General features: G+C 43.1%; 46 protein-coding genes (1 of these 46 running past the window's edge). 19 read left to right on the plus strand and 27 right to left on the minus strand.

The window, feature by feature from the left end; genetic code table 11:
• Window positions 1-68: 68 nt before the first annotated feature.
• Window positions 69-1604, minus strand: a complete 1536-nt coding sequence (locus tag L1070_RS17080; RefSeq protein WP_237126467.1) for a winged helix-turn-helix domain-containing protein — start codon at window positions 1602-1604, stop codon at window positions 69-71.
• Between the two features lie 174 nt (window positions 1605-1778).
• Here L1070_RS17080 and L1070_RS17085 point away from each other — a divergent pair, with 174 nt between their 5' ends.
• The 4 genes from L1070_RS17085 (at window position 1779) to L1070_RS17100 (ending at window position 4704) form a co-directional block, all read left to right on the plus strand.
• Window positions 1779-2579 carry a CPBP family intramembrane glutamic endopeptidase gene (locus L1070_RS17085; RefSeq protein WP_237126468.1) on the plus strand — a complete coding sequence of 267 codons (801 nt, stop codon included), beginning with the start codon at window positions 1779-1781 and terminating at the stop codon, window positions 2577-2579.
• Between the two features lie 13 nt (window positions 2580-2592).
• On the plus strand, window positions 2593-3303 hold the full coding sequence (locus L1070_RS17090; protein WP_237126469.1) for a hypothetical protein: 711 nt from the start codon (window positions 2593-2595) through the stop codon (window positions 3301-3303).
• A gap of 111 nt (window positions 3304-3414) precedes the next feature.
• On the plus strand, window positions 3415-3888 hold the full coding sequence (locus tag L1070_RS17095) for a helix-turn-helix domain-containing protein (protein ID WP_237126470.1): 474 nt from the start codon (window positions 3415-3417) through the stop codon (window positions 3886-3888).
• A 222-nt stretch (window positions 3889-4110) separates the two neighbouring features.
• Complete coding sequence (locus L1070_RS17100) at window positions 4111-4704, plus strand: hypothetical protein (protein ID WP_237126471.1); 594 nt, start codon at window positions 4111-4113, stop codon at window positions 4702-4704.
• Between the two features lie 55 nt (window positions 4705-4759).
• Here L1070_RS17100 and L1070_RS17105 read toward each other — a convergent pair whose 3' ends face one another.
• The 7 genes from L1070_RS17105 to L1070_RS17135 form a co-directional block, all read right to left on the minus strand.
• A complete protein-coding gene (locus L1070_RS17105) occupies window positions 4760-4966 on the minus strand; it encodes an EF-hand domain-containing protein (RefSeq protein WP_237126472.1) in 207 nt (68 codons plus the stop codon).
• 41 nt (window positions 4967-5007) lie between these two features.
• Complete coding sequence (locus tag L1070_RS17110) at window positions 5008-5217, minus strand: EF-hand domain-containing protein (protein WP_237126473.1); 210 nt, start codon at window positions 5215-5217, stop codon at window positions 5008-5010.
• Window positions 5218-5226: 9 nt separating this feature from the next.
• Entirely contained in the window at window positions 5227-5451 is a 225-nt protein-coding gene (locus L1070_RS17115; RefSeq protein WP_070987623.1) for a hypothetical protein, read from the minus strand.
• 60 nt (window positions 5452-5511) lie between these two features.
• Window positions 5512-5733, minus strand: a complete 222-nt coding sequence (locus tag L1070_RS17120) for a calmodulin (protein WP_070987621.1) — start codon at window positions 5731-5733, stop codon at window positions 5512-5514.
• Window positions 5734-6313: 580 nt separating this feature from the next.
• Window positions 6314-6772 carry a hypothetical protein gene (locus L1070_RS17125; protein WP_070987619.1) on the minus strand — a complete coding sequence of 153 codons (459 nt, stop codon included), beginning with the start codon at window positions 6770-6772 and terminating at the stop codon, window positions 6314-6316.
• A 120-nt stretch (window positions 6773-6892) separates the two neighbouring features.
• Complete coding sequence (locus L1070_RS17130; RefSeq protein ID WP_237126474.1) at window positions 6893-7693, minus strand: class III extradiol ring-cleavage dioxygenase; 801 nt, start codon at window positions 7691-7693, stop codon at window positions 6893-6895.
• 68 nt (window positions 7694-7761) lie between these two features.
• The gene (locus L1070_RS17135; RefSeq protein ID WP_237126475.1) at window positions 7762-8211 is read right to left on the minus strand and encodes a DoxX family protein; all 450 of its coding nucleotides are present in this window, start codon (window positions 8209-8211) and stop codon (window positions 7762-7764) included.
• 147 nt (window positions 8212-8358) lie between these two features.
• On the opposite strand from L1070_RS17135, the gene L1070_RS17140 reads away from it, so the two are divergent.
• Window positions 8359-9270 carry a LysR family transcriptional regulator gene (locus L1070_RS17140; RefSeq protein ID WP_237126476.1) on the plus strand — a complete coding sequence of 304 codons (912 nt, stop codon included), beginning with the start codon at window positions 8359-8361 and terminating at the stop codon, window positions 9268-9270.
• A gap of 248 nt (window positions 9271-9518) precedes the next feature.
• Window positions 9519-9809 (plus strand): RebB family R body protein, encoded by a 291-nt coding sequence (locus L1070_RS17145; protein ID WP_237126514.1) that lies wholly within the window; start codon window positions 9519-9521, stop codon window positions 9807-9809.
• A gap of 111 nt (window positions 9810-9920) precedes the next feature.
• Here L1070_RS17145 and L1070_RS17150 read toward each other — a convergent pair whose 3' ends face one another.
• The 4 genes from L1070_RS17150 to L1070_RS17165 all read right to left on the minus strand — a co-directional run bounded on the left by L1070_RS17150 (window position 9921) and on the right by L1070_RS17165 (window position 15796).
• Complete coding sequence (locus L1070_RS17150) at window positions 9921-14885, minus strand: pentapeptide repeat-containing protein (protein WP_237126477.1); 4965 nt, start codon at window positions 14883-14885, stop codon at window positions 9921-9923.
• A 183-nt stretch (window positions 14886-15068) separates the two neighbouring features.
• Window positions 15069-15275, minus strand: coding sequence for a calmodulin (locus L1070_RS17155; protein ID WP_070987610.1), 207 nt, complete (start codon window positions 15273-15275; stop codon window positions 15069-15071).
• Window positions 15276-15286: 11 nt separating this feature from the next.
• Window positions 15287-15508: a hypothetical protein gene (locus L1070_RS17160; protein WP_070987608.1), complete on the minus strand. Its 222-nt coding sequence runs from the start codon at window positions 15506-15508 to the stop codon at window positions 15287-15289.
• Between the two features lie 63 nt (window positions 15509-15571).
• Complete coding sequence (locus L1070_RS17165) at window positions 15572-15796, minus strand: EF-hand domain-containing protein (protein ID WP_237126478.1); 225 nt, start codon at window positions 15794-15796, stop codon at window positions 15572-15574.
• A gap of 312 nt (window positions 15797-16108) precedes the next feature.
• On the opposite strand from L1070_RS17165, the gene L1070_RS17170 reads away from it, so the two are divergent.
• The 9 genes from L1070_RS17170 to L1070_RS17210 all read left to right on the plus strand — a co-directional run bounded on the left by L1070_RS17170 (window position 16109) and on the right by L1070_RS17210 (window position 29589).
• Window positions 16109-17548: a HAMP domain-containing sensor histidine kinase gene (locus L1070_RS17170; RefSeq protein ID WP_237126479.1), complete on the plus strand. Its 1440-nt coding sequence runs from the start codon at window positions 16109-16111 to the stop codon at window positions 17546-17548.
• Complete coding sequence (locus tag L1070_RS17175; protein ID WP_237126480.1) at window positions 17541-18080, plus strand: hypothetical protein; 540 nt, start codon at window positions 17541-17543, stop codon at window positions 18078-18080. Before L1070_RS17170 ends, L1070_RS17175 begins: the two co-directional genes overlap by 8 nt.
• A complete protein-coding gene (locus tag L1070_RS17180) occupies window positions 18077-19390 on the plus strand; it encodes a sigma-54 dependent transcriptional regulator (protein ID WP_237126481.1) in 1314 nt (437 codons plus the stop codon). The genes L1070_RS17175 and L1070_RS17180 overlap by 4 nt, the downstream gene beginning before the upstream one ends.
• Window positions 19391-19642: 252 nt before the next feature.
• Complete coding sequence (locus L1070_RS17185; protein WP_237126482.1) at window positions 19643-21595, plus strand: methyl-accepting chemotaxis protein; 1953 nt, start codon at window positions 19643-19645, stop codon at window positions 21593-21595.
• 114 nt (window positions 21596-21709) lie between these two features.
• The gene (locus tag L1070_RS17190; protein WP_237126483.1) at window positions 21710-23473 is read left to right on the plus strand and encodes a DUF4153 domain-containing protein; all 1764 of its coding nucleotides are present in this window, start codon (window positions 21710-21712) and stop codon (window positions 23471-23473) included.
• Between the two features lie 170 nt (window positions 23474-23643).
• Window positions 23644-24978: an MFS transporter gene (locus tag L1070_RS17195; RefSeq protein ID WP_237126484.1), complete on the plus strand. Its 1335-nt coding sequence runs from the start codon at window positions 23644-23646 to the stop codon at window positions 24976-24978.
• 288 nt (window positions 24979-25266) lie between these two features.
• Window positions 25267-27966 carry a hypothetical protein gene (locus L1070_RS17200; protein WP_237126485.1) on the plus strand — a complete coding sequence of 900 codons (2700 nt, stop codon included), beginning with the start codon at window positions 25267-25269 and terminating at the stop codon, window positions 27964-27966.
• Between the two features lie 313 nt (window positions 27967-28279).
• Window positions 28280-28570, plus strand: coding sequence for a helix-turn-helix domain-containing protein (locus L1070_RS17205; RefSeq protein WP_237126486.1), 291 nt, complete (start codon window positions 28280-28282; stop codon window positions 28568-28570).
• A 59-nt stretch (window positions 28571-28629) separates the two neighbouring features.
• Window positions 28630-29589: a permease gene (locus L1070_RS17210; protein ID WP_237126487.1), complete on the plus strand. Its 960-nt coding sequence runs from the start codon at window positions 28630-28632 to the stop codon at window positions 29587-29589.
• Between the two features lie 182 nt (window positions 29590-29771).
• Here L1070_RS17210 and L1070_RS17215 read toward each other — a convergent pair whose 3' ends face one another.
• The 3 genes from L1070_RS17215 to L1070_RS17225 all read right to left on the minus strand — a co-directional run bounded on the left by L1070_RS17215 (window position 29772) and on the right by L1070_RS17225 (window position 35969).
• A complete protein-coding gene (locus tag L1070_RS17215; protein ID WP_237126488.1) occupies window positions 29772-31238 on the minus strand; it encodes an FAD-dependent oxidoreductase in 1467 nt (488 codons plus the stop codon).
• 144 nt (window positions 31239-31382) lie between these two features.
• A complete protein-coding gene (locus L1070_RS17220) occupies window positions 31383-32492 on the minus strand; it encodes a hypothetical protein (protein ID WP_237126489.1) in 1110 nt (369 codons plus the stop codon).
• Window positions 32493-32627: 135 nt separating this feature from the next.
• Window positions 32628-35969 (minus strand): LamG domain-containing protein, encoded by a 3342-nt coding sequence (locus tag L1070_RS17225; protein ID WP_237126490.1) that lies wholly within the window; start codon window positions 35967-35969, stop codon window positions 32628-32630.
• Window positions 35970-36387: 418 nt separating this feature from the next.
• Here L1070_RS17225 and L1070_RS17230 point away from each other — a divergent pair, with 418 nt between their 5' ends.
• Window positions 36388-37197, plus strand: a complete 810-nt coding sequence (locus L1070_RS17230; protein ID WP_237126491.1) for an alpha/beta hydrolase-fold protein — start codon at window positions 36388-36390, stop codon at window positions 37195-37197.
• Window positions 37198-37402: 205 nt separating this feature from the next.
• Entirely contained in the window at window positions 37403-37891 is a 489-nt protein-coding gene (locus L1070_RS17235; RefSeq protein ID WP_070987581.1) for a hypothetical protein, read from the plus strand.
• A 13-nt stretch (window positions 37892-37904) separates the two neighbouring features.
• On the opposite strand, the gene L1070_RS17240 is transcribed toward L1070_RS17235, so the two are convergent.
• From L1070_RS17240 to L1070_RS17250, 3 genes are all read right to left on the minus strand, one after another.
• Window positions 37905-39095 (minus strand): anhydro-N-acetylmuramic acid kinase, encoded by a 1191-nt coding sequence (locus tag L1070_RS17240; RefSeq protein WP_070987579.1) that lies wholly within the window; start codon window positions 39093-39095, stop codon window positions 37905-37907.
• 14 nt (window positions 39096-39109) lie between these two features.
• Window positions 39110-39520: a hypothetical protein gene (locus L1070_RS17245; RefSeq protein ID WP_237126492.1), complete on the minus strand. Its 411-nt coding sequence runs from the start codon at window positions 39518-39520 to the stop codon at window positions 39110-39112.
• A gap of 61 nt (window positions 39521-39581) precedes the next feature.
• A complete protein-coding gene (locus L1070_RS17250) occupies window positions 39582-41537 on the minus strand; it encodes a RecQ family ATP-dependent DNA helicase (protein ID WP_237126493.1) in 1956 nt (651 codons plus the stop codon).
• A gap of 125 nt (window positions 41538-41662) precedes the next feature.
• Between L1070_RS17250 and L1070_RS17255 the strand changes: the two genes are divergently transcribed.
• Complete coding sequence (locus L1070_RS17255; RefSeq protein WP_237126494.1) at window positions 41663-43180, plus strand: DUF2235 domain-containing protein; 1518 nt, start codon at window positions 41663-41665, stop codon at window positions 43178-43180.
• Here the strand turns inward: L1070_RS17255 and L1070_RS17260 are convergent.
• From L1070_RS17260 to L1070_RS17295, 8 genes are all read right to left on the minus strand, one after another.
• A complete protein-coding gene (locus tag L1070_RS17260; RefSeq protein WP_343221772.1) occupies window positions 43157-43861 on the minus strand; it encodes a transporter substrate-binding domain-containing protein in 705 nt (234 codons plus the stop codon). The two genes, L1070_RS17255 and L1070_RS17260, sit on opposite strands and share 24 nt — an antisense overlap.
• A gap of 212 nt (window positions 43862-44073) precedes the next feature.
• On the minus strand, window positions 44074-44292 hold the full coding sequence (locus tag L1070_RS17265; protein ID WP_070987568.1) for a DUF2798 domain-containing protein: 219 nt from the start codon (window positions 44290-44292) through the stop codon (window positions 44074-44076).
• Window positions 44293-44492: 200 nt separating this feature from the next.
• Window positions 44493-46952 (minus strand): glycosyl hydrolase family 18 protein, encoded by a 2460-nt coding sequence (locus L1070_RS17270; protein WP_237126515.1) that lies wholly within the window; start codon window positions 46950-46952, stop codon window positions 44493-44495.
• A gap of 121 nt (window positions 46953-47073) precedes the next feature.
• Window positions 47074-48510: a lytic polysaccharide monooxygenase gene (locus L1070_RS17275; protein WP_237126496.1), complete on the minus strand. Its 1437-nt coding sequence runs from the start codon at window positions 48508-48510 to the stop codon at window positions 47074-47076.
• Window positions 48511-48557: 47 nt separating this feature from the next.
• Window positions 48558-51680, minus strand: coding sequence for a glycosyl hydrolase family 18 protein (locus L1070_RS17280; RefSeq protein WP_237126497.1), 3123 nt, complete (start codon window positions 51678-51680; stop codon window positions 48558-48560).
• Between the two features lie 567 nt (window positions 51681-52247).
• Window positions 52248-53213 (minus strand): ATP-binding protein, encoded by a 966-nt coding sequence (locus tag L1070_RS17285; protein ID WP_237126498.1) that lies wholly within the window; start codon window positions 53211-53213, stop codon window positions 52248-52250.
• Complete coding sequence (locus tag L1070_RS17290; RefSeq protein ID WP_237126499.1) at window positions 53206-53760, minus strand: heme NO-binding domain-containing protein; 555 nt, start codon at window positions 53758-53760, stop codon at window positions 53206-53208. Before L1070_RS17290 ends, L1070_RS17285 begins: the two co-directional genes overlap by 8 nt.
• 3 nt (window positions 53761-53763) lie before the next feature.
• Window positions 53764-54888, minus strand: a complete 1125-nt coding sequence (locus tag L1070_RS17295) for an HDOD domain-containing protein (RefSeq protein WP_237126500.1) — start codon at window positions 54886-54888, stop codon at window positions 53764-53766.
• Between the two features lie 89 nt (window positions 54889-54977).
• Between L1070_RS17295 and L1070_RS17300 the strand changes: the two genes are divergently transcribed.
• A complete protein-coding gene (locus L1070_RS17300; RefSeq protein WP_237126501.1) occupies window positions 54978-56321 on the plus strand; it encodes an HD domain-containing phosphohydrolase in 1344 nt (447 codons plus the stop codon).
• Here the strand turns inward: L1070_RS17300 and L1070_RS17305 are convergent.
• Window positions 56284-57671 carry the 3' portion of an efflux RND transporter permease subunit gene (locus tag L1070_RS17305; protein ID WP_237126502.1) on the minus strand. Its footprint extends 1729 nt past the window's final position, so the window shows 1388 of its 3117 coding nt (coding positions 1730-3117); its start codon lies beyond the right edge, outside the window; its stop codon occupies window positions 56284-56286. The genes L1070_RS17300 and L1070_RS17305 overlap by 38 nt on opposite strands.

Genomic DNA, 57671 nt, shown 5'->3' on the forward strand with positions numbered 1-57671 from the left:
CTGCATAATTGTACCAACGAGCAATAATAAACTGGAGCAGTTACAAAGGCTTTAATAAAAATACTTGTTTAAAGGTTAGTGCTGGCTTCTGACGTTTTCTGCAACCACTCATTAGATATATCTATGAGCTGTGTTAATCGACTTTGGGTTGCTAATTCTAACGCTTTAGTAAATGCAACTATGGCTTGTTCAATATTATTCAAAGCGAGTTCAAGTTCGCCTAAGTCAATGTATATGCTTGACTGGCCGTACGGCTCTCTAATTGCTTCATAGAATGACAAAGCCTTAGCAATTTCCTTTCTCGATTGCTCGTAGTTAGTTAATTTAAGGTGTGCTTTTGCAGCAATTCGAGCATTATTTGCAAGGTACAAGTGATCATTTGTTTCTTGGCTCAAAGGTTTCGCTTTGTCTAGTAGCAACAGTGCTTGTTCATATTTGTTTTGTTGAATGACGCTAATGGCTTGCCAAACATAAAGCCTTCCCAAATTTTTAAGTTCTCCATTTTTTTCAGTAAACTTAACTGCATTTTTTGCGATTTTTTCGGCTTGAACGTATTCACCGAGATAAATATAAGATTTTACCAACATCTTAATCGCCAACAAATTCTCAGGTTCAGTGACCAATACCGCTTGAAACATGGTGGCGGCTTTCTCATAACCACCAATTTGGAATTCATCTATCGCTGATGCCATTAGCGTATTTGTAAAGTTACGCTGATAATTACTGGGAACTTTTCTTTGCTTAGCACCTAATGACGTTAGCATTAGCGTTTGAAAATCTGACAAAAGCGTATTGAGGTCATCGGCAAATACGACGCCACGAGAAACATCATTTGCCTTGTAAACCCTGTATACCAATTGGAACTCACCATTAAAACCAGCAATAGACTGAGTGATGATCACATTTGCGCCCGATACTTCAAACAATGGTTTTATGTCATCTTCTTCAAAATTATCGATGGCTAAATTGGCGCGCTTTATCGTATCTAAAACCATTTCAGTCGGTAAAACTAAAGGTTTTACCTGATACTGCAAATTATCAATAAGATGGTCCATTGCTCCGTAGCGCACCCATTTATATTCTGACCCCATGATACGATTGTTCACAGGCAATACAATAATTGCTCCTGCATCAGCGTGTGGTTCCTTGTCATCAAAATGGTTTTGTATGGTTAAAAAAGTGACTAACACAAGAGCCAAAGCAATGATTGCATATACGAACCTACGCACAGGGCGTGTTTTAAGCTGGGTGTTGGAGGGGGAGTTAACTTGGCTAGCTTCACCACAATTATGTGTATAGGTTTGCTTAGTAATTGGCACTGACACTGAGTAGCCTTTTCTCGGGTGCGTTTTAATAACGCGAGTGTCACCGAATATCTTGCGCAGTTCAGTGATGGATTGAAAAATGACGTGCTCTTCTACAATAACGTCGTTCCATACTTCTTGTAATAATTCACTTTTACTTACGATTTGACCATTTGCTTCAAGTAAGACGGTTAAAAGCTCTGAAGTTTTTGGCCTGACTTTAATGATCTCATTGCCATTATGAACTTCATTTTTTTGCGGGTAAAAATACCAACTGGCTATTTTAAAATAACGTGACATATGCCGTCTTAATTAATCTGGTACCAAATCGTTGAAATGACCTTGAGTTGGCAACTGAAACCTAACTATTTGTTAATTATAAAATTATAGAAATTTATAGAAATCTATAAGACTTAAAATAACCTTTGATATGGCATTGTAGCGTAAATTTTAACTGAATAGGTAATTCTAAAAATGGACATGTTAAAGCATTTTATAAAAAGCAGCCCTGCAATGGCCTCGATTATCATTACATTTTTCTCTGTCGGATTATTGTTTGTTGCTAAGGCGTTTGAAGCAGATCCTAATCCTTTGTTTAACTGGCCTCGTTTAGCAGTGTTGACGCTCATTTCTTTGGCCGTCATTCATTTACTAAAGGCGCTAAAGTGGCAAACTAAGGCTGGTTTAATGTTGCCTATACCTTTGTGGCAAGGACGTTGGTTGTTAGCAAGCATACCTCTTTTGCTCATCGCTTTATTAAGCTTAACGAGCGTCAGCTGGCAAGCAGTGGAATACTCACCAATTAGGCTATTTGCTTGGTTAACATCAAACTTCGCAACGGGTTTCTTCGAAGAAGTACTAATGAGAGGTTTGTGTTTCTATATGCTTCTTCGTAAATGGGGAAGCACTCAAAAAGGTGTATTCTTAGCTGTCCTTTTTCAAGCATTTATTTTCGGTGCAGCGCATCTTGCAAACCTTTATCACATGCCAATGATTGACGTCATTGCACAAGTTATCTTTGCTACATTAATCGGTATTGGTTTCGCAGGACTTGTATACCTTTCAAAGTCGCTGTGGCCTGCCATTATCGTTCATACCGCAATTAACAGCTTTGGTACGATTAACGACTTTTTCGTAACCAACAGCCAAGGTTTTGAAAGCCCTGGTGTAACCGCATATGTGATTATTGTTGCGCTCTTCCTCGTGCTATCAACCATACCCGGCCTTTTCTATCTGCGCGCAGGCACATCTAGATTGCCTGCCGCCCAAGTTTAAGTACGGTGGCATTATGTTTAGATTAGTCGTTATTGCATTAGGTTTGCTGTTCTTTCCATTCGCTAACGCTCAAAACCCAGAGCATTTAGCACAAGAAGCCTATCTGCAAGCCTTAAAGCATATTGTACAAGCAAGAAGTGCTATTTCCGATGGGCGCTCTATTGCTTTTGTTGAAATCTCAGAAAACCGCACTGGCTCTCAAAAAACGAAACAAAGGCAGCTTAGATTGAATGAACACGGTAATGAAGTGCTCTACCCAAAGGTAAAGCCTAGTGACGAAGATGAACTGATAAATTGGCAATCCAGTATAATGGTTGAGCCAAACCGTTTCCCCAAACAAGCAAAACTGATTAGAGAAACAAAGTCGACATGGATATTGAGTATCCCAACAACAGTGTCGGCAAAAATAGACGAGTCAAACCAAGAAGTAGACAGCAGTAAAATTAACAAGCGCATTCAATCTTCATTGGTCACTGAACTTACTGTTTCAAAACAATCGCCTCGCTTTTTAGCATTGAAGGTTTTTGCCAAGAAGCCATTTAATCCTGAGGCAATGGTCAAAGTGCATGAATTTATTGTGAGGTTTGAATTCGCTGAGGCTTGGTCAGGTGGCCCACTCATTACTCGCACCGTCTCAAAGGTCCTAACAGGGAGTTACGCGTTTTTTATCGACATAGAAGCGTTCTCTATCACCCGCTACGAACAGTTTCAAATCGTTAACTAAGGGTTCCATGCGTCTAATTTAGTCACTGTCGGGGAACTGTCGTGTCAATTACGTACCTGACAGTGATAGTTTTGATCAAATATTTTAGTTGGAGAGTGCAGGAGATATTTTATGATTCTTAAACAACTAAGGATAAGTCGTCGTTTGTCACAAGAACAACTCGCTGAGATGTCTGGCCTTAGTGTCAGAACTATTCAAAGGATAGAAAGCGGCGCAAATGCAAGTATAGAATCTCAAAAATGTATTGCCGCAGCGCTTGATGTATCAATCGATACATTGCATCAGGAGACTATTATGTTTGATAAAAACTCAGAAAATTGGAACAGTTTGCCGCTATTTATGAAAATTTGGTTTACGTTTAATTTTTTACAACTTCGACCTAAGCGCAATACTGCAAAACGTATAGAAATTATATCGCATGTCTTTGGTTTTGCGTTCTGCCTACTAGGTTTGGTCAATGAAGCAGCGTTGGTTGGTGGACTTATTATGCTAATGACAGCGTATTTATTTACGCTGCTCAAGTGGCAAGGGGATAAGTTTGGTATTTGGTATGAAGAAATAACAAATAAGGATAATAAATCATAAAGAGCCTAACTCTTAATTATAAATGGATAAACTCCTTACATCAGGAATGCTGTTTGCAATGCTATATACCAGCGAAAATGCCAAGCAGGTTAAATGAACCACTAACGGAGCAGACAATCAATCAACAAGGTTTATATATCTGACATTTAATGTAAAATTGCGCCAAGCTATATAACGTTTTTTTGGGTGGCCTTTTTTCGGCCACACTGACAAGGAAATCCCATGAAAAAATTACTCTGTGCGGCGCTTGTAGGTGCTGCGTTTATTTCAGCACCCAGTTTTGCAGATATTGGCGTGACGGCGTACGCAGGCCAAACTTTTAGCCAAACACTTACCACCAGCAAAGGGCAAGAGCATGAAATTGCTGACGACGCTCATTTTGCAATCAGCGTAGACAGACACATAAATGATACCAAATACGGCATCTACTACAGCTTTTTTGGCGGTGAGCTAGAAAGTAACGCGCAACAGAAGATAGATTCAGAACTGTTACTGTTTCAAAGTGCGGTATATAGACCGGTAACAGAAAATCTATCAGCCTATGCTGGTGCACAGCTTGGCGCTAACTATATCACCACCAACTTTGTCGAGAAGGATACCTTCTTCGCATCAGGTTTATTTGCGGGTGTTGACTACAAGCTTGCGGGAGGATTGAGCGTGGGCTCAGAGCTAAGATGGGTTGCAACCATCGTAAAAAACAGTTCAAAAATTAGTTGTGATAATGACCCAACAACAGATGACGGTTGCGGCTGGCACTTTGATGGCGATGTATTGACTCAATTTCAAGCGAGTCTCAATCTAACCTATCGCTTTTAATGAAAAAGCCCAGCTAAAACTGGGCTTGATGGGTCAAGAAGCGAGCTGTGTATGATTACTTGTTGAATTCCTCTTTTGATAGTTGGCCATCTTTGTTGATGTCCAAGTCATCAAATACTTTGATAAGCTGGTCTGACATAGCTGCTTCACTTTTGCTGATCATGCCGTCTTTATCAAGATCATAATCGCTGAAGCCACCTGCCATCGCAGCACCACTGGCCATAATTGCCACAGTTGTTACTAGTACGTTTAGCTTTTTCATCATTTTCTCCTTAAATTGAGATTTAATTTATCTGTTATTGATTAATATTCGCTAAATTCTTTCTCGTTTAGCATGCCGTCCTTGTCAGTATCTAGCTTGTCAAAAGCCTCACTGAGTTCGACTGAGACGGCCGCCTCTTCTTTACTAATTAAGCCATCTTGATTTGCGTCATAATCGCTAAAACTAGCGGCTAAGGCTGCGCTGCTGCTTAAAACCAGCAAGCTACCAATAAGTGTTTTTAAACTGTTCATAATTGACTCCTATTGTTTAAACCGAGCAAACTCTCTAGGGCTTAGATCATCGCTTTGGTCGCTATCAAGCCTTGCAAATTGTTCAATCAGTGCGCTTGATATTTCGGCTTCGGAGGGCGTGATTAGCCCATTGCCATCAACGTCAAGCTCATGAAATGATAATCCTGCAGCCATTACTAATGGGGCAAAAAGTGCAATGACTGTAGCAAATGACAATGTGGTTGGGATTTGCATTGCTATGCTCCTTATATTGGCTTGGTGAGCTCTATAAAAGCTCACCACGACATCCAAAAATTAGCCCGAGAACTTCTCGTACTCTGATTGAGAAAGCTCTCCATTGCCGTCGGTATCTAAATCTTTAAATTGCGCCATTAGTTTTGGCAGTGCTTTAGACTCGCTTAAACTGATAGCGCCATTACCGTCTGTATCTAACATGTCAAAACTCGACCCTGCATTTGCCAGTAGTGACATTGAACCAAGAACGGTGAGTGATGTAGCAATAATTAAGTTTTTCATAGTTAGCTTCCTTCCGTTTGTTTAGCTCGGGTGCTTTTAGCAAGTGCCTGAGCGTTTCACGATAAATTCAACCTAACTATTCCAACTTTGATGCCAAACATTAAAAGTCATTTATTTACAATGAGTTATGATTTTTCACATACTTTAGTTCAGGTAAGGTTTAATGAGGATGTTGCTATTTGGCAACAGCTTTTTGATGGCAATCGTTTAGGTACTGTATTTTCAATCAGTTAGCTTGTTGCCATTTAGCAACACCTCACTCTTACTGCGTAATACATTGCCAAGAATACGCTAAATGTGTTGCACAACACGCCTACAATTTAGAACTGCGCAAATAATAAAAAAGTAATTAATAATCAATTATTTAAAAATAATTTTCAATATTCTATTGTGCTAAATGTATTTGTTGCCAGATAGCAACATACGGGGATATTCAATTGAGTACAAACGGTATGGCCGTATTAAGCGCTGTAAAGTTAAACGCCATCAACAAAGATATGATTATGAAAGTCTGATAACCTCCTTGGCACTTGAGTTGGCTTGTTTAGAAGTCTCAATAACCGCGCAATACGCGCTTAGTTCAAGCGCTGGTATTGAGACCAAATTGATACACTTCTAGTTTTCTAATCAAAGTGTTGTAGTTGTTGATAACCTCTGGTGTAGCCTGCCCCTGACCTTTCACTGTGGCAAGACTCTCTTTCATATTGGCAATAACGTTAAAACGCTCACTGTTAGCTTGCTCAAGTGTTGTACCGCCCAGGCTACCATCATGTTCAATTAACCCGTAACGACCCGTCATAAATGCCATCTCCCCCATCGATAACACTCCTTGATCATACAAAACTTTGGCTGCATTTGACTGCTCGGCTAAGGTCATATTGGTAAAATCAAACGCTCTATCAACGGAGCGGTTAGGCGACTGGGCAATCTTTTGCCCCTGCTGAGCGTCACTTACCGTTTGAGTATTTCGCTGGTTTTCTCTAACACTTTGATTAGTATTGGGAACCTGGTAATAGTTATTAATTCCTTGAGTGATCATGATTAATCCTTAAACTGATTACGTGCATTGGTACACTCTACAAAGCAAGTTATGCTCCAGTTTTAGTCACTGTTTTCTCACCAAGCTCAGATTCAGTCTGGGGACCCCCTACAATGTTTGTTAAACATGCCATAAAAACATCGACGATTGTTTGCTGAGCACCGTACAGGCAAATAATTCATCACTCACCTTTCTTGCTGCGCCATAACATACATGCAGTGGTAACAGATGCTCCTCACGCGGGTGGCAAAATCGCGCCTCAGGCGCTGTATGCCAATTAGCTAATAGCTGTGTACGCTGTGCTTCTGTAATATTGGTGTTGGTCAAAGTGTTGCGTAGCCAAGTCTCAAATGTTTGGTTTTTTTGATTTGCGCTGTCATCTGATGAAAAAAATGCAGCCATATTATGAAACGAAAAGCCCGATCCAATGATCAGTAAGTTCTCCCAATCTAAGCTTGCTAGCGCCTGCCCCATCGCTAAATGCTTTGTTGCATCCAGTGAGCTATCTAACGATAGTTGTACACACGGAACATCCGCATCAGGAAACATCAGCTTGAGTGGTACAAACATGCCGTGATCAAAGCCGCGCTGTGGGTCTTTTTGTACGTTGATACCGCTGCTTTGCAGACACTGTTGTACAGCTTGAGCCAATTGCGGCGCACCTTTACATGGGTACTGTATGTCATAGGCCGCTTTTGGGAATCCATGGTAATCATAGATTAAGTTTGGCTTAGCACCTGAGGTGAGCGTGGGAATATTTGCTTCAAAGTGGGCACTTATTAGCAAAATAGCGCTCGGCTTTGCGATTTTACCCGCCATAACTTTTAACGTATCAATCATATTTTGATGCGCGGAGTCACCTAGCAGTGGCATTGGGCCGCCACCGTGGGCAATGTACATGATTGTGCGAGCATTGTTCATACGCTTCTCCAAAACCAAGCCTATAGGCCCAGCTGTTTGGGCCTATTTCTCTGGCTTAACTGCTATCGTTACTTGGCGAGCTTCTTGCTCAACCAGTTATCCATCGAGAGCTGACCACCCCCTTGAATGGTCAATGCCAGTGTGGCGGCAAACAATGCCAGTCCAAACTCATAACCATTGTTTGACATAAATAAGCCGTTGTTAAAGTGCACGGTAAATATGGCAACTAACATAGTAAAAGCACTCACCAATGCCGCTGGGCGTGTAAGCAAGCCAGCAATTAAGGCTAAACCGCCAAAAAACTCAGCGCTGCCCGCCAAAAATGCCATCAAATACCCAGGTTCTAAACCAATGCTTGCCATCCACTGCCCTGTTCCCGCAAGGCCATATCCGCCAAACCAGCCAAACAGTTTTTGTGCACCATGGGCTGCCAGAATAACCCCCACTGGTATACGTAAAACCAACGCCGCACTGCCCGCACCAGATGATAAAATTTTTAAAAGAGTTTGCTTGTTCATAATCAATTTGCTCCAAATAAGTGTCTTTAGGCTGTCTGCGTACAGCCCTGTGCTGTTAGGTATAGATTACTGCCAACTTTAAAAACCATAAAGGTGTGTTATATTGAATAATTACCAACATAATGTTTATAAACAATTGGAGCTTAGATGGACCGCGTTGATTTACTCAAAGCCTTCGTAACGGTGGCAACAGAAGGCAGCTTTACCAAAGCGGCCGACAAGCTAGATACCTCAAACCAGTTGGTCAGTAAGTATGTCTCGCAACTTGAGAGCTATTTGGGCGCACGACTTTTTAACCGCACCACAAGGCGCATTCACCTCACTGAGGCAGGCGAGCAGTGTTTGCAATACGCCAAGCATATTCTTGAAGGTATCAGCGATATGGAAGGCCATGTGGGCCAGTTTCAATTAGAAGCAAAGGGCTTGCTCAGAGTCAGCGCACCAGTGAGTTTTTCCACATTACATTTGGCCTCGTTGCTCAGAGACTTTAAACAGGCCCACCCTGGCGTGAGTATTGACCTACAACTGAGCGACAGAAAAGTCGATGTGGTTGAAGAAGGCTTTGATGTGGCGCTGCGCATTGGCAACTTAAGTAGCTCCTCATTAGTGGCCAAAAAAATCGCCCCCATTCGCCTAGTCATGTGCGCCTCTCCCGCTTATTTAGCAGAGCATGGTGAACCCAAGCATCCAAGCGAGCTAAAAGAAGGTCACTACCTACGATACAGCTATATGGATTACAGTCAAAGTGACTCCCCCCTTATTAACACCCTAAAACAGCGCAGCCAAAAAGGGGATGTGAGTTTGGTTGTCAACAATGGTGAAATACTGGCCGAGGCCGCCATTGGGGGGCAAGGTTATGTGCTACAACCGACTTTTATTGTCAGCCAAGCACTACAACAAGGAACTCTCAAAATCATTTTGAACGAGTATGAGCCAGCACCAACAGCACTGTATGCGCTCTACCCGCATCGCAAGTTAATGTCGCACAAGCTCAGAGTCTTTATAGACTTTTTGAGCAATTATTTTGGTCAACCGCCGTATTGGGATAGCTTTGAATAAAGTTGATTGAGTCCACAATCAACAGGTGTAATGCCGTGAAATACAAAACGCCTTTTCACCAAACCGTTTTGTATTATACTTTGCCATTACCCGCGACGCGCTAGGTTTTGAGTCGCAGCGAGACGATTAAAAGGACGATTATTATGGCAACTCCAACTGCAGTAAACGGCCAAATTACTGATGCTGTGACACAAGTCAATAGCAAAGTACTTGGCAATACCCACACCTGCAAAGCAAAACCTCTGACACTGGCTGTACACTCAGCCCTTGTTGACGCTGCGCCAACCTCAGTTAACGGCCAAATCACCGATACCGTGACACAAGTCAATAACAAAGTACTTGGCGACAGCCCAGCTCAAGTGATGGGTAATCTAATGATTTACACCAGTCAAGCGCTTGCTAACGCTGCCTATAACGCCGTACAGCAACAAGCGCAGGAAGGTATTGACGAGCAAGCCGCAACTGCAATGGCAATTAGTACTTTGTTTGATGTGGATACAGCAGCATCCGGAGTAGTAATTGAGAAGATATATCACTGAGGCCATACTTATCGGGCCTCACAGTCACAATTGCATGATAAACGCTAATTGACATGTAAGATCTGCTAAGTACCTAGCAGCTCTTGTATTTTTCACAGCATAGCCCACGATTTAAGACGCAAGCTGCTTTGTTGCTTCATCCGGCATAAAAAATGGCACCGATGTGCTTTTACCATCCAGCTCTACTTGATAGGTCATATAGCGCCAAGCGTTATCACTGGCAGCTGTTGCTCGCGCGTTTTTAACATCCCAATCAACAAAGCCAAAATCAGGCAAAGCATAAAGAGTACGAAGATGTTCATCAGTGCTAGTATCCCAATAATATAAATGACCATGCTCAGAAGCTAACACCACAGTTTTACCGTCACTTTGTACAAAACAACGGCTTAACCTCTCGCCAAACTCATCGACTACCTTTAAACATTCCCCTGTTTTGCTATCCCAAATACGCATCGTACTATCACGACTGACTGAAACTATGGTCACTCCATCACCCAATACCACACAATCGTTTACTCCAGCTTCATGACCGCTGAGTGTGAGCATACATTCCCCTGTTCGGCTATTCCACAGTTGCAGTTTTTTATTTCTGTTGGCCGAAACCAGCGTTACGCCGTCCCCCAGCACTGCTAGTGAATTTATTCCTAGTATATCACCTTTAAATGCCCTTAAGCATTCAGCGGAACTGCTATCACAAACAGCCAATAGATATCCTTCATGTATTGAAACTAGAGTCTTCCGGTCACCTAAAACGATAAGACCTTTACTCAATGTATCTCCTGCATTCAACAAATTGATACATTCACCTGAACACCTATCCCACAACCTCAATGTACCATCATTGCTAGTTGATACTATAGTGGCACCATCGTCTATAATCACAAAGTCATTAACAGCTCTTTCATGCCCAGCCAGTACTCGTAAACACTCGCCAGTTTGACTGTTCCAAACTCGTAATGTCCCATCTTCACTGGCCGATACCAAGGTCACCTCATCATCTAGCAGTTTACAATCCCACACATCTCCCTTATGTCCTGCCATGCATCGCCCAAATATTCCTGTGCGGGTATCTAATATTCGAATCGAATGTTCTCTATAACAAGCAGCTATCAGGTGATCTGAAAGCCTTATGTAATGAGTATTATCTCGAAAGTCCTCTCCTAGTGTGGTTAAGCAAGCTCCTTGTTCACTATCCCACACCCGTGCTGTTCCATCTGCATTCAATGTTACCAATGTTTTTCCATCTTTTGATACTGTACAGTTGATTATTGAACAACTATCTCCATTGAGCTTGCGCACACATTCACCAGTATTGGTATTCCACAATTCAACTCCATATCGACCACAGCAAGCAACTGTAACACCGTCCCCTAATACAGAAATTGAATAGATGGTAGTCTCTACATCAATAGTCTGTAGACAAACCCCAGTTTGGCTATCCCACAACCTTAGCGTATGGTCACTACTTGCCGAGATTATGGTTTGACCGTCACCCAACACAGCACAGGTTTGCACCATATCAGAATGTGCGACTAGCTTCTGTAAACATTCGCCTGTTTCACAGTCCCAGATACGCAATCCATAATCCGCACTGTATAAGACAATCCGCTTGTCATCACCCAATACGGAGCATCCAAACACTCCTAATAAACCCAATTCAAGCATATTAGAACACTCTCCAGTATTGGTATTCCATCTCCGCAGAGTTCCGTTGTAATCTGCAGAAACAAGCGTGATACCGTCACTAAGTAATGCACAGTCTACAACTGGTTTCTCACTTCCTTGAATAACCTTCAAACACTTCCCCGATTGCCCGTCCAATAATCTCAGCTCACCACCATTGTGTGATACAGAAACAATGGTTATACCATCACCAAGCACAGTGCACGCAAGCACACCGCTTGGATGCCCTTGAAGTACCTTTAGACACTCTCCAGTTTGGCTGTTCCAAACTCTTAAAGTACCATCGTATGATGCCGTTACTATAGTCACACCATCACCCAAAGCCGCACTGTCTTTTACATGCTCTACATGCCCAGAAACAGCAATCTGCTTATTCGCTAATCCCAGTAAAACCCTTGGGTGTTTTTGCCCATTAAAAATGGTTGGCATTAGATGCGGTGCACAGTAATACTGCTGCGTATGGCGTGTATTTGCCCCCTCTAAGTCCACGCTTTGCATATTACTGCGATAAAACATACAGCTAGTAAGATTGGCGTCGTTAAAATTACTACCCACCAATTGGCAGTGCTCAAAGCTGGCTTGGGTGAGGTTCGCGTGGGTAAATTTAGCGCGATGCATTACGAGGTTGGCAAATTTAACGCGGCGCAAGCTGGCCCCGCTAAAATCCGCATTGACTAAAGACAGTTCAGTATCTGGAGTAATTTCCAAGTCATCAAGGTTAGCACCAGTTAAGTTGATGCCCGCCAAGTTGGGTGGGGTAAACCCTAAGCGCTGTGACAACAGCGCAAAGTGTAAAATATTTTCGCTAACTTGTGGGCGGTATTCCCGCTTCCAACCACTGAGAGTTTGTAACAAGTGCTTGTTATTTGGCTCAGCCAACAACTGAGCCAAAAACGCCAAGGTTTCTTGGCTGGGTTGGCTCATGGCCCAAAGCGCTGGCCGCTCAGTTTCTATAGCATGTAACAAGTAATTGGCTAAGAAGAACTCTTGTAATGAAGTGTGCGCAAAACGAAAACGACTATCTGATTTTCTATCGTCACGACTTAAAAAAGTGGCGGTACGCAAGTCTTCTTCTAGCAGCTCAGGCGAAATCTTGCCATATCTGGCTACCAGCGAGGGTTGCTCTACTAACCATTGATGGAACCAATCCTGAATATCTGTGGCAGGCAGTGCGCGCTGGCCTTTATGCCACAAAAACGCCGCTAAATGGGATGCCAACAGCTTTTTATGCGCAGGATTAATATGATGCTTACCATCGTCACGGTCTAACCAGCGGTCTACCATCATTTGGTATAACCCCACGCCACTGACGCTTTCCCCAAGCTTACGCTTTTGCTCAATTTGCGGGATCAACTCACTCACTAGCTTTAAGGTATAGGGGCGTTTACTGAGATCGGTTAAATCATGCACCGAGGCAATCATGGCCAGAATATCATCGGGGTCTAGGCCGGGTAGGCTGTGGCGCAAGTAGGTGATAATTTGCTGCTCGTTAAAGGGCAGCAAAATCATGGCTTCAATTCTGTCAGTTTTATAGCCGCCCCGCTCACTATTGGTAAAGTGATCAATCTGCTGGTGCAGTGACGGGAAGTACTGAGTGCGGCACGACAACAACATTTTGATATTTTGTTCTGGCAAACGTTGTTTTAAGTCGGTTAAAAACTTAAACAATTGATTAGTAAAGCGCTGACCGCCGTTATCCGTGAGTTTGACCAACACTTCATCCAAGCCATCAAAAATCAACAGTACACCAAATTGTTTTGCCCAGCGCTCAATATCCAGCAGCGTAAACTTGCTGTGGTCCTCGGTGCCAAACCAACCGTACTGTACACAATCTTCGATGATTTTTTCAATATTGGGCACCTTAGCATCGCTTAGGTTTTCAACATGGCGTAAATCAAAATACAATGAAACGGGGTAGTTTTTATCATCTTGATGCGCCTTGCGCATTGCTTGGTCAAACATCTGGCAATTTATGGTTTTACCCATGCCGTATTCGCCCAGCAAAGCAAACGCATCTTTGTCATCACGAAAAACCCATTCCATCAGCGCTTGTTGCAAAGGCATACCACCCACCTTTGAGGTTTCACCAATCCTTGGGGTCTCATCAACACGATGCAACTCAGCTTTATTGAGCGATGTTTGCACCGCTAATGCATCATCCACCGTGAAATCAGTATTGTTTAAATCATGGCAAAGTGCTTCAAACCTATCGGGCCCGATATCTGCTTCTGGCTTTTCATGAGGAAACTCACCGTCTGGTTTATTAGGGTAAGGTGAGCAGAGCGCCAACGCTTCTTTAACAACTTTTGCCGCGTGTCTGGCTGCTAAGGCCTGATCTTGCTCCTTGCTGCCGCTGTTTTTATGACCATCAGCAAAATCACAAATGGCTTTGACCACAATCCAGTCTAAATTGGCGCGAGCAGCAGCAGTGTATAGCCCTGTGCCCTCCATTTCACCGCCAATGGCCTCTGGGGCGTGACCTTTGAGGTCGTTTAGAAAGCCCGCTGAGTCAATGAGTTTATCGCCGGTAAACATCCCGCCAAAACGCAGCTCTGGAAAATCGTGAGCTTTGCTTGCTAGCAAATGATGGTGAAGCTGTTTGAACGCCGTTAATAATTTATGGCTTGCCGCGGGGCGAGCCCCCCTAAGTAGGCTACTACCATCAGGGTTGACGCGCGCCAACTCGTATGGAATTAAATACTCTGAAACCAGTACATCACCCACATTTTGCTTGGCCTTGTTGATACCAAACGCAATGCCCACTGCAATCACCGCTTTGGGCTGCCACGCAGCGATTGCCGCTTCAGCGGATTGCAATGCACCTATGGTCGCCTGTGCTGAATGCAGTAATACCACTTTATGACCACTGACCAAGCCCAGTCGATAGTACAGACGGTCTTTTTTCACCAAGCCTTGCTCGGCACCATTACAGCCAAACTCTAGTAAGCACTGTTGTAACTCATGCTCGTTAAAAGTCAGCAATACAATATCTGCTTTATCAACAAAGGTGGCCTGTTGATCTGTCGTCAATACCGCTTCTGCGATAGAGTCCAGCTCTTTGGTGTAGGGTTTAGGAAGTTCTGTTTGCTGCGCCTCAAACCAAACCTCACGCTTGCCTGCCAATTTTTTATCTGCCGTGATCTCCAAGCTTACTGAGCTGCCTTGTTCCTCAAACTTTTCATTAAGCTGTGAAATCAAACGATTTAACGACGCATTTGCTGAGGCGCTCGTGTTAAACACAAATAAATGCTCGTGAATATCTGCCACTTGCACGGTGCCCTCCGGGCTTAAAATATCGAGCAATTCATCAATTTTTTTAGCAAACGCGGGCTTAAGTGCCCCTCGTATTTTATCGACAGCGTTACGTGCTAAGGTGGGTTTAAGAATAGGCATGGCAGACTCCTTTTTAAGTAATGCTTAAAAAGTACACCGCACTTGCTCAATCGTCAAGAGAATTTTGTTTGAATTGTTTGATATGACCTATTTCAAACAATCTGTTTAATTTTTGAGAATGACACAAAAACAAAAAAGCCTGGCAAGGCCAGGCTTTGGGACGAGATAAAACTCTCCTAGGGGTTACTTGTTAAATTCGTCCTCTGACAGTTCCCCGTCTTTGTTCGAGTCTAACTCGTTGAACACTTTCATTAAGCTTTCAGAAGCTGATGCTTCGCTTTTGCTGATCACGCCATCTTTGTCAGTGTCAAAATCTGCAAAGTTTGCAGCCATAGCGCCTGCGCTGCTCATCATTAGCATTGATGCCATAAGTGCGTTAATTGCTTTCATCTCCACGTCTCCTATTTTTTAAATTGCGCGAATTCTACTGGGGTAAGTTCGTTGTCTTTATTGCTGTCCAGATCACGGTACTGTTTAGCAAGTTGCTCAGAAGCCTGTGCTTCTGTTGGGCTGATCACACCGTCATTGTCACTGTCTAGTGTTTGGAATGTTAGGTCTGCTGCAAAAGCAACAGCGCTAATTAAAGAAGCTGACGTTAGGGTAAAAACGTGTGTTAGTTTCATGTTGTACTCCAATTTATATTTTTATACTGCTATCTGGGCTTGATATAGGGGAGCTGTAAACTGTTACTCGCTCTTGAAGTTAGCAAACTCTTCAGCGCTTAGTGAGCCATTTGCATCTACGTCTAGATCTTTAAACTTAGCCGCTAAACTGGTTAGCGCTTGCGCTTCACTTTGACTGATTGCACCGTCTTTATCTGCATCTAATGCTGTAAATACTTCAGAAGCCTGAGCCGTTGCTGATGCAGCCATAGTGAAAAATGCGATTGTGATAAACTTGTTTTTCATCATCTGATTCCTTATTTATTTGCTCAAAGTCAACTCAGCGCCTACTCGCTGGTGACCGTTTGCGGCTGATATCTAATGTCGCCAATCTGTGAGCGGTTAATGTGTTCGCTGTGACTATTCCAACTTTGATGCCAAAATTGAAATTCCATTTACAAACAACAAGTTATAAAAAACACCTGCAAATAGTTCAGTTTCAATTAAGGCTGACTGTTGCTTAATAGCAACACACCACTCAACCTAACTTTAAAATTTCAACTTTATCAACTAGTTAGATTGTTGCATTTTGGCAACACACGGTTTTGAAGGAAGCAACACATGGGTACAGTACGATTGAAATGGCCTAAAACCCTGCACTTCGCGCAGATTAAAAACTCGCCATCTAAGTTTTTTTCTCAATCACTCAGTCAACAGGCTAGACTGGCGATGTTGCTAGCGCTCGTTCCAATTGTTATTTTAGCCCTGTGGTACGCTCAACAAACAGCGCATCAGCAACAAAAAATAAACGAGATATATAATAAAAATCAGCTACTTATACTTTCTTTTAATGCCTTAAAAAGTGATATTTCGGCACTTGAGAAAGCACATCTCAATAATCAATTGCTCAATAACGCCGAGCTGCAAAAAAGTATTGAGAGCAAGTGGCAAACCACCAAAAAGCGCATCGATTTTTTAAAAAGTTCATACCCAATTGAGAAACTGGTTGCCAAATGGCAACAGTTACAATTACTCACTCCGGGTGAGCAAGCTTTAGAAGTAGACTACGGGCAATTACAGCGACAACTGTTGGCTATAGAGCAACCATTTCAGAATGTGCTAGAGGCAAAACTTGAACGACAAGCACAACAGCTCGCTCAACTTAACCAGTATTTTTTATTTGGTCTGTTCATCCTTATCCCGCTGTTGGTTGTGATCAGTTTATTGGTGATCCGCCGAGTGACACGTCAGCTTAGTGCGCTTGAAGAAGTTATCTGGCAGCTTGGTGAAGGCCGTTTTGACACGCCAATTAATTTACATGGCAGTGAAGAATTTGTGGCCCTAGGTAAAGAACTGGATTGGCTGCGAGAAGAATTACAACGCAGTCACAAACAAAAAGAGACCTTTTTGCGCCATGTGAGCCACGAACTGAAAACCCCACTGGCATCATTAAGCGAAGGGAATAGCTTGCTGCAAAGTGGCAGCTTTGGTGCGATTTCATCGCCTCAGCAGCGTATTATTAAAATCATGGATGGCGCTTTGACCCGTTTAGCAACTTTGATTGATGATTTGCTCAACTACAGTGCAGCAAGCCACCCTCTGGCGCAACAACAACACCCTTTCGCACACATAAAAGATGAATTAATGAAACATTTTGCACTGCAAATTGATGAATCGAACATTGAACTAAAATGGCATGATAAAAGTGAGCAAACATGCCTGCCCTATTTACCCGTGAAGTTAATACTCACACAACTGATTGGTAATGCATTGCAATACGCCAACTCAACCATTGAAGTTAAATATCGCGTCGTTCATAACGATGTCTTTATCGACGTAAAAGATGATGGGCCGGGTATTGAGCTGTCTGAACAACACAAACTTACCCAACCGTTTTACCGTGGTAAACACAGCGAAAATCATGTTGGTAGCGGTCTGGGGTTAGCCATTGTGTCCGAATGTGTAAAGCAGTTAAAAGGCACGATAAGGTGGCAGCATGCCAACCAAGGCTGCCATATCTGTATCCAATTTCCAAGCTATGGAGCACCGACAAATGCGTAATCTAATAACAATACTAATGATATGTACTTTGTCCGCATGTCAGGCCATTTCTTCATCGGTTGGTCATGTCAATTTTGTTGGACCGAGTAACAGCAAACAATCTGAATTTGCGCCGTTGACGACTTTAGTCACAGCACATCAAAGTGCTTGTGACAACGGCACAGCCAAACAGCTTGTTGGCTATCGAGCTTACCTACAACTCCATGAGTTTTTACAAGCTTTTTGTTCGACACGCTCAACCACGACTCAGCTGCGCCTCATCGCACAGCTACACCAACAAAACGACTGGCCACAGGATTACCTGAGTTATTTTGCCATGCTGCATCAACATATCACTACGTTGCGACAGTACAAGCTTGAGAATATTGCGCTTAAAAAGCAATTGACTGAACAGCAAAATGCTTTACATAACGTAGAGTTGGCTCTTAGCAACCTAAAGCAAAAACTGGCGCAAATAGAACAACAGCATCTGTTATCCCCCTCTCATACCGATGCAGAAACTGACAGTAACCCATTAGGAGAACAACAATGAGCATAAATACTATTTTATTGGTTGATGACGATGCATCACTCATTGAATTGTTAGCGATGCGTTTAGAAGCGAACAATTATCACGTTCTCACCGCACACCGAGGTACTCAAGCGCTGCAAATCTTGCAGCAAAGTGTGGTCGACTTGGTGATCACTGACTTACGTATGGCCCACATGGATGGCTTTGAGCTTTTTGAAAATATCAAAAAGAACCATGTTGGCCTGCCTGTGATCATGATGACCGCCCATGGCTCAATCCCCGATGCGGTTGACGCCATGCAGCAGGGCTTTGTAAGTTTTCTAAGTAAACCTATAGAAAGCAAGGCATTACTTGAAGCCATCGAAAACACCTTAAAAAATAACAAAAAGCGCGATGGTGCGACCAATCGCAATCACTTTCATGGCTTAGTCTATCAAAGCACAGCCATGCATCAGGTTGTACAACATATACAAGCATTGGCACCTAGCCAAGCCAATATTCTCATTCAAGGCGCCAGCGGCACAGGTAAAGAAGTCACCGCTAATGCCATTCACAAAGCCAGTAACTACTGTGATGGCCCATTTATTGCCATTAACTGTGGGGCTGTGCCCGCTCATTTGCTTGAGTCGGAGCTATTCGGCCATAAAAAAGGCGCATTCACGGGCGCGATGCAAGATAAAGTAGGCTTAGTACAAAGCGCCAATGGCGGTACATTATTTCTAGATGAAATAGGCGATATGCCGATGGACCTACAAGTCAAACTGCTGAGGGTGTTACAAGAAAGAACGGTGCGTCCGGTCGGTGGTCAAGTCGAGCAAAGTGTAGACATTCGGTTCGTCTCTGCCAGCCATAAAAACCTCCAGCAAGCCGTCGCGGATAAAGAGTTCAGAGAAGATCTGTACTATCGGCTCAATGTGGTGTCTATTCATCTGCCAGCATTAAAAGATCGCCCCGAAGACATTCCGCTGCTGGCCAATCGCTTTGTTAACCGTATCAGTGGCGGCCAGAAAGTGATCAGCCCGCAAGCAATGACATGCCTGCTCAACTACCATTGGCCCGGCAACGTCAGACAGCTCAATAACATTATTGAACATGCGGTGGCATTGAGTTCAGGTAAACTGATCACCGCTGATATCATTGAAAACGCGATCCCCGAACTTGGTCAAGCCAGCTTTAAGGGCCTAAATGACGCCAAAAAGCAGTTTGAGTATGACTATATTCAAAAAGTTTTGTCTTTATGTCAGGGCAATGTAGCGGAAGCTGCCAAGTTGGCGCAGCGCAATCGCTCTGACTTTTATAAGCTGCTCAAAAAACATCAAATAAGTTGCTAGAAAATATAGCGAAACTGGGCGTTAGTCGTTATTGTATCTATACTGTAACAAACGCTATGTGCAAATTACATGTACTTAGCCTAAAACGCATTGAGCCATCGTGCAAAAGTGGTTCAATGCGCTTGAATACATTTAATGTAATCAAGGTTATTCAGTAAACACACTCAATGACAACACTTTGTTAGATGGTAAAGCAAACAAAAATCAAAACTCAATCCATCAGCAAAAATACCCGTAATACAGGAGCACCCTATGAGAATGCGCCAAAAACTAATCGTCAGTTTTTTGCTCACTGTTATCGTGCCTATTCTAGCCATCTCCGCGGTCAGCATCTCAAAAACCAAGCATGAGTCACTTAACAGCTTTTTAGATTTTTCTAGCAGTGAGATACGCCAGATAGAAAACACTTTCGTACTGTTCTTCGATCAAATGAAAAACAATGCAAAGTTTTTGGCTCAACATAAATCGGTCAGTAACATGCCGAATAATATCACCCAATATTTTGGTGCTGAAAAGCCCATGACACCGCTTAAGAACTCTGCCGAAGAAGGAGAAATTTTTGAGTTTTATACCGCTTTTGGGCAAACACATCCAGAGCTGTTGTTTGTCTATTTAGGCTCCGAATCAGGCGGTTTCATCCAGTATCCAGCAGAGCCTTTGGGAAACTACGACCCCCGCAAACGCCCTTGGTATCAAAATGCCAAGGCATCCCCTAAAAGCGTCATTATCACCGAACCCTATCAAGGGGTAACAGGTCAGGCTATGGTGTCAGTTGCCACGGGTATTTTTAAAGGTGGTGAGTTTGCAGGCGTACAGTCATTAGATGTCACACTCTCTACTTTGACTGATATTGTTAGCAACATAAAACTGGGTGAGACGGGCTATTTGATTTTGCTAGACAGTAAGGGAACGATTTTGGCAGATCCCAGGCGTCCCGAAAACAACTTCAAAAACATTAATGATCTGAATAACCCTCTTTACGAACAAATATCTACGGTTGGTGATAAACCCTATATCAGCGTTGAGATGGCAAATAAAACCGTTGACGCCAAGGTGTACCACTCTAAAACACTCAACTGGCGCTTTGTTGCTGTAATAGATGAGGATGAGATTCTATCATCGGCTTACAGCATGTCGTGGAGCATTACCCTGATAGCCCTTGTTATGCTGGTAATTTTTGGCGTGATTGCCGTTACACTCGCGAACAAAATAGTGTTCCCCATCGAACGCGTTTCTGAAGGGCTAAGAGATATCGCCCAAGGTGAAGGTAACTTGTCTAAACGCTTGCAAGTAATCGGTAATGATGAAATCAGCGAGCTTGCAACGTGGTTTAACCAGTTTTTAAACTCTATAAACTCTTTGGTCAAAGACATCCAGCAAAATGCCCATACGCTCAACAGTTCGGCACAGCATTTTGAGACGCAAATCAACGACATTCGCAGTCAATGTCGCAATCAACAAGGCACCGCAAATCAAGCGGCACACAATACTGAGTCGGTCCACCATATGGCACAAAATGTCAGTGACAACTGCCAAGGCTCTCTTGATGAAATTGCTCAAACGGACCAATTTACCCTCTCAGGGAATACCTTGATAAGTAATACTGTTAAGCAGGTTGCTCAGCTTAATAGCTCACTTGATGCCTCGGCGGCAGAGATTTCCCAGCTAGAGAGTGAGAGTAATAATATTACCAATATTCTAGGCGTTATTCGTGGCATTGCGGAACAAACCAACCTACTGGCGCTAAATGCAGCAATCGAAGCAGCAAGAGCAGGTGAACAAGGCCGAGGTTTCGCGGTGGTTGCAGATGAAGTTAGAACCCTCGCGCAACGCTCACACGACGCGACGCAAGAAATCGAGCTGGTTCTGACTAAACTGATTGAACAAACACGCGCTGTCTCAACCACAATGACACAAAGCGTGTCCGCATCCAGTGAGGCTATCGCACAATCAGAGGAAGCCCATCAGGCCTTTGAAAACATCGCAAGCAGCGTGACCAAAGTGAAAAGCTTGATCAGTACAATCGCTCATGATGCGCAACAACAGGGTCATTCTGCCAGTCAAACTCACGACCAAATCGCAGGCCTTACAGAGTCTGTTACCCAAGTAAGCCAAGCATCGGATAGCTTATCGGACGGTGCTAAGTCTCTAGTTGAACTGGCAAAAAGTTTAGATCAGCTGGTCGGTCGTTTTCACATTGATTAAGGATAACTATCAAAGTGTGTACAAAGTGACAAAAGAGTACTCTATTTGTCACTTTGTATTAATTTTTAACGGATTAGAATCAATTTTTTAGCTGTTTATAAAAGGAAGTAGACGTTGCAAAACATCACCACTGATTACAGTAAATCACAAGGGAACTGGCTATTACTGTGCGCTCTATTACAAGGTTTAGGGCTGCTGCTGTTACACCAAGCTTTTAGTTTTGATTGGCCGATTGCAAGCTCACCTTCACTATTACTTGCTTGCTATGCGGTACTTTTAACTGGCCCGTCGATACTGATATACGGTGTTAATCAAGACTCTCATCGGGTGTTTTACAACATTGTTATTACTTTTACTTTAATCGCAGCGCTATTGGGGGTTTATGTGGGCAGCCAAACCCTTCACCCTAAGTACCCCGATTTGGCGCTACATGGCATGGGCTTTGCGGCGGTGATGTCATTACTCACCTTCAAAGTGTTTATTTTTGCCTCTTCAATTCATTTACAAGATCATCAATGGCAAATCTGCTACAGCAGGCTTATTAGCAACACCTGTCGTTTGCTCATTACGGTTACGCTCGCCAGTATTTTTACTTTGCTGGTGTGGCTTATCGTTGTGTTATGGGCCGAATTGTTCAACAAGATTAATATCACGTTGTTTAAAGACATATTTTACGAGCCTTGGTTTATCTACCCGACACTCTCTTTGGCCCACGCAATTGGGGTGCTTAAAATCCGCCGCAGTAACAAGGTTGTCAGCACTGCCAATCAACTGATCCAAACACTGTCATTTGCTTTACTGCCTTTATTACTGTTGCTGAACTCAGTATTTTTAGTGGCGATAGCTTATGTAGGATTAACAGCCCTTTGGGACAATGGTGGCAGCAACTTGGTATTCGTCTTAACCGCATTAATCTTAGTGACTCTAAACCTTGCCTTTCAAGACTCTAAGCAAGCACCAAAAATGCACCGTATTGCCTATCTGCTGATACTTGCTGGCATCGCCATTTTACCAATTTATTTGGCCATCAGTGGCTATGGCTTATGGCTAAGAGTGGAACAGTATGGGCTAAGTATCAGCAGGTTATGGGCCATATTTATGTGGGTATTTCTCACTTTATATCTCACCTGCTACAGCATCAGCATCATTACCAATGCACGCAATTGGCTTGATTCACTCGCAACCATCAACACACGATTAGGACTGCTCTTGATCGTTGCTTTATTTATCAGCCAATCACCAATTTTGAATTTTAAGCAACTTAGTGCACAAAATCAGCTTGCCAGAATTCACGCAGGTATTACGCCAGTTGATGACATTGACGTATATTATTTTGCCCATGAGTTAGGTGTAGCTGGACGAGATGTACTCAAAGAAATAGACGCCCATTTTACCGAACAACACCCCCAATTGGGGGCAAGGATTGAGGCGGCATTAAACAGCTTAACTCAAAGCGAGTCAAACGCTGAAAGTACTCAAACCACAGTGGCTAACCTCATTAATGCATTAGAGGTAAGAGGAGAGACGCCCAAAACGGCGCTTGAACCTGCCCTCATAAGTGCATTACAAAATTACGCTAATACGAATAGCTCAGCAATCGCAAATAGCTCACGATTGATTTTACTACCTGTTGAGCTCACAGGTGATAAACAAAGCGAATACTTGCTGATTATGAAACGGCCCAACTACTTTGAGCTGCCGCTATTTTATTTAGACGAAGGTAAATGGCTCACAAAATCCATGTATTTTAACTACACAAAACAGGGAAGTGACAAAGAGCTAGTTGAGGCATTGCTCGCTGGAGAGTATCAAATCACGCCAGCCAAGTTTAAAGATATTCAGATAAACGGTACATCCTTGAAAGTGTCACAATATTAAACCATGAGTGTAAGGCGCTGATTTTTACTCAGCGCCTATTGAACAATAGCCTAAATCACTTAAATATCAGTTTTACCACTCTGGTAGAGAGTTTTGCTTGGAAAACTTTCATTTCACTCCTATTATTAACCACTTACAGCACGATTAATGGGTCAGCTGAGTTTGTTTTTATGAAATCATTTCCATCGTTATATTTTACGAACCTATTCTTGGTTGGTGGTACGGGTTTACTGACCACTTACCTTGCTTTGTACCTTGGCCAACATGACGTCTCGACATTTTGGATTGGGCTGCTCACGTCGTTTTATTACATAGGTTTATTACTTGGCTCCAAACTTGGCTATCACTTGATTAAATCTGCCGGCCATATTAGAGCGTTTTCTGCCAGCACAGCCATCGTCACCGCATGCGTCGCCTGCCACGGCATAAGTGACAATATCTACCTGTGGTTAGTGCTACGCTTTGTCGTAGGCTTGGGAATGATGTGCAATTATATGGTACTTGAGAGTTGGCTTAATGAACAAGCAGCACCAGAGCAACGTGGACGGGTATTTTCGTTCTATATGCTAACGTCCTATTTGGGTATGGTTGTAGGTCAGTTCGCGTTATCACAATTCCCCGAACTGGGTTATGCTCCGCTTTTTCTTATCTGCATTGCTCTGTCATTTGGCATCGTGCCAATTTCCATAACTCGTAGAATACACCCTAAACCGCTTAAACCATTGCAGGTCAGTTTATGGGGTTACTTCAAAAGAGTACCGCAATCATTAACCGCAGTATGTTTTGCTGGGATAATCAATGGTAGCTTTTATGGCCTAGCCCCAATCTTTGCCAGTCAAGCGGGGTTAAATGCCAAAGAAATTGCCATGTATATGTCTGTCACCATAGTCGCAGGCCTGCTTGCTCAGTGGCCCATGGGAATACTGTCAGACAGAGTGCGACGTAGTATTCTGTTGCGAACTAATGCATTGGTTATTGGTGTTGTGTCGTTAGCACTGTTCTTTTTACCAACGCAAGCGCCTTTGAGCTACTGGCTCACATTTATGTTTGGTTTGTTTGCATTTACACTCTATCCGTTGTCGTCTGCATTAGCTAACTCACGAGTAGATGATGAACACAGGGTTGGGGTTTCTTCTTCTTTACTGGTGGCTTTTGGTGCTGGTGCGAGTATCGGTTCAGCATCTATTGCCCAAGTTATGACCTACTTTGGTCCTCACGCACTGTATGCTTCATTTGCGCTTTTAACGGTTGTGATGTACTCACTATTAACCTACATCAATGCACGACAAAAAGCAGAGCAGCCTGAGCCAAGCGACTATGTTGCAGCAACCTCAGATATCACCAGCTCTCCGCTGGCGGCTACCTTAGACCCACGCATTGAAGAAAAAACAGCGCAAGAACAACTGCTTGTTGTTGAGGAAGATGAAGAGGAAGATGAAGATGAAGATGAAGATATTGACGCGACCACTTTAACCGATGATAAGCAAACGGATAAAGTAAATTAACTATAAGCATTAATCACGGACACAATCTCGTTTGACTGTGTCCGGTCTATACAGCTACTAAAAACAATAACTCTTGATTTGCCTTCCCTCAAATAACACCTTGTCGCTCATTGTAAATGTCGGTTCCGTATTCAGATCAGACGCAATGTCTTACCATCTGCCTATGTATTGCTTAGTGCAATAAGCATCACCTTGTTTGTACCTTATACTATACAGTTTTTCCTAAAAAGCGTACAATTCTCGTTTCGAATTCAACAACAATCAAACTTAATAGATTATAAGGGTAATATGAAACAGATACTCAACACTAAGGGATTAGCGTTATCAATGCTTACGCTTGCGTTAACGGCATGTGGTGGAAGTGGGAGCGGAAGTAATAGTGATAAAACTCCAGACACATCTGACGGAAAAACTCCCGTCATTGTAGCACCAGAGCCGGAGCCAGAGCCAGAGCCGCAGAACAAAGCGCCAGTTATATTGGCAGCGGAAGGGCTAGAAGCACAAGAAAGAGCCCTATTCTCGCTTTCTGCACAAGCGTCTGATGAAGATGGTTCTATCGAAAGCTTCGTTTGGGAGCAAACCGCAGGAACCACAGTTGAGTTATCTGGCACAGACACGAATACTGTTGAGTTCATTGTGCCCGATTTAACCGAAGATGAAACCATCACACTTAAATTAAGTGTCACTGATGATGACAACGAAACCACTAGCAAAGAGTTTGTTGTCGCAATAAACGCATACGCTGCGCCCTCTGCGGACGTTATCACTGACAAAGCCTTATTGACGTGTATGAACGACGCACAACTAGATATGGGTGCAACTGCGATTGAGTGTACTGACGCGCCTATTAGCTCTTTGGCAGGTTTAGAGACACTTACACAACTGGTGTCGGTTAAGTTTGAAAATACTCAGCTTGAAAGTCTAGAAATGCTAGGGACACTCACGCAGCTAGAAGACTTAACGCTACATAATAACCCTACCACGGATTATTCTGCGCTAAATAATTTAACCGCGCTTAAGTCACTATCGTTCAACGTCAATACAAGTTCCTATCAACCAGACATTGACTTCACGAACTTTCAAAACCTAACGTCTTTGACGCTGCAATATATTGATACTTATCGCTACAATAGCTTTGACTTGTCAACCCTACCCACATCACTAACCGAGTTGCATTTATCAAGATTAGAAGCATCTAACGCTAGTGCGTTATCATCGCTGTCTCAGTTAGAAAAGTTAAGTTTAGAGCATGTGGGCAGCATTAGCTCCTTGTCTTTTTTAACCACAATGCCAAACATAAAGGAAGTCACATTCGCAGGCCTCAATGTGAATGATCCAACGGCATTTTCATTAACTCCTAATCTAGAAAAGCTAGCACTTAGACAAATTGACTTTGAAGATTTCAGTTTCCTTGCGAATCTCACCAAGCTGACGTCTTTAGCAGTAGAGTCTGGATATTATCATTATAATAGATCGTTTGATGTCAATACTATCAAAGAGCTGTCGGAGCTAACAACGCTGTCTATCGATGGAGTTCAACTGAAGAATACATCTGGGTTAAGCTCTCTAACCAACCTTACTGCACTCGCGCTAAAAGACAACAATCTAACTACGCTAAGCTTTTTGGCAAATTTAGAAAAGCTAACTCATCTAGCAATTGCTAGAAACGCTCAAGTTATCGATATCGCTTGGATTGCATTTTTACCAGAGCTAACAGAACTCAGCCTTGATTCGCTACATAGTGATGTTTCGTACGAAGCGCTTGCACAGCTTACTTCACTCACTAAGTTAAATATTCGACATAGAAATACATATGGCTCTTTGGACATAGCAAATCTTAGTCAATTAAGTCAGCTTGAAGTGCTAACTGTTCAAGTGGGTGAACTCACCAACATAAGCATCCTTTCTGATCTGACAAGGCTACAATATCTGTTCATTAATTCTCATGATATTAATAAGTTGCCAAACATTAGTACATTATCACAGCTTACAGATTTATCGATTGTCAACAACAGCTATTACAGTGAGAGTAATCAAGTGGCGTTCGCTAATTTAGGTGCCAGCTCATCGTTGACCAGCTTAAGACTAAATGGCTTTTCGTATATCGAAGACTTAACAGCACTAGCTCAGTATTCAGCATTAGAAGAGCTAGAGATCCGAAATTCCAAAGCTACAAATATCACGCCAATATCACAGCTAGACAAGCTTAAGAAGTTGACGCTATCTGACTTTCAAGCGCTTAACCATGTAGCTGATTTGGCAAGCCTTAACAAGTTGGAGTTTCTAGCTATATATTCAAGTCCTTACGTACTATGTGCCGATCTAGAAACAATACGTACCACGTTCGCTGATACAACATTACTTGAGCTTTCAAATCAGTGTATCGAGAGCTTAGTAGACTTAAGCCTTATTGAGGATGAAAACCTAAGGACGTTTATCCGTAATAATAGATACTATGATGCGCTTGCACTGAATTATTTGTCAGTTCACAACAGCAACAACATTTTATCACTGGCGGGCATGGAGCAGTACAGTAACTTGGAAAGCATATCCTTGTCTACAGAACATGCTATTGACCTTTTGAATAGCTTTGATATTGAGCAATTATCTAATTTAAACGCCATATCAATATCATACAGTCAATTGACCACATTGGATGAGCTTGTTCTACCTCAAGCTGTGAAGTCATTTACAATCACAGAAAACTATAAAACTATTGATTTAGAAGGTTTTAATGCCCCTTATGTTGAGTATCTAAATTTATCTTGGAGCTCGCTGTCAAACACACAGTTATTGGCAAACTTTACCAATTTGGTAAATTTAAATGTGTCTTACACGAATCTAGAGGATTTGACGCCACTGCATTCACTAACGCAACTTGAAGAGCTACACATATATCAGCACGATAGTTATGAGTGTGAACAAATAGAGGCGCTAACGGCAGCTTTACCCAACACATATATCGCGAAGTATAGTTCTTGTAACTAATCTCTTCTGGGGCCATCGAGTCGATGCGCCCCTCAACTTTCTCCTCTAGATAACGTTCTAGATACATTTTCTCAGCCCTAAATTACCAAACAGTAGCCTGTGTAACGCCACCCTATTGCCCATTGTTTGACTTTATGCCAATTACCCCAGATAAACCTTCATACAGATCAATAACGGTTGGCTTATTAGCCCTTATTAATTCTTATTTAAATGCAATCGGTTGAAATTTTATTCGGTATTTAGCAAAAGCAAACATTTCGACATTTCTAGAAATATCTTGATCTGTCGTTTTGCCTGTCTTACACTGCGTGTTATGAAAATAGAAATGGCTGCCAACCAACTGGCAGAGCTTGGGCATGTAACCCGACTCGAAATTTACCGAATTTTAGTACGCGCAGGCCACCACGGCTTGGCAGTGTCTGCTATTCAAGAAAAGTTAGATATACCAGGCTCAACGCTTTCTCATCATATTTCTCGATTGGTGAAAGTCGGGTTATTGAGCCAGACCCGTGAAGGTCGTATGCTACGATGCCAAGCGCAATATAAGGAGCTTGAGCGTCTTATTGCATTCCTATCTGAAGAGTGCTGTAAAGGTTGCGACTAAAAAAAAAAAATTTAACCCATATTTCGAATATTCTAGAAATGTAAAAATTAGGAGATTCTATGTTTACTTATCAACAATGGCAAAGTGCGCTCACATTTTTTGTATCCACCTTTGCTGAGCTTACCGTACTGTTTTTAGTGATAAGCTTTATCGTCAGTGTCGTTAATCACTACCTACCCACGGCAAAAGTGCGCCAGTTATTGTCTGGTAATAGTGGCTATTCCGTAGCCATTGGTCTTGGAGCAGTTACGCCGTTTTGCAGCTGCTCAACACTGCCAATGATGGTTGGATTGCTCAAAGCCAGAGCCGCATTTGGTCCCGTTATGGCCTTTTTATTTACCTCTCCTCTACTTAACCCATTTATCATTGCCCTGCTTTGGGCCACATTCGGCGCCAGTATTACGCTATGCTACGCTTTCTTTGCAGTAACGATGGCGTTGCTATCTGGCATACTGATGCAGCGATTTGGCTTTGAGCGCTTTATTCGTGAAGAGTTGTTTGCATGCCCATCAAATGAGACAGGCAAAGCAAGCAATGAAACGACTTGTCAAACCAATCCATCTAGCAGCTGTGTTCCCCAAAGCACCAATAAGCCACAACCAATGGTCCCATTCATTGCCCTCTGTAAGAGCGCATTTAAGCAATTAACCATGATGTTGCCATACATGGCAATTGGCGTGGCTGTGGGTGCGGCTTTACATGGCTTTGTGCCCACTGAACTGTTTAGTGCGCTGGCAGATGTCCATCTTTTATTAATGATCCCACTATGCGCCATGATAGGTACTTTCTTGTATGTTCGAGCCTCGACCATGATCCCCATTGCCGCATCATTGGTTGCAAAAGGACTAAGTCTAGGTGCGGTGATGTCACTGACCATCGCAGGCGCGGGCGCAAGCCTACCTGAGATGATTATGCTCAAAAAGCTATTCCACTGGCCATTACTCATCGCGTTTATCACTTTGGTATTTACCACCGCCTGTCTAACGGGCTTGGGTATCGAATTATTGAACTTGAGATAGCAGGAGAAACATTATGATCACCATTGACAGTGACTTTTAAGGCGGCTCATTGGGATAATCATGACTGCCAGCAACGTGGGATTGAGCGGAACAAGACAGGCACCTTGACGTTAGAAGGTGCCTGCAGATTAGAGTTTTCAGTATCAGATAATTAATATGTGATACCCGACTTTAGACACTTATTACAATGGCAGTTCGCTGATCTGTTTCGCAACTCTTACACCACTTCTAACCGCACCTTCCATGTAGCCTAGGTATAGGGTATCTGTGTGCTCACCAGCGAAGTAAATTCGCCCTATAGGCTGTTTAAACAACGCCCAATAGGCGCTCATTTGACCTGGTCCATAGGCTAAAAATCCCCCTTTCGTCCATTGCTCATTTAACCAATCTTGAGATTTAGCTTCGATAAAATATTGTGATGACCCCGGATACATCAGTTCGATTTCAGCAAGTCGTGTGTCTATAACTTGTTGGTCGCTCCAATGCTGTTGCATCTTACTAAAATCTCCCGATGTATAGGCAATCAGGATACCGCCCTCGCCGCCTTGACGCTCTGTGGTCTCCCAAGTCCAGCCTGTTGGTAGGCTTGCAACTACCGTATCGCCACCAAGGTTGTGATCTAACCAAAAGCGCTTGCTGTAGCGCAGCAGTACCTTTGAGTGTGTACCGTAATTAATATGTTCAGCGGCTTGTGTTAACTGCTCTGGCAACGCTGGAGTAAAGGTGATTTTGTTTAGCACTTTTAAAGGCACTGTGACGACTATCACATCCGATGTATAAGTATCATCGGTGACCGTTGTGACGGTAATTCTATCGTCAGCTTGTTGGATGTTTTTGACTGCTTGATTAAGTAAGATCTCACCCGAAATATGTTCTGAAAATGCCCGAGTCATAGCCCGACCGCCTTTTAAAAAGCGATATGATTCCACATCATCATCAGCGACATTTTCATATACCTTTGCATATTGAGCCAAATGTAGCAGTGATAGGTCTTTAGGCTCGTCAAACTCACCTCTGACGAACTGCTCCGCAAGCTGTTTTGCGCTCGACTCTAGCTGCAATTCATCTATCCAGCTTTGCACATCTCGCTTGTCTACTTCTACAGCCGCATCCAACAATAAGGGTCTCTCGGGATCAGGCACCAGATCCGCCAATAGACTTAACTCATCATAAAACCGATAATAATCAGTAACTACTGCGGTATTATACGATGCGTCAAACTCTCCGTAACTCACCAGCTGACCATCAATGTAATACGCACCGCTTTGGATACTCCCTTCATACCCTGTGCTTGCCAACTCGGCGCCAAACAGGCTGGCGTATCGATGAAGCTCTTTGTGAACGGTCTCACCATCGATAAATTCTCCACCGATTTCACCACTTTGTTGGCCCATCTCTAGCGTCGCGACTCGTCCACCGATACGGTCTCGAGCCTCTAATACAGTCACTTTAAAGCCAATTTGTTCTAGCTCATAGGCAGCGCTTAGCCCTGATAAACCAGCGCCAACAACAATGGCTGTCTTTTCGGTACTCGGGTTTAGAGAGTCGACAGGGTAGCCTATTTCATAACTATCCCCACATGCGCTTAGAAGCAATAGTAGTAAAGATGTGAAGGTACTTCGGAAAAAGTCCATTTTCCAAATTTTCATTGTTAAATCCTCATTATTAAATATAAACAAACGCCAAAAATAAGTGGCGATAAATTATATTTATAACAAACACGAAATACCAAACTATATTTAATAAATAATAAGCCATTAAAATAAAATTAATAAATTTCAATTTATAATAATTTACATATTATCTTCTAAGTACTTAATAAAACCAGGTGATTCGATATAGTACTTTTCACCATATTGAGAAATAATTACCATTGATTTGAGCTTCTTAACACTTGTTTGAATCGCCGAGGTGGTAATATCACTCTTGGTTATTTTACTTAATTTTTCAATAGTGCTAGTGCTATACAAAGCAGTACAGCCTTTTTTTATTAAACTTAATACTGCGATATCTAGCTCTCTGAGTCGCTTTTTAAGATTTTCAAAGTCACCATCTTGGATCATCAACGCTTTAATATACTCACGGCCCTCTTTTAGGCTCGTTTGATTTGCCATCAAATAAGTCATTAACTTCATCATCCAAAACGGAGACTTATCAATCTCTTCATAGAAATCACCAACTTCCAACGGATCATAATGCAAGTTAAAGTGCTTGCTTAACGTGTCACAGCAATGTTTTACAAACTCATCCCCAAGCCTTGGAAAATCAATCATAAATGCCGAGTCGTAGAATGGCCGATCTTTATCAGTGAACATGGCATTGACGCCCGAACGGCTCGAGCCGGCAAATACCACACTGATGTCACTATAAGTGTCTAATGCGGTTCTCAGTGCATGCTGCACCGATAGGAACTTCTCTGACGAAGCGAGGTGTTGAATTTCATCAATAATAATCAGGGCTTTATCACCGCACTTATTAAATAATGCTTCTACTAGTTGATTGATTTTATATAGCTCGGATTGGCTTGGCTTGTGCGCGTTGCTATCACTAAATTCTATGGTGGCTTTACCAAATACGTTATTGCCCACCTCTAGCTTTTTAATCTCCGAGTTGGCAATGTCGCTTAGTTTGCCCTTTACCGACTGATTCAAAACATTCAGTGTGCTACTGAGCGCTTGGGTAATAGCAAGCGTTGGATTTTCAGGCTCTCCCCAAAGGTTTACATAGACGGGAATAAAACCATTATCCAAAGCAATAGGATAAAGATCTTTGAGCAAAAATGTTGTTTTACCCGTTCTGCGTACATCAAGCAGCGCGATACGGCTCACCGCGCCTTGATATACTGTTTGTAGATATGACTCAGCAAGTGCTTTTCGTTGAAAATGCCAATTGATCTTTTTCATCTAGTCTACCCGCTATGCTGTTTTATGGTTAATTATGCATAGTATACATAATTAACCATAAAACAGCATAGCAAGTAACAAAACCAAAATGCAGCCCAATTAACTTAAGCTGCCAAGGCTTAGCCTAAAGCTCAATCATTGACCACTGAAAAGTGCCAAAATCTCACTTTCATCAAGGGCCTTTTTGAAAAAGCGCACGTCATCTATATCCCCAGTAAAGTGATTACCCGTTGATTGATTATCGCCATCGCGTCGTGCACCTATCAAAATATCCATACCATTACTTGGCACAAAGCCAGACACTTTGCTCCCCAAAAGCTGGCCATCTAAATACACTTTAAAATAGCCTGTGCTGTGATCGTTCACCAGCGCAGCAAAATGCCACTGCCCATCATCTATTGTGTCTGAGCTGCTGCGAATCGTTCTATATGCGCCGTCTTCCAAGCCCACTCTGCCATACAGTGCACCATTACTTCCTGCAAACAGATAGAACTGAACATCTGAGGTGGCATCTTTAACTTTAGAAATTAAGGCACCACTGTGGGTGGTTTTAAACCACAAGGTAGCAGTAAAGCTATGTTGCTGGGGGTTAACATCCATCAATTCATGCGCAAATAGGTTCACATAATCATCACCATCAAAACCTAACGCGCCTTGAATATGACCTTCATTCACCCAAGTAGCACCGTCTACCACACCATTGACTTCGCTTAAAGTGCCACTATTCACAGCGGTGTTACCTGAGCCATCATCAAGTGTCAGGTGCAGTAAATCCGCATAGTTTAAATCAAAACTAAAGCTCGCCTCTATCACGTGATTCTCACTCACGCTATCAAATAGATACTCACTTGCAACAGGCACAGGCTCTCCATCCACCAGTAAAGATGATACCTGATACAAAGGCGCAGGAGAGATTGTCATGGTTTGGCTATCGCCACGTGCGACCGACACAGGCCCATTGGGTAAAATATCACCGTGTGCGCCGCTAAACGTGCTGATCCGAACAACTTTGGGCGCAAAGTGTGCTTTAACTAGCTTGTGACCCATCACTTCGCAGCGCCCACTAGCCACCTGATCGCACCCTTCCCAACCGAGAAAATCGTGGCTACTGTCGGCGATAGCACTCAAAGTAACTAGCTGATTAGTATCAAACACACCACCACATGTTTTTGGACAATCAACACCCGCAGGATTGCTAACAACACGCCCGCCCTCGTTCATTAACACTCTTAGCGTGACGTATTCAAGCGCGCCAATGTCATATGCCCCTTGCAATGGCCGAGTGATGTTGACTAAATCCGTCGTTAGCCTTGTGGCCTCAACGCCATACTCTGCTGGCATATCTGTACCAGTATTCTGGGCAGAGGTCCCAACTTTAAGGGCATACGGTGCATCATTTCCGCCCTCTAAAGTATCAGCAGAGGTATTGAGGTTGGAGGCCACAATCACATCTCCAGCCACATCCATCGGCGTGCTGTCTGGTATGATTAAGTTGTTCGCAACCGAGTGGGTTTCTCTATATATGCGAAAATCAACACTTTCTTTTACGGGGTTAATAATCGTGTTATTAATTACATGGTGTGATTTACCTTGGTAGATCTGCTGCCAAGGAATGTGCTGATCTTGCTCGTCGTACATTTTATGATGCTCATCATCGGTATTAAAACGCACTTGAATAGCGGATTCTTTACCATACTGACCACCTTTGCCCGCATCTTTAATAACATTGTTAGCAATCACCCCCCCAAGCGTTGGCGCATGAACTCCCATACCATAGCCACCTTCAGTTCCACCTTCTAGCGTATTGCGATATACATCGCAATGAGTATTCGTTTGTAAGCTGATGGCGCCTATTTGATCACGGTTATAGTTCTTAGTCGAAAAGTTCGTCACTTGGTTGGAAAAAACTTCGCAATCAACGGCACTAGATTTAACGTTGATTGAATCCCAGCCCGTTCTATCAACTATGTTGTTATATATTTTTACACCAACCAACTGCCCTGCCATTGGCTCGTTGTAATCACCAAATGCGACTTGCTGCTGTTGGTCAGGTATTTGATAGTACTGGCAAATACGTCTCTCATTACCTCCCATCCCTGAACCTGGTAAATGAAATGGGTCGGCATGTTCACTCGCTTTGTACAGCCGATAGCTACCATTAGAGCCAATATACATTCCTTCTGTGCCTGTATTGTGAATGTAATTATCGTGATAGCTGGCATTGTAAAAGGTCATGTCACCTTTGGAACTAGCATCAAGATGGTTAATCACACCATCGTTGTTGTAGTCATGCATATGCTCTTTTTGATATTGTTCTGGTGTGTCATGAAGCACTAAAGGCTCATTGTAAGCGTCGTAAAATTGTGGCGTTTCGCCTTGCTCTGCATAGCGTGCGGGCACTGAGCCATCCGAGCAATTGCTAAAGGTTTTTAAATTAAGACCAGATTGACTGGTATAGCCCACTTCAATATGATCCAGTTCGATGTCGCTGCTGCGTTTGTAATAAGCAACACCTTTGCGAATGGTACCGACGCGACCGTCAATCTTAAAGCCATATTCATACGCCTGATTACCAGAGCCAGTAATATGCAAATGTTGGGAATTTAGCACCTCTATCGCAGTATCGATGTAGCCATTGCTATCAAGGTTTTTAAATACCACCTGCCCACCAGAATTTATCACGGTAATGGGAGCCTCAGCTGTTCCTGCTACATTTTCGATTCTTAACTCATGACTGGCGCCCTCAGGCGCGCCTTTAACACATAGCACCGTACCAGGTACCAACAACTGTGCAGGATTAAGTGATTCATTTCCCTTACCTTCTACCGTATTACTCCTACCATCTAGGGTGATACGCTCTTCATGACTGAGTTGCACGGTATTGGTCGACGAGCATAACGGCTCGGTTTGAATTGCTGTAATAGTTCCTTCAACCCAAGTATTGTTATTAACAGTGGCTGGGTTTTGTTCATCGAACAGACGCAAATGCAAACGATGCGACATCCACTGCTCATATACAAGTGGGATCAGTTCATCGCCGACGCTCTGATTGTTGGTCTCAAACTCTGTCAAAAGGTAAGTATTACGTACAGACAAGTTACTATCAGTACGCGTATTGCTTGGTATCACTAAGTAAGAGCCCGCATTGTGTGGGTCTATCACCAGCCTTAGCTTTGGTTGAGTTTCATCCATTGTCAGTGACACATTGCCGATTGTTGCCTCATAGCGAATACCCGCAGATTGAGACTCAGCCACATAGTTAGGATAGCTGCTTAAGTCATGCATCTGGCTGTCATACCAGTATTCACCCACAATAGGATCTGACAATTTAATTGTGTTAGTAACCAGTGAATATGGGTCTTTTACTTCATTGACATAGCCACTAAAAGTGACTTTATATAAGTCGGCCAAGCTGTAAAAAGGTAAACAAATTATACCTACAGCCACGAGTGAGCGATGGGAAGTTAGAAGCGTCATTTTATAATCCTTTTATATTAAAACTGTTCAAAACGTAAAATATATTTTATTTTTAGATTTTTTATTCCAATAAAATTAGGTCGGAGAATAATTTTAACCAAACCATCGTAGTACACCTACACTTTGTAAGGCTTAATATTGTAAGAATTTTTGACAAGGAATCGTTTTCGCTCTGTCTTATATGAAATATTTCATATTAATTAAGTACTTATAGACACTTCATCAAATAAAAAATTCTAACCGTATTATTTTTAAACATACTACTTTATAACTAGCTTTTGAGAGGGGATTGGCGAAACAGCTCCTATACATTTTCATGATGGTTCACAACGCTTGTTTATTGCCTTCATTTAGTTAAATATAATTCCAGCATCAGAATAAAAACTAACCCTCGCATAGTTACAAGGAAGCACCGAATATGTTCAAAATACAATGGCTAATTCTGAGCGTTTGTTTAACGTTTTCTGCAATAGCAAAGGATAACCTCACCAGTCAGCCCTTTGAGCTTGCAAAAACCCTGACATTTAAGTCACAATCTTTGCAACAATCACGCTCAGTACATGTTTATTTGCCACCCAGTTATACGCAAAACAAACAGCAAACTTACCCAGTTATTTACCTACTAGATGGCTCTAAAGATGAAGACTTTATTCATATTGCTGGCTTAGTGCAGTTTGCTAATTTCCCTTGGCTCAATATATTACCTGATACCATTGTTGTGGGTATTGAAAACATTGACCGTAAGCACGACTTCACCACGCCCAGCAATAATGCCTTGGATAAAAAAGAACTACCAAGCCACGGCGGTGCAAAACAGTTCATAGACTTTATTGCTAAAGAGTTACAACCTATGGTCACACAGCGCTACCGAACTAATGGCACTTCGACTTTGATAGGACAATCACTTGGAGGCTTATTGGCAAGTGAAATTTTATTTAATCACAGCGCAATGTTCGATCATTACGTGATCATCAGCCCCAGCCTATGGTGGAATGATGAAGCGCTTCTTAAACAAGCGTTTAATCCTTCTCAATCACCAAAATCGGTCTACATCGGAGTGGGTAAGGAAGGCGAACAGATGGAGCGTTTAGCCAAGCAACTGCATAAAAAAATCACGCCAAAACTGCTTGATAATACACAGCTTGAATTTGGCTATTTTCCACAGCTAACCCACGGTGATACGCTGCACCTAGCTGTATACGACGCATTTAAGAAAATCAAATACTGAGCTTAAGCAGCTGAGTGATGCCAGCCGCCTCATTCAACACAGTACAAAGTTCATTTAGAGCAATAACCCAAACGCGCCCCTTCAGCAATTAACAAGTAGCCAAGTATTGCTACATTTTTGTTTATTATTGCGCACAAAGTCATAAAACTGTCATCTAACTGCGCAATAATGCGCCCCACTTAAAATCAACCACCACTTGAAGACGATGACACAACCACCGGTACTGCTGAGTTTCTCAGCTCGCGCACTAGATGAACATGCTGAAGATCAAGCCTGTCTACACGCGTTGCAGTACGATACCTTGCAACTTGAATATCATACTATGGGTTTACCATTTTTATGTGAGCTACCGTTTGATGCTCAACTTGGAGATTCAATTGCCTTATACGCAACCTCGGTAACAGCGCGCTCAGCAAGCTTCAGCGCAGAAGCTCCCGTGACAAAACAAGCGTTAGATACAGGCCATCAAAGCTTAACGTTAAAAGGCCAAGGTGAATCTGGTGAGTATATAGTGCAACTTAGTTTGGTGGGTCTACATGGTATGGTCAAAAATACCGTGGAATACAACGCTTATATCAACAATACCTCTTCGATGAACCGGTCACTCGATAGCAAAGCATCGCCATCAGTGGTCGCATCAGCAGTTAAACGCCATACCACTAACCTGATGGCATCTTTGCTGGCGATTTTCTAGCTTTGCTTAACCGCTAATCCGCAAAGCTGACTTTACCCATAGTGACCTGTGGTAAGGCTAGATCTTTGCGTGCGGTAACTTTGCCCGCTAAACATTCATTAGCCAACATAGCAAATAGCACGGCCTCTTTTGCATCAGGGTGAATGCCAAGCGTGTCACTGCTATGTAACTGGATATGCGGTGCTAACAGCTGCTTAATTTGACTCATGAGCAATGGGTTATGTACGCCACCACCGCTGCTATACACCATGCATTGCTCAGTACACAGCGTATTGATATGCCTAGCAATAACCTGAGCTGACAACGCACTTAGTGTTGCCATGATATCTTGATGACTAAGTTTTTCTGTACTGCTATCTCGTTGGGCTGCCTCTAGCATTTCTAAGTTAAATACCTCTGGCCCAGTTGTTTTTGGTAAAGGTAAGGCAAAAAAAGGTTCTGCCTGTAGTCTATCTAGCAATGTCTGGTTTACCGTACCAAGGCTTGCAAGCTGCGCGTTCTCATCATAGGGCTGTGAAAAATGCTGGCGCATGTATGCATCCATCAACGTATTACCTGGGCCTAAATCGCTACACACCACTCCTTCCAACTCGGTGCCTTTAGGTAAATAGGTTAGATTTGCAATGCCGCCCATATTTAACAACACACGGTGTTCGGTATCGCTGGCAAAATAGTAGTAGTCACCATATAGCGCCAAAGGTGCACCTTCTCCGCCAGCAGCTATATGCTTTTGCCTAAAATCGGCTACGGTGGTGATCCCAGTGGTAACAGCGATATGATCTGCATCACCAATCTGTAAGGTAGCATTACCAAAATCACTGTAGTGGTGTTGATGCTTTGGGCAGTGAAATATGGTCTGTCCATGACTGGCAATAACATCAATATCACTTGGTTCAACCTGCCAGTTCTTTAAGCACTGATTAATTAATTCACCATGATATTTACCGATCCATGCATTTAGCAGGGTGAGATATTCCAGATCAACGGTTTGCTTAGCAAACACTGTCAGTATTTTGTCTTTAACCGCTTTAGGGTAAGGGCAAGTGGTAAATGCCTGCACTGTCACTTGAGTCTCTCGGCCACTGCCACTGATACGGCATAATGCGACATCTAGGCCATCCAACGATGTGCCGCTCATCAGGCCAATGATCAAACGCTCAGGTTTTTCGGCACTTTGGTATAGTTTCTCAATATGTGGATGCATAAGGATTTACATAGTTATTTTAGTTTTTCAGAAGTATACACACTTACTATCGGATAGTCGTGGCGACCAAACTCAAGTGTTAATGTTGCTGTTTGCTGCCCTTCCAATGCAAGCTTGCTCACCGTAGAGATCGGCGTGTGACGAGCGCCGTCGGCCAACACTGCCATCACGTGTTCAGCCTGAAAAAAACGCTTACCAGCGGCCATGTTTTTGATAGTTACCAGCGCTGCTCTATCCCCTTGCTCACTACTCATGGGGTGATACACTTGTAAACTAAAATCACTGATCTTTGGATATTGTCTTGCGTCGTTCACAAACGCACTAGGTGGGATGTTGATAATACTGCCATCAAAAGTATAAATACTGTTCTGTGCAATACTCACACAACTGAAGATCAGTAAGAAAGGTAATAAAAACAATTTCATAATCACACTCCTATGCGTCACTTTAGGTTGATAGCCCTGAATATACAATGATCATGTAGATTTAAGACTCACTTGCGCACAATGCCAACTGCTGAACTTTGTCCGTTATTTGTGTAAACCGTAGGCCCTCACAGCAAGCAAAACCAGGGAGCTGCTTTAGCTTGTATTGACTGATAAATGGTGTAGTTACGCCTGCTAAAAACCGGATCACAGTCTCTTTACTGGCCTGAACACCACCTTGCCTTAAGTGCTTTTGCATGGCAAACACATAGTTACGAAGCGCATCATCAAGCGGCACTTCTGGGGCCTTACTTAAGCTTAGTTTCACTACCTGAGCGCGGCACACGCTACAATGCCCACAAGATTCAGGCACTTGATGATCATCAAAATAGTAAGCCAAGTTCGCACTTAGACAACGGTCTAACTCAAAAAACCGCAGCATCGCAGCAATGCGTTTAATTTCTGCCTGTTCTTTGTCCTTAAAATATCGATATAAGTTATCGACTAACTCAGGCTGTGATAACACCTGGGTGTTAACATCATATACTTGAACCAGCCGTTTGCTCTCCAGTTCTATAAGCCCTTGTTCGTGCAAATAATCAAGTGCAGCGACAACCCTTTGCCTATCAGCGCCGCTAGCAACCAATGCCTGCATATCTAGTGTTCCCCATACCTTTTTGAACTGGGTATGGTCGAATATTTGTTTTAAAAATGCTTGCCTTGTGGGATCAAAGCGACTAAGTAACTTACCCTGAGAAGTAACAAACTTGAGTCTAAAGTCAGCATAATAAGCATACTTGGCTGTAATCGCCCCTTGGATCTCCAACTGTACCAGTAGCGTTTTTAATGCCAAAAGGCGGATATTACTCGCTTTTGATAGCTGTAACTCCTGTAACTCCCATTTTCCAGCTGTTTGCTCTTGCAAACACTGCGCTATGACGTATTCAATCCCCGAACGTTCTGGGGTATCACCATAGACAAAATTTTCAACGGTTGCCACTGAGTCTAAATTGCCAAGCACGGTACAATAGGCGCTCTGAGCATCTCTCCCCGCTCGGCCTATTTCCTGACTATAGTTTTCAATAGATTTAGGTAAGTCATGGTGAATTACAAAGCGTATGTCAGATTTATCAACCCCCATACCAAAGGCAATGGTCGCGACCACAACCTGAATCTGGTTATCCATAAATCGTTGTTGCACATTACGACGCACTTCATCGTCGAGCCCTGCGTGATACGCCTCGGCTTTCACACCAGCGGCTTGTAGCTGCTTTGCTACTTGTTGCGCCTGTTGCTGCAAGGTGACATACACAATGCCCGCACCCTGTTGTGCGCGAATAAGTCGCACTAACTGTGCCAGCTTATCTTGCTCTGTAACGCTCAGCACTGACAAATCTAAATTGGGTCGATAAAAGCCCGTTTGCACAATGTGTTGTGGCGAAATGTCAAAACGCTTAGCCATATCAAATTTGACTTTCTTTGTAGCCGTCGCGGTCAGAAGCAAGACTAGCGGTATATTCAACTCGCGCCGATAATCGGGGAGTTTTAAATAGTCAGGTCTAAAATTATGGCCCCATTCAGATATACAGTGTGCCTCATCAACCACCAACATAGACACGTTAATACCATTTATAAACTCCCGAAAGCGTTCATTTTTAAAGCGCTCGACCGACACCATCAGAATTTTTATATCACCTTTGCGCACGCCCTGCATAACCGCCTGACTTTGCTCAGTGGATTGACTGGAGTCCAATGTCGCAGCCCCAACACCTTTATCTTGTAAAAATGCCACCTGATCCTGCATCAATGCGAGCAACGGAGAGACCACCAAGGTTAAATGAGGCAGATGCAACGCTGTTAATTGGTAGCATAACGATTTCCCCGAGCCAGTTGGAAAAATCGCAAGCGATGAATGACCCGCTAATAAATGTGAAATTGTTTGCGCTTGACCGGGGCGAAAACTGGCAAAACCAAAATGTTGCGATAAGCTTTCTAGCAACTGCTGTCCATGCTCCATGATAGGGTCTCAATTGAAGTAATTTCTTGACTTAAAAGTATCATATTTTGTGTTTAGCATTAACGCTAATACGTAACTTTTAGCGCGTGTTGGCAAATTCATTCTGTGCATAAGAGGAGAAAGCCATGTTAAATTCACCCGAACCTTCGTTATTGGTTTTTAGTTTTGATGGCACAGGGAGCGAACCCAGAGACAGCCAACAATATAGCGCAGAGCAATTCAAAGAAGACTGTGAAATAAGTAACGTATTAAAATTGCACTTATTGCTCGGAGGGCGTATTCACCCTCAGGCAGAAAGTCATTTCCCAGCTCAAAAGTGTTTTTATTACAGTGGTATTGGTCATCAAGGTAGCACTGTAAAAAAGGTTCTAAATCAAATCTTAGCGCCACAACGTTGCGATGTGGCCAGTATTTTGTCACACGCCATGCATGATTTTGAACAGCATTATCAAGCCGGCAATAAAGTAATATTAATAGGCTTTAGTCGCGGTGCGGCCCTAGCTCGAAGATTTGCAAAATGTATAGAGAAACATATTGATAGTGATGTTTATCTGTGTGTTTTCGATACCATAGCGTCAATTGGTTTTAGCAAAATAACCAAAGCGACCTGTGGCACTGAGCATGTGATTTTCTCAGATCATGACGTTCCCAGTAACGTCGAAGCCGCGCTGCATTGTGTGAGCCTAGATGATAAACGTCGCGCCTTTGAAGCAACTTTATTTAACCAAGCCCTAAATGTTCATGAGGTCTGGTTTGCTGGTAGCCATTCGGATATTGGCGGCGGCTTTTATCGCAGTGGATTGTCCGATATTTGTTTGCGCTACAGCCTAGAGTGGTTATTAACACAACCTGTGCAACTGCAAGTACTCACCCGTGAACAAATAGACTATAAAAGTTTATTACCAAACGATGGCTCATTACTCATTGATGCCGATGACTTAGCAATAAAACCCGATGCACTGGCACCAAGCCACCAGCATGATTATTTTTGGAGCCATATAAACTTCAAAGCGACGCATCGTCTGTGCGTTGTTATGAAAGACAACCAAGTCACAGACATCCCGCCTATCATTCACCACAGTGTTGCCAAGCGTATCTACAATAACAGTAGTTATCGGCCCGAATCTCTCAAAGGCCTAAAGCATCATCTAGAATACGCTAATGGTGAAACTCTGGAGTGTGTTGGCATCAACCCACATATTGAGTTGCCCACGCAACAGCTTAATATTCTACAAGTGGGTGAGCACAGAAACATCAAGGTGTATGCATGTGAGCCCTATAATTACACCGGTCTTTGGTTAGAAAAAGGTGCAACTTATCGTATAGAACCAATTAGTCATCAAGTCTGGTATGACAAAGACACGCAAGTTACGGCCAGTGGTTGGCAACGAGACAACCGGACGGTAGGCGTTAAAAAGCTCCCAATTGAAATGATGGAACCCTATAAGCGATTACCTGGCAGACCATGGTTTTCATTGGTTGGCTGTATTAATGCAGATGATTCTCAAGCCTTTTCACTTAACGGTGGTGGCGATATAAAAGTACATGAACATGGTGAGTTTACCCCATTTGCCAATGATATTTGCTGTGACTATGGTCTCAATCGTGGCGCAATCGAGCTAGAAGTGACTCGACTGGGATAGTGGCTTAGTGAGATCAGCTTGGTATCTCAGTTCGATGGCTTTGAGCTGCTCAGAAACCAGGTTGATCGCACGATTTATTTGTGCAACCTGTTCGATATCGAACGCATCTTTACTGAGCATAAAGTGAATACCATTATCATGGATCACATATGGGTGTACTCTTAGAGCGTTATAGCCCAAACGTTTTTTGTAGTAAATACCACTGGCCTCATCTTCGATTAGAAAGTCTACACGACCACGACGCACTAGTTCCATACGTTGCGATAAGCTTGCTACTTCAAAATAGTTATCTTTAAACTGCTCGATACGTAAAATATTTTCTAACTCTTCACCATAATATGCGCCGGGGTTGGCGGTGAATAAATAGCCTTGGCTGAATAACTCACTGAGGTTGTTCACTTCATCTAAGGTAGACAAAGTGAACAAACGCATTCGTTCTTTGCGATACTCTGAGCTGAAATAGGCAATTTTAGCTCGTTGTTCGTTGTAACTGGCTGAAGGTAAAACATCAATAAAACCTTTCTCTAGCTCAGTGATACCCCGTGCTGATGACGGCAGCCTAACAAAACGAATACACAATCCGGCTTTTGCAAAGATTTCCTTGGTTGCATCAATATCTAATCCAAAATAACGATCAGCCTCATACATAACGTAAGGAGGCCAAGGTGTGCCAACACCCACCTTAAAAGTGCGTTCACAACTATGCGAGTAATGAGTAACGAAAATCAATAAAACGACAAAGAGTTTGTAATACAAATTAATACTTCAACCCAAATCAGAAGCGCTCATTTGAGTATGGAAGATTAACGAGATATTACCAATTAAGTGCGGCCATCAACGTTAAATTGCAGCTAAAATGTAGTGAATGTATAGAAAAGTCACGTGATATTATGCTAAACCACTAACTTTTGAGTAATTTTTTGTGCTATGGGCGCACTGAAAAATGAAATCACCGCAGCAGCAGGCCAAGCCAATATAAACGCTCGCCCCCAATCAACGAGAAAATGTTCGCTCAAACCTAGGTTGATATATGTTACCCATAGCGTCATTAAAATTGAAAGAAATAGTGATAGTAACAAAGTAAAAACGATACGGTGTTTGAGTGACGGCATGGCAGTGAATGTCCTACAGCAATTCAAGTACGAGCAGGATATAAGATCATACAATTTAAATCTAGACGTAATACAGTTTACATAGGTTGGATGACAAAAAAGCCAGCGCTTTACATGCGCTGGCATTGTATTATTTTGCTTGCTTTCGCTGTGCTCATCCTTGAGTCAACCCTAGGGTATACAGCGTTCGCTCACTATAATTAAAGTGCTTCCCACACCAAAGCCGTACCCGGTTCTTCACCTCGAGTCCACCACTTAGCACGGTATTGCTTACCTTGGTGTACAACGATATCACCACCCCAGTAAACAGTGTCTCTATCCCAAGCATTTACAGGGTCAGACACATCTTTAACCGTCACTTGGAAAGACTCAGATACCGAAGCTTTGCCGTCTGAAACGGTCACAGATACGCTATACATAGTATCTTGAGCAACGTCACCTGCGCTTAAGCTAACATTCGCTCCTGAACCGACTAGCGTCAGACCAGCAGGTACGTCCCAAGTGTACGTCAACGTATCGTTGTCAGCATCTGTAGCAACAGCGCTTACGCTTACTTGCGTTGCCTCATCAAGCATCACATCAGCAATTGGCTGTAGCTCTGGCGCATTATTCGATGCTGTCGTTACTGTCACAGTCACATCTTTAGATACATCCACTTTACCGTCTGATACAGTCACTGTCAGTGTGTAATTAGTATCAGTCGCAACAGTAGGCGCTGTTACCGAAACACTGTCACTGTTTGTATTAGCAAGCGTTAACGCTGCATCACCCGTCCAAGTGTAAGTCAGCACATCACGGTCAGCATCGGTTGCTGTTGCTGTTACTGTCGTGCTACCACCGTTGCCCACATTTACTTGGCTATCTACAGAAACAACAGGTGCACGGTTTGGCGGTAAATCGCCTGCAAGACCTTCGTGCATCGCATTTAGGATATCGCCGTTATCCGCATCAATTTCCCATGCGAATAAACCACCTAAGTCATTTATCTTAACGTAACTACCTTTGGCTTTAACTGAGCGCGGGCTGTCATAGGTAAGCAATTTACCATTGCTACGATTCCAAACATATGCCGCTTCAGCCTGGTCATCGTAACCTGCTTCAAAGCCATTAATACCCTTGCCATCTGAACCTAACAAATTAGCCACAATGCCTTTGTAGTCCATAATGCCTGGCTCCCAAACACCTTCTGATGTAGAGCCTGTGAATTTACCATTACCCGGTGCAGTCATTGGGTTGCCTGGAATGGTTGCATTTGCTTCCATTACACCTTCCCAACCACGACCATACATTGCTGCCCCCATTACCAGCTTCTTAGAGTCAACGCCTTGTGCAAGCAATAGCTTGATAGCGTTATGAGCACTGTAAGCTGGGCCTTTTCTCGGCTCTCCATTGTCATCTACACCCGTACCATTACACTCATCTGTACTGATGTGTGAGCCACAATACAGCGCAGTTTGGTGACCTGTCACATTGTTCCAGCCACCAAAGAAGTCGTACGTCATCGCAAAGATGTAATCCATGTACTGAGAAGCAGCTTGATAGTCAACATCTTCAATCTTGTCGTAACCAGAACCAATAGCTGAAGTCAGCTCATATTGACGACCCGTTTCAGCTTCTAGCTCGTCTAGCATGGCACGTAGCTCTTGCATCAATGCAACATACGCTGGACCATCATTTACTGGGTCGCCTAAATCAGGATTAGGGCCATCACCACCAGGGAATTCCCAGTCGATATCAACACCATCGTAGAACTTCCAAGTTTTTAGGAATTTCTTCATCGAGGCCACAAACGTGTCACGATTTGCTTTAGTGGTAAAGCCGTGGAATGGGTCTGATAACGTCCAACCACCCACCGAAGGTAAAATTTTCAGATCAGGATAACGCTGTTTTAGTGCCATTAATTGCGCATAGGTACCACGGATTGGGTCTTTTGAATCTACACCCGGTAACGCTTTTTGTACCGCCGCCCATGGGTCGTGAATAACCACTTCATAATCGGCGCTACCCGCACAGGCAGTTTGTAATGCGCGCCAACTGTTACCATTTTCAATTTGTTTCAACGACTCGTTTTCACCACAAATTGGAATGAATCCATATAACAGGTGCGATAGGTTGTGCGCAGGAATTTTGGTCACATCAAAATTACGGCCATAGATGCCCCATTCAACAAAGTATGCACCAGTTACATAGTTAGGGTTGGTGCCATAGTCATTGTTATTAGGATCCACATTCATTGGCAGTGGGTCTAAATGTCCACCATCTGTGTCTGCAATCACAATCGGTTTACCGGCGCTGCGCGCACACGTTTGACCTTCGCATAATTCTACATACAAGGTATGACGGCCAGAGCTTGTATACGGGAATTCAATCGTGCCGCTTTTAGTTCCTGCTGGTAATGACCCTTCGTTTACCAACATATCGTCAAAATAAACCTTGTAGCCATCACCACCATCACCACTCCATGCGTTCCATTTAATGCTGATATTGACCTGCTCTTTAGCTTGTACAAGGTCTTTATATGACCCAGTGCCATCGAGGTTCACGTTAACAAAGGAATACTGCTGTGCTTCCCAGCTTAAACTTGGCGTTGAAGGTGCTGCAAAAACGGCTCCTGATATCATTGCCAGGGCAATCGCCCCTGTAAGTTGTTTTACTTTCATTACTTTCTCAACCTTATTTACATGTTGTATCCAGCCGATTAAGGTGGATGATTGTTGTACCAATAATAAACCTAACTTTTTATCATTCACCGCCACTTACCTGTGGCGGTATGTAACCTCGTTATAGTGCTAGCCAAACCAGTGCGGTCCCAGGCTCTTCTCCTCTGGTCCACCACTTTGCCTGATAGTTTTTGCCGTTGTGAGATACTTTGTCACCACCCACATAAGTTGCACCACTGCGCCAAGCGGGATAGTCTGGTTGGTCGACATTTTTCACCGTCACAGGCACCTGCGCCGATGTACTCAACTGTCCATCAGAGACCGTTACCGTGATGGCAAATTCACTGTCGGCTGACACCTCAGGAGCCGTCAGCTCAATCGTTGCGCCTGAGCCTGTCCAGTTTAGTTGTTGAGGAACTTGCCACTGATAAGTCAAGGTTTGCTGCTCGTCATCGAAGGCATGTACATGTAGCGTCGCACTCGATAGTTCATCCATCACCAAAGGCTCTGGCTGATGGATTTGCGGCGGGGTATTGTCCGGTGCAGATTGCAAAGTGAGGTTGTAGGTATAACTTGAGTTGCTCACAAACACTTCATTAGAAAGTAAGTTTTGTGCGTCAAAAACAATCTCACCATCACTGTTTTTAACCCCTACTTTCATAATGCTAGCATGATCAAGATTAAGCATCTGTGCTAACTGCTCTGCCCAGTTTCCATGATTAAAATCGGTGATTTTCAGTGAGGTGCTTACCAGCTCTTTACCTGTTTCATCGAATACCCGCGCCCATGCCGTATCACCCACCTGCGCTTGCTGTCCTTGAGAAACAAAATAACCGGCACTACTCCATTGGATAGGTCCTGTGTCACGCACGATGGTCACGTCACTACAGTTGTAAAATCCTTCACCCACCACATCAATGCGTTGCCAGCGTGTATACAAAACAGCTTCACCGACGCGGTCTTGTGGAATGTTAACCTTCATCTCGTAAAAGCGCTTACCGTCTGGGTCTTTAACAAAATCTACATTGCCCAGTTCGGTGATAAGCTCTAAGTCTTCCCAGCGCACCGTGTCTGACGCTCTATCAAAGTCAGCCTTGGTTAGGTAGAACTTCCAAAAACTCGGGTTGTGTGGCGTTGTAGCCCTAAACCTGATAGCCACTTCACCATTAACGTTCGGCATAATTTCAGTGCTTTGCCAATGTGCTGAGGGCAAATCCATGCCTCGTTTTTGGTCGTCTCCTCCTGCGCACAATCGACCGTTGGGCACATTGGCTTCGACAGCACTCTGGTCGTTATAATTCGCGGTATTTACTGAAAATTCATGCTCTTGAATAAACTGTACATAGCCAGACTCTAGGAATGCTGCTCGACATGCCAAATTAGGAATATTTGAGCCATCTTCAGGCCACCAATAGCCACCTTGTGCTTCACAAATTGACTGCCTCGCTTTAGGAAAATCCATAAAACCATGGGCATTAACTTTGAAACTAATGGCGCTCATAAACACTGTGCTGATACTTGCAACCAGCAAAGGGGTTTTAAATAACTTGCTGTTCATTGTTGTGTTCTCCATAAATGGGCAGCATATTGCTGCCCATCCAATTGTTATAGGCTACAAGCCACTTGATAGTCACTGCTGCCTTGTGGGGCCTGATTGGTCCACCATTTGGCTTTGTAGATAACGTCACCTTGGCGCACTAAATCCCCCTGTGCGGCGTGTGTGCCTTGTGGTAGCGTTGGATACACAACGATGTCTGCGATGGGTGTACCTTCACACTCAGTTACAGGGTCGCCGCCATCATCACCTGGAACAGCTTCAGGCAATTGTGGATACTCGTACTTAAAGGCAAACTGCTTACCATCTTTCTCTACGACAAAGTTGATAGGTCCGGTAATTGGCATGTAATACATTACTTGTGCGTTAACAGTTTCGCCCGGCGCGAATGATTTTGGCGTGCCGCCCCACTCATTTTTTAAAGTGATTGAGAAGCGGTGGAACTCGTTTTCAAAGCCACCAATGTTATTACCCGCGGCATTCGAACCATTAACTTCAACTGCCATACCAAGCTTTTCAGTCGCATTCCAGTTTGATTTAAAGATGGCCGATGTTGCCACTGGCACATCAAACGAGATTTTAGCGCCCGTTAAATCAATTTGTGAGTTATTGGTAAACGCGAAGGTTGGGCTAATCGGATAGTTAGCATCACCCAATGGGAAGTCTTTAGCTTCAAAGCTCACATCAACCGATTTTTCTGGTAGTTGGAAGTTCTCATTGCCTTGATGAACATTGTACGGTGCACCGCTTTGATTAAACTTGTCATAAGCAAGTTTAGTCATGCTTGAACCCATGAAGTATTCACCGCTTGCAGCATCATAGTCAAAGTCCCCCGCAAGCTCCCAGAACATGATTCCACCAAGACCATTGTTGATAACATAATCAACTTTGGTCGCCATAGATTCTTCATCTTCAATTGAGATAAACACTTTTTTCTGATCATTCCACAACCAAGGTGCAACCGCTACGGAGTCGTAGTGACGGGTATAGGTGCCTGTTAATTTATCCGTAGGGTCATTTTCTGGGTCTAGCCCATAGTCAGCAAGGTAACTTGGAGTGATGCCTTGCTGTAAGTTTTTAGCATGCCAAAGTGGGTTTGAACCTGCAGGTACTTCAAGCCCTACATCGTTCTTATCGTGCCATAAGTTATCAATACCAACCGCACCGTTACCACATTTGTTCTTGTCACCTTTACCTGTTCCCGGTGGGCAATCTGCTTGGTCAGCTAGTGCGGCTTGTCCCCAAAGGCCATTCGTACCACCTTGTACATTTTGGAAACCGCGTGTGTAGTACGGAATACCAATGTTGATTCGACCCGCTGAGATTGAGCCTCTGAAGTAACGTACAGCCCAGTCGGTGTTGAGATAGCCAATACCTTCAAACTCAGGTGTGCCATATACGTCCCATTGCTTAAGCTCTGAGTCTTCACCGGTGTCAAATAACGCAGCATTGTGACCAACATGAGAGTTCCAAGCACCGTGTAAGTCATAAGACATAATGTTCACATAATCCAGATACTTAACCGACTGGAATGTTTCCATACCACGTAGTAGATAACCAGAAGACGGTGATGCAATGGTCAACATGTAATGCTGGCCATCTTGCTCACCCGCTTTGTCTAACTCTTCACGTAAGCGCTCCATAAGCACCTTATATGAAGCGTTTAGACCACCGCGACGAGCATTTGAAATTGGGAAGTCATCAGGGTGGCCAGAGTCATCCATTGATGATGGATATTCATAATCTATGTCTACCCCATCAAAACCATACTTCTTGATGAATTCAACGGCGCTTTTAGCAAATGCGTCAATACCTGCGTGGTTGATTGAGCCATCAGCATTGGTGGTCATAGTGTAAAAACCTCCGCTGTTTACACGCGTGCCATCAGGTCCAAAGTAGCCACCAGTTTCAGCCCAACCACCTACTGAGATAAGCGTTTTTACATCTGGGTGTTGTTTTTTATATTTGTTGAGTAGATTGAAGTGACCTTTATAAGGCAAGCTAGGGTCCATTTCAGCGCCCGCTACCCCTGGCCATTCCATATTGGTCGCTGGATTGCCCGCAGCATTCGGATCGCCAATTGAAACTTTGTTGTTTGCATCAACATGCGCGAATGCGTAGTTGATGTGAGTAATCTTGTCCCACGGAATATCTTTAACCAGATAACTCGGCTGGCCGTTTGCACCATTTCTCCAACTGGTGAAATAACCAATGACACGACGCGGGTGGTCCTGTCCCATAATTTCGCGACCATTTTGGTCGTAAACAGTACAGTAAGGCGTATTCACACCAGGTGTTTGATAAAGACCAGCCGGTTTACAATCATCAGTGCCAGGGTTCTCGCTCACAACGTTAATCTGTTTGCTGATCTGCCCCGTTGCCCCTTCGTTGTCTGTCACGGTTAGGGTAAAAGTTACTTGCCCCAACTCAGTTGCAACCCAAGTGTGCTCGGTTGCTGCACCATTTGTTGCAACGACCTCGGTACCATCAACCGCAAAGCTCAGTTTTGTTACCGAGCCATCTTCGTCAGTACCTGAAAGTGCAAACTTAACGCTAGAGCCAACAGTTACTTTCGGCGGTAGATTCACCAAATCCAGCACAGCGACAGGCGCTTTATTAACAGGCGTATCACTTTTAACAATGACTTGGTGACTAAGCATACTGGATACAGCACCTTCATTGTCAGTTGCTTTCACGGAGATGGTGTGGGTACCTTCGACCGCCGTCCATGCTGCTTCAAAATTGTCATTTGTACCTGACGTGTCCGTCAAGATCAGAGAACCATTAACGTAAAAGTCAACCTTGCTCACTGTACCGTCTTCGTCGGTTGCATTTGCGGTAATGGCAACGCTGTCATTCACATTAAACTCAGAACCATCCACCGGGCTTAACTGGTTGATTTTTGGATCTTTATTAATGACAACGCTGTCACAAGAGCCCAAATTTTTCCACTCTTGCCATGGACCAGAATGAGTTTCTGGCTCAGCTTGAGTCCACCACTTTGCCTCATATGCCACATCATTTTGCTGTACAACGTTGCCCGCCGTTGACGTCATACCTGGCTGCCATATTGGGACACCGGCGCAATCATACGCGTATGATTGCGCCCCCATTAATCCTAAAGTTAAGGCACTCAGTTTGAGTGCCGACTTGAGTAATTTTTGTGAACTCATGATTATCTCCGACCTTTACATGTAACTTTTGTTTAACAAATTAACATTAAAGCTAACACATAAATTAGGAGCGTCAATCACGTTTTGCTCACTTTTCATCCTTCAAGACAAGCTACATAGATGAAGAGTAGTAATATATTCGTATAAATATGGCACAAAAACTAAACAAAGATCATCCCATTCTTTTCAGCAATTACATGAAATGGATTCATATTGAAATCATGGACGATTAAAAATTTAATATATAAAAACAAAAGGTTGTGAAACTAAATTGTCATATGAAAAATTATTTTTATAGCTAACTCGAAAAAAAACCAATCCAAATTAGCAGGAATTTATATATTCCTAAAAAATATAAGAAGATCACTTTTGCTATAAATAAATATAACCTCACACAAGATTGCGTTAACGTTAACGTCAACATGACTTGTAAATATCTATACTTTTTAGTTATTTAAACCTATTTTTATATACACTTTAGAGCTATAGAATGAAGCTGTGTTGCTGTTCTAAGTCTTCGCTGGTGGGAAGTATGGCGATGATACAATTGTTCTAGGCGGTGTATGTTTAAATGTTATTTAAGGGCTCCGTTAAAACAGGCAGCTTACAAACAATTTTACTGCCACTCCCCTGTGCACTCTCTATCATAATAACCCCTTGATGCTCAGTAATTATGCCATAGACAATAGCCATCCCCATACCAGTTCCTTGACCCACAGGTTTGGTCGTAAAAAAGGGTTCAAAAATATGTTCTTTGGTTTGTTCACTCATACCGCAGCCATTATCTGCAACGCTCAGATAAATGCTGTCTTGTTCACAGAATAACTCCACCACTATTTCCGCCTTTTGCACACTCCCTTCACACGCTTGTTGTGCATTCAACAGTAAGTTGACAAACACCTGATTGAGAGCCGCTAAATTGCAGTAGCTTAGTGGTATAGGTTGTATGTTACATATAAGGTGGGTGTTTTTAAGTTGATTATGTAACAGCTTGATCGCACCTTCCAAAGACTCGCCAATATCCGCCATCGCCAACAAGTTGTTTTTCGGTCTAGCAAAACTCAGTAAATTTTTAACAATTGCGCCTATTCTTTTAAGCCCCTCTTGCGCATCATCTAGCAATTCATCAATATCCCCTAGCAAAAAGTCAAATGACCGCTGTTGATTTAGCCGATGCAACGCTATGTGCAGTTCTTCAGGACTAAGTTTTTCATCTAAAACATTTTTTGCGATCACTAACAGTTCAGCAATTACAGGCTTTACATAATTCAAGCTTTCTAGGTTACTCATCGCATAAGCTAAAGGATTATTAATTTCATGGGCTACCCCTGCTGATAGTGTGCCCAAAGTCGCCATTTTCTCAGTCTGCATGAGCACTGCTTGCTGACTCTGTAACTGTGTAACCTTCTCTTCTAATGCTTTGTTTGATTGGTACAACTCTCTGGTTTTTTGCTCAAGAATATGCTCCAGTTCATCCCTAGCTTGCTTCTCTCTTAGATAAGCTCGGTAGTATTCATCGGTTGATTTAACCATGTTTTTTTTCCCCGAAACTAAGCAGCAAAGTACATTCGGCGGCGCCTTGATGCATACACTTTTGATGCTCAATATTCACATTAATTTGGTAGTATTGAGCAGCGCCGTTAATGAGCCCCTCAGCACAAAAACATAGTTTCCTCTTAGAGCAGTAAAACATCAGAATATGGCTATCATCTATTCTTTCACAGCGAATTTCTGGCAAATTAGGTTCATGATATAGCTTGGCAACTTCAGCATGAATGACCGTATCAATACTCATTATTAACGAACTAAAACCGTCAAACTGATCTAATATCTCGCGATGTTTGTGCGTTAAATAAGTAAATAAAAACTCCCCGAACGTTCTCAATACGTCCGGTAGAGGTTTATCTACAACAATTGCAACCTCTTGCGCTAAAGCAAAAAGTTCTTCATCTGGGTAATTTTTTGCAGACACATAAACTCTGTCTGCCGGTGCATGTTTTTCCAGTAACTTTTCCCACACTGCAATATCGTGTGATGTTACAACCAGCTCTTCTAACCCTCTAAAAATAATCCCTTTCATGATTCACTCAACCTTATGCTCTCTCTCCTGATACCATGCCTTTACAGCATCATACTGCGCACACACTTGTAGTCGTGAATAAAGCTCAGGAGTAAGATCAAATGCTTTTTTTTGCGTCACTTGCTCTGATATTGCATGAAGTAAAGTCAATGAGACATAAGGTTCGGGGGGTAAATCATTAACCAATTGAGCGCGAACCAAAGACTCATCAAACCCCCACAGCGCAAGTAAATAGGCAGCCAATGCATAGCTAGAAACTGAGTTAGATGCATGCCTTGGTAACACACACTCTTTGGTCAAGACCCCAACAGCGCTTAACAAACAGCAAGCGAAAGCGTTTTGCTGTTTGTCGCTACTTTGTTTCAAATAGCGTGTAAGCGACTTCACCATTAATGCCTTTTCCAACGCTTCATCAATCAATGCTTCAATTTGGGCTTGTTTCAAACGATTAATAAATAATTGTGACATCTCATAGCAGGTAACCAAAGCCTTCAACGCAACCAAGCCAATTCTCACAATCGCTTCTTTTACATCCGCCGTATGTGTTTGATATCCCATAAACGCAGAGTTTGCGATTTGTAGCAGCTTACCCACCAATGCTGGGTCATGATTTAGCAGTTCAACCAACTCATTAATATCGGGAGAGCCATGCTGCAATGCTTCCATCAACCCTGATATGCTTGCCGTTAGACAAGGTAATCCGGCTATCTGTCCAAGCTTGACTCTCGTGAGCTGAGATAAGGGTAGACTCTTAAGGATCAAAGTATTGGTGATGACTTGTTGCAGATGGGTGTGAGTGAATGGCTTAACCAAATGGAAATGAATCGTATCATTCACCTGAAAACGGTATTCTTCCTGAAGATCACCACTCAATAAACATCTAATCGCACATGGGCATAGCACCTTCGCGCGCGACAATACATCTAGGCCTGAGACCGCCCCCAGTTGTACTTCACAAAAAATAATGTCGGGCTCTCCCTGTTCATGAAGACACCGTTCAAACTCTTCGCTGTGTTGCAAACTGACAATAACTGCATGTTCATACAGGCGGCTTAATGAACGAGACAGCGCTTTGAGCACCAATTCATCGTCATCTACCAGCAAAATATTTATCGTCTGCTCCGTCATGCAACCTTATCCTGCCATGGGAAATTGTGTATATAGACAGCTTAGTCTAAATTTATTTACATACATATTTTTGTAATCTCCTGTTTTTTATGCAAGATATTGAAAAGCTCAGTCAACTTGAAAAACGCCCAGCACATGTACTGCTTTTGGACGATGAACCAAGCGTACTACGAGCTCTATCGCGCTTGCTAAATCATCATAAAATACAAACGACTACGTTTACTTCAGGTGAAGACGCATTGGCTGCAATGCAGAATCAGGAGTTTGACGTCGTGATAAGCGACATGAGAATGCCAAACATGGATGGGCTGGAATTTTTAACCAAGGCGATGAGCACATCACCGGATTCACAACGTATGCTGCTAACTGGTTATGCGGATATAGAAGCCACTATAGGTGCCATAAATAAAGCCAAAATCCACGCCTATATGAACAAACCGTGGGAAAATGATCACTTAGTTCATGCCGTTAAACAAGCGATAGATAAATACCGCTTAACCAAACATAATTCTATTTTACAAGCACATGTGCTTGAGCAAAATAAACAGCTCAATGAGTTAAACCATTCTCTTGAGCAACTGGTAGAAAAACGCACACAGCAAATCAAACAGGTGCTCAAAAAGCTCGAAGTAAAACATAAACATGAGCAACATGAACACCAAGCGACGGTTGAGCTACTTTATAACTTTATCAACGCCAACCCGTATATAGATGGCAAACTGGCAAGTAATATCGCAAAAACCTGTCGCTTAATCGCCAAACACCTAAAGCTGAACGGAGAAAAAATAGAAACTGCGGGGATGGCAGGGTTTTTAGCGCAAGTTGGATTGCTTGCGATGGATCCTGCGCTGTACAAGGTGCCAACCAGTCAATTAACAGATCAACAAAAAAAGCTTTACTACACCCATCCTGCCACCGCACAGCTTATGCTTATGCCTGCACAACACTTGAATGACGTAACCGAAGCTATTTTTCATCAATATGAAAAATACAATGGTGAAGGCATACCCAAAGGACTTAAGCACAATGCAATTCCAATCTGCGCGCAAATTCTTGCCGTAGCCAGAGACTACTGGCAATACATGGCATTAAACCAAAAGCCTGATGATGAAAAGCAGCTAGACGCACTGTCCCACATAAAAGCATTTAGCGAACACCTTTATAACCCGCGCATCGTATCTGCGCTAGAGGCTTGTGCAAGACAGCTACATAAGCGGCAAAATGAACAAGCGGGCTCAATGCAGATCCTAAATAGTGAACAACTTCAACCAGGTATGATATTGGGTCTTCCCGTACACAACCACCAGGGGATCATGCTGCTACCAAAGGGGCATGTGTTTACCAAAGTTTCTATTGCAAAACTAAAACAACTGGAGCATCACAAACCCACCCCCTTTAGGTTGATGATAAGCCATCGTGCAAATGATGCTTAGAGGTTAAATTAAAATCTTCCAACAGCACGTATATCGACGGTAAAACAAATACAATCAATAAAGTAGACAGCGCCATGCCAAACACCATACTCACTACCAGAGGCTGCACAACCTGTGCTTGTAAACTGGTTTCAAGCAGCAACGGTAAAGTGCCCGCTATGGTGGTGGCAGAGGTAATAAATATGGCTCTAAATCGTGCTTTTGCAGCCATCACAGCGGCTTTTTCCAAGCTCAGACCATCACTTTCATGATCTTTTATGAAGGCGACCAGCAAAATTGAATCATTCACTACGATTCCCGCCAAAGAGATGAAGCCGATCATACTGGGCATAGATAAGTCAAAACCGAGCAAAAAGTGCCCCCACACCACACCAATCAAAGCCAAAGGTATAGCCAACATGACCATAATCGGCTCAAAATAACTGCGAAATTGGAAACTCAAGATCACAAATACAGCCACCAACCCCAATAAAAACTTGCCAGCCATTGACTGCCCTGTTTGCGTGCCCGTTTTTATTTCACCTTCATAACCGACGCTTAATTGCGGGTTTTGTGCCAGCAAAGGGGTAATTGCCTGTTTTTGTAGCTGGCTGATGACTTCATTGGTATTGGCTAGTAACGCATCAACATCTGCAGTAATCGTCACTGTACGTTGGCCATCTACACGGTTTACTCGTGTGACATCTTGCTCAAGACTTAGTTGTGCAAGGTTTCCCAGCGGCACCTGCTGGCCTGTATTCAATGTGATGGGGTAGTTCAATAAACTATCAACGCTGCTTTTATCACGCTCTTGCAAGCGCACATATACCTCAATGCTGGTATTATCTCGTTGTACTTCGGTGGCAATTTGACCAAACAACGCACTGCGCAATTGTGTCGCAACCGCGTTGCCATCAATACCAAGTGATAGCGCCCCCGGCTTCAAGCTAACGCGCCATTCATGCTTACCCAATCGTAAGTCATCCATCACATTAGTTACACCTACATATTGGGCTAACTGAGCCTTAAGTGTTTCAGAAGCAGTCATTAAATCGCTGAGCTGTTCGCCATGTAGCCTTATTTCTATGGCGCGTCCCGCAGGCCCAAGTGTCGGCTCTTTAAATGATACCGCTCTTAAGCCAGAAACGTCGCTAACCTGTGCTCGCCACAGCTCAATTAACTGCGTCATTTGGGTACGACGTTGCTGCGCTGTCAGTAAATCCACCCGTATGGTTGCAAGATGTTCTCCTTGTTCATAAGCATCGGAATTACGATTGTACTGCACTGTCACATGTTCAACCAATGGGCTGCTTTCGAGCTTTGACAGCTCATTATCAACACGAGTCAATGCCTGAGTGTACTTTGCTACCA

It is taken from the genome of Pseudoalteromonas sp. MMG022 (assembly GCF_021654245.1).
Taxonomy (GTDB): domain Bacteria; phylum Pseudomonadota; class Gammaproteobacteria; order Enterobacterales; family Alteromonadaceae; genus Pseudoalteromonas; species Pseudoalteromonas amylolytica.

Excerpts from the sequence above, each read along its gene's own strand:
- L1070_RS17150 (WP_237126477.1), bottom strand. The coding sequence starts at position 14,885 with ATGCCTATTCTTAAACCCACCTTAGCACGTAACGCTGTCGATAAAATA.
- L1070_RS17220 (WP_237126489.1), bottom strand. The coding sequence starts at position 32,492 with ATGAAAAAGATCAATTGGCATTTTCAACGAAAAGCACTTGCTGAGTCA.
- L1070_RS17160 (WP_070987608.1), bottom strand. The coding sequence starts at position 15,508 with ATGAAACTAACACACGTTTTTACCCTAACGTCAGCTTCTTTAATTAGC.
- L1070_RS17100 (WP_237126471.1), top strand. The coding sequence starts at position 4,111 with ATGAAAAAATTACTCTGTGCGGCGCTTGTAGGTGCTGCGTTTATTTCA.
- L1070_RS17195 (WP_237126484.1), top strand. The coding sequence starts at position 23,644 with ATGAAATCATTTCCATCGTTATATTTTACGAACCTATTCTTGGTTGGT.
- L1070_RS17105 (WP_237126472.1), bottom strand. The coding sequence starts at position 4,966 with ATGAAAAAGCTAAACGTACTAGTAACAACTGTGGCAATTATGGCCAGT.
- L1070_RS17205 (WP_237126486.1), top strand. The coding sequence starts at position 28,280 with ATGAAAATAGAAATGGCTGCCAACCAACTGGCAGAGCTTGGGCATGTA.
- L1070_RS17250 (WP_237126493.1), bottom strand. The coding sequence starts at position 41,537 with ATGGAGCATGGACAGCAGTTGCTAGAAAGCTTATCGCAACATTTTGGT.
- L1070_RS17185 (WP_237126482.1), top strand. The coding sequence starts at position 19,643 with ATGAGAATGCGCCAAAAACTAATCGTCAGTTTTTTGCTCACTGTTATC.
- L1070_RS17265 (WP_070987568.1), bottom strand. The coding sequence starts at position 44,292 with ATGCCGTCACTCAAACACCGTATCGTTTTTACTTTGTTACTATCACTA.
- L1070_RS17270 (WP_237126515.1), bottom strand. The coding sequence starts at position 46,952 with ATGAAAGTAAAACAACTTACAGGGGCGATTGCCCTGGCAATGATATCA.
- L1070_RS17235 (WP_070987581.1), top strand. The coding sequence starts at position 37,403 with ATGACACAACCACCGGTACTGCTGAGTTTCTCAGCTCGCGCACTAGAT.
- L1070_RS17225 (WP_237126490.1), bottom strand. The coding sequence starts at position 35,969 with ATGACGCTTCTAACTTCCCATCGCTCACTCGTGGCTGTAGGTATAATT.
- L1070_RS17130 (WP_237126474.1), bottom strand. The coding sequence starts at position 7,693 with ATGAACAATGCTCGCACAATCATGTACATTGCCCACGGTGGCGGCCCA.
- L1070_RS17085 (WP_237126468.1), top strand. The coding sequence starts at position 1,779 with ATGGACATGTTAAAGCATTTTATAAAAAGCAGCCCTGCAATGGCCTCG.
- L1070_RS17300 (WP_237126501.1), top strand. The coding sequence starts at position 54,978 with ATGCAAGATATTGAAAAGCTCAGTCAACTTGAAAAACGCCCAGCACAT.
- L1070_RS17115 (WP_070987623.1), bottom strand. The coding sequence starts at position 5,451 with ATGCAAATCCCAACCACATTGTCATTTGCTACAGTCATTGCACTTTTT.
- L1070_RS17175 (WP_237126480.1), top strand. The coding sequence starts at position 17,541 with ATGCGTAATCTAATAACAATACTAATGATATGTACTTTGTCCGCATGT.
- L1070_RS17165 (WP_237126478.1), bottom strand. The coding sequence starts at position 15,796 with ATGATGAAAAACAAGTTTATCACAATCGCATTTTTCACTATGGCTGCA.
- L1070_RS17210 (WP_237126487.1), top strand. The coding sequence starts at position 28,630 with ATGTTTACTTATCAACAATGGCAAAGTGCGCTCACATTTTTTGTATCC.
- L1070_RS17180 (WP_237126481.1), top strand. The coding sequence starts at position 18,077 with ATGAGCATAAATACTATTTTATTGGTTGATGACGATGCATCACTCATT.
- L1070_RS17200 (WP_237126485.1), top strand. The coding sequence starts at position 25,267 with ATGAAACAGATACTCAACACTAAGGGATTAGCGTTATCAATGCTTACG.
- L1070_RS17120 (WP_070987621.1), bottom strand. The coding sequence starts at position 5,733 with ATGAAAAACTTAATTATTGCTACATCACTCACCGTTCTTGGTTCAATG.
- L1070_RS17080 (WP_237126467.1), bottom strand. The coding sequence starts at position 1,604 with ATGTCACGTTATTTTAAAATAGCCAGTTGGTATTTTTACCCGCAAAAA.
- L1070_RS17170 (WP_237126479.1), top strand. The coding sequence starts at position 16,109 with ATGGGTACAGTACGATTGAAATGGCCTAAAACCCTGCACTTCGCGCAG.
- L1070_RS17290 (WP_237126499.1), bottom strand. The coding sequence starts at position 53,760 with ATGAAAGGGATTATTTTTAGAGGGTTAGAAGAGCTGGTTGTAACATCA.
- L1070_RS17095 (WP_237126470.1), top strand. The coding sequence starts at position 3,415 with ATGATTCTTAAACAACTAAGGATAAGTCGTCGTTTGTCACAAGAACAA.
- L1070_RS17090 (WP_237126469.1), top strand. The coding sequence starts at position 2,593 with ATGTTTAGATTAGTCGTTATTGCATTAGGTTTGCTGTTCTTTCCATTC.
- L1070_RS17295 (WP_237126500.1), bottom strand. The coding sequence starts at position 54,888 with ATGACGGAGCAGACGATAAATATTTTGCTGGTAGATGACGATGAATTG.
- L1070_RS17280 (WP_237126497.1), bottom strand. The coding sequence starts at position 51,680 with ATGAGTTCACAAAAATTACTCAAGTCGGCACTCAAACTGAGTGCCTTA.
- L1070_RS17230 (WP_237126491.1), top strand. The coding sequence starts at position 36,388 with ATGTTCAAAATACAATGGCTAATTCTGAGCGTTTGTTTAACGTTTTCT.
- L1070_RS17110 (WP_237126473.1), bottom strand. The coding sequence starts at position 5,217 with ATGAACAGTTTAAAAACACTTATTGGTAGCTTGCTGGTTTTAAGCAGC.
- L1070_RS17215 (WP_237126488.1), bottom strand. The coding sequence starts at position 31,238 with ATGAAAATTTGGAAAATGGACTTTTTCCGAAGTACCTTCACATCTTTA.
- L1070_RS17285 (WP_237126498.1), bottom strand. The coding sequence starts at position 53,213 with ATGGTTAAATCAACCGATGAATACTACCGAGCTTATCTAAGAGAGAAG.
- L1070_RS17240 (WP_070987579.1), bottom strand. The coding sequence starts at position 39,095 with ATGCATCCACATATTGAGAAACTATACCAAAGTGCCGAAAAACCTGAG.
- L1070_RS17135 (WP_237126475.1), bottom strand. The coding sequence starts at position 8,211 with ATGAACAAGCAAACTCTTTTAAAAATTTTATCATCTGGTGCGGGCAGT.
- L1070_RS17125 (WP_070987619.1), bottom strand. The coding sequence starts at position 6,772 with ATGATCACTCAAGGAATTAATAACTATTACCAGGTTCCCAATACTAAT.
- L1070_RS17245 (WP_237126492.1), bottom strand. The coding sequence starts at position 39,520 with ATGAAATTGTTTTTATTACCTTTCTTACTGATCTTCAGTTGTGTGAGT.
- L1070_RS17275 (WP_237126496.1), bottom strand. The coding sequence starts at position 48,510 with ATGAACAGCAAGTTATTTAAAACCCCTTTGCTGGTTGCAAGTATCAGC.
- L1070_RS17140 (WP_237126476.1), top strand. The coding sequence starts at position 8,359 with ATGGACCGCGTTGATTTACTCAAAGCCTTCGTAACGGTGGCAACAGAA.
- L1070_RS17255 (WP_237126494.1), top strand. The coding sequence starts at position 41,663 with ATGTTAAATTCACCCGAACCTTCGTTATTGGTTTTTAGTTTTGATGGC.
- L1070_RS17155 (WP_070987610.1), bottom strand. The coding sequence starts at position 15,275 with ATGAAAGCAATTAACGCACTTATGGCATCAATGCTAATGATGAGCAGC.